General features: G+C 39.5%; 53 protein-coding genes and 2 rRNA genes. 54 read left to right on the forward strand and 1 reads right to left on the reverse strand.

Going from position 1 to position 51,807, the window contains the following annotated elements:
- Positions 1-128 precede the first annotated feature (128 nt).
- From rrf to rsmI, 11 genes are all read left to right on the forward strand, one after another.
- Positions 129-245: ribosomal RNA gene (gene rrf, locus E2K98_RS26090) — 5S ribosomal RNA — on the forward strand.
- Between the two features lie 275 nt (positions 246-520).
- Positions 521-739, forward strand: a complete 219-nt coding sequence (locus E2K98_RS26095; protein WP_197031408.1) for a sigma factor G inhibitor Gin — start codon at positions 521-523, stop codon at positions 737-739.
- Positions 740-835: 96 nt separating this feature from the next.
- The gene (locus E2K98_RS26100) at positions 836-2,263 is read left to right on the forward strand and encodes an aminotransferase class I/II-fold pyridoxal phosphate-dependent enzyme (RefSeq protein ID WP_133339350.1); all 1,428 of its coding nucleotides are present in this window, start codon (positions 836-838) and stop codon (positions 2,261-2,263) included.
- A gap of 23 nt (positions 2,264-2,286) precedes the next feature.
- Positions 2,287-2,916, forward strand: a complete 630-nt coding sequence (gene tmk, locus E2K98_RS26105; protein ID WP_133339352.1) for a dTMP kinase — start codon at positions 2,287-2,289, stop codon at positions 2,914-2,916.
- 124 nt (positions 2,917-3,040) lie between these two features.
- Entirely contained in the window at positions 3,041-3,370 is a 330-nt protein-coding gene (locus tag E2K98_RS26110; RefSeq protein WP_026574054.1) for a cyclic-di-AMP receptor, read from the forward strand.
- A 228-nt stretch (positions 3,371-3,598) separates the two neighbouring features.
- The gene (gene holB / locus E2K98_RS26115; RefSeq protein WP_133339354.1) at positions 3,599-4,606 is read left to right on the forward strand and encodes a DNA polymerase III subunit delta'; all 1,008 of its coding nucleotides are present in this window, start codon (positions 3,599-3,601) and stop codon (positions 4,604-4,606) included.
- The gene (locus E2K98_RS26120) at positions 4,599-5,426 is read left to right on the forward strand and encodes a PSP1 domain-containing protein (RefSeq protein ID WP_133339356.1); all 828 of its coding nucleotides are present in this window, start codon (positions 4,599-4,601) and stop codon (positions 5,424-5,426) included. Before holB ends, E2K98_RS26120 begins: the two co-directional genes overlap by 8 nt.
- A gap of 13 nt (positions 5,427-5,439) precedes the next feature.
- Positions 5,440-5,808: a DNA replication initiation control protein YabA gene (gene yabA, locus E2K98_RS26125; protein ID WP_026574051.1), complete on the forward strand. Its 369-nt coding sequence runs from the start codon at positions 5,440-5,442 to the stop codon at positions 5,806-5,808.
- 53 nt (positions 5,809-5,861) lie between these two features.
- Complete coding sequence (locus E2K98_RS26130; RefSeq protein WP_133339358.1) at positions 5,862-6,605, forward strand: tRNA1(Val) (adenine(37)-N6)-methyltransferase; 744 nt, start codon at positions 5,862-5,864, stop codon at positions 6,603-6,605.
- Entirely contained in the window at positions 6,592-6,879 is a 288-nt protein-coding gene (locus E2K98_RS26135; RefSeq protein WP_133339360.1) for a GIY-YIG nuclease family protein, read from the forward strand. Before E2K98_RS26130 ends, E2K98_RS26135 begins: the two co-directional genes overlap by 14 nt.
- Positions 6,857-7,732, forward strand: coding sequence for a 16S rRNA (cytidine(1402)-2'-O)-methyltransferase (gene rsmI / locus E2K98_RS26140; RefSeq protein WP_133339362.1), 876 nt, complete (start codon positions 6,857-6,859; stop codon positions 7,730-7,732). The genes E2K98_RS26135 and rsmI overlap by 23 nt, the downstream gene beginning before the upstream one ends.
- 42 nt (positions 7,733-7,774) lie before the next feature.
- On the opposite strand, the gene E2K98_RS26145 is transcribed toward rsmI, so the two are convergent.
- The gene (locus tag E2K98_RS26145) at positions 7,775-8,059 is read right to left on the reverse strand and encodes an AbrB/MazE/SpoVT family DNA-binding domain-containing protein (protein WP_133339364.1); all 285 of its coding nucleotides are present in this window, start codon (positions 8,057-8,059) and stop codon (positions 7,775-7,777) included.
- 483 nt (positions 8,060-8,542) lie between these two features.
- Between E2K98_RS26145 and metG the strand changes: the two genes are divergently transcribed.
- The 43 genes from metG to E2K98_RS26360 all read left to right on the forward strand — a co-directional run.
- Entirely contained in the window at positions 8,543-10,501 is a 1,959-nt protein-coding gene (metG, locus tag E2K98_RS26150; RefSeq protein ID WP_133339366.1) for a methionine--tRNA ligase, read from the forward strand.
- A gap of 114 nt (positions 10,502-10,615) precedes the next feature.
- Entirely contained in the window at positions 10,616-11,383 is a 768-nt protein-coding gene (locus E2K98_RS26155) for a TatD family hydrolase (RefSeq protein ID WP_133339368.1), read from the forward strand.
- A 237-nt stretch (positions 11,384-11,620) separates the two neighbouring features.
- A complete protein-coding gene (locus E2K98_RS26160) occupies positions 11,621-12,802 on the forward strand; it encodes a G5 and 3D domain-containing protein (RefSeq protein WP_133339420.1) in 1,182 nt (393 codons plus the stop codon).
- Between the two features lie 217 nt (positions 12,803-13,019).
- Positions 13,020-13,580, forward strand: a complete 561-nt coding sequence (gene rnmV, locus E2K98_RS26165) for a ribonuclease M5 (protein WP_133339370.1) — start codon at positions 13,020-13,022, stop codon at positions 13,578-13,580.
- On the forward strand, positions 13,573-14,451 hold the full coding sequence (gene rsmA, locus E2K98_RS26170) for a 16S rRNA (adenine(1518)-N(6)/adenine(1519)-N(6))-dimethyltransferase RsmA (protein WP_133339372.1): 879 nt from the start codon (positions 13,573-13,575) through the stop codon (positions 14,449-14,451). Before rnmV ends, rsmA begins: the two co-directional genes overlap by 8 nt.
- 147 nt (positions 14,452-14,598) lie before the next feature.
- Complete coding sequence (gene yabG, locus E2K98_RS26175; RefSeq protein WP_133339374.1) at positions 14,599-15,477, forward strand: sporulation peptidase YabG; 879 nt, start codon at positions 14,599-14,601, stop codon at positions 15,475-15,477.
- Between the two features lie 208 nt (positions 15,478-15,685).
- Positions 15,686-15,946: a biofilm formation stimulator Veg gene (gene veg / locus E2K98_RS26180; RefSeq protein ID WP_026574040.1), complete on the forward strand. Its 261-nt coding sequence runs from the start codon at positions 15,686-15,688 to the stop codon at positions 15,944-15,946.
- 143 nt (positions 15,947-16,089) lie between these two features.
- Positions 16,090-16,266, forward strand: a complete 177-nt coding sequence (locus E2K98_RS26185) for a small, acid-soluble spore protein, alpha/beta type (protein WP_026574039.1) — start codon at positions 16,090-16,092, stop codon at positions 16,264-16,266.
- 214 nt (positions 16,267-16,480) lie between these two features.
- Complete coding sequence (gene ispE / locus E2K98_RS26190) at positions 16,481-17,353, forward strand: 4-(cytidine 5'-diphospho)-2-C-methyl-D-erythritol kinase (protein ID WP_133339376.1); 873 nt, start codon at positions 16,481-16,483, stop codon at positions 17,351-17,353.
- A 255-nt stretch (positions 17,354-17,608) separates the two neighbouring features.
- On the forward strand, positions 17,609-18,430 hold the full coding sequence (gene purR, locus E2K98_RS26195; RefSeq protein ID WP_026574037.1) for a pur operon repressor: 822 nt from the start codon (positions 17,609-17,611) through the stop codon (positions 18,428-18,430).
- Positions 18,431-18,447: 17 nt separating this feature from the next.
- Positions 18,448-18,822 (forward strand): RidA family protein, encoded by a 375-nt coding sequence (locus E2K98_RS26200; protein WP_133339378.1) that lies wholly within the window; start codon positions 18,448-18,450, stop codon positions 18,820-18,822.
- Positions 18,823-19,018: 196 nt separating this feature from the next.
- On the forward strand, positions 19,019-19,309 hold the full coding sequence (gene spoVG / locus E2K98_RS26205) for a septation regulator SpoVG (protein WP_026574035.1): 291 nt from the start codon (positions 19,019-19,021) through the stop codon (positions 19,307-19,309).
- 197 nt (positions 19,310-19,506) lie between these two features.
- Positions 19,507-20,880, forward strand: coding sequence for a bifunctional UDP-N-acetylglucosamine diphosphorylase/glucosamine-1-phosphate N-acetyltransferase GlmU (gene glmU / locus E2K98_RS26210; protein ID WP_133339380.1), 1,374 nt, complete (start codon positions 19,507-19,509; stop codon positions 20,878-20,880).
- A gap of 22 nt (positions 20,881-20,902) precedes the next feature.
- A complete protein-coding gene (locus E2K98_RS26215; protein WP_026574033.1) occupies positions 20,903-21,859 on the forward strand; it encodes a ribose-phosphate diphosphokinase in 957 nt (318 codons plus the stop codon).
- Between the two features lie 103 nt (positions 21,860-21,962).
- Positions 21,963-22,598 carry a 50S ribosomal protein L25/general stress protein Ctc gene (locus tag E2K98_RS26220; protein WP_133339382.1) on the forward strand — a complete coding sequence of 212 codons (636 nt, stop codon included), beginning with the start codon at positions 21,963-21,965 and terminating at the stop codon, positions 22,596-22,598.
- A gap of 128 nt (positions 22,599-22,726) precedes the next feature.
- On the forward strand, positions 22,727-23,287 hold the full coding sequence (gene pth, locus E2K98_RS26225) for an aminoacyl-tRNA hydrolase (RefSeq protein ID WP_133339422.1): 561 nt from the start codon (positions 22,727-22,729) through the stop codon (positions 23,285-23,287).
- A 150-nt stretch (positions 23,288-23,437) separates the two neighbouring features.
- Positions 23,438-23,668: an anti-sigma-F factor Fin family protein gene (locus E2K98_RS26230; RefSeq protein ID WP_026574030.1), complete on the forward strand. Its 231-nt coding sequence runs from the start codon at positions 23,438-23,440 to the stop codon at positions 23,666-23,668.
- Positions 23,669-23,804: 136 nt separating this feature from the next.
- Entirely contained in the window at positions 23,805-27,341 is a 3,537-nt protein-coding gene (gene mfd / locus E2K98_RS26235) for a transcription-repair coupling factor (RefSeq protein WP_407921236.1), read from the forward strand.
- Positions 27,342-27,544: 203 nt separating this feature from the next.
- Positions 27,545-28,081 carry a stage V sporulation protein T gene (spoVT, locus tag E2K98_RS26240; RefSeq protein ID WP_026574028.1) on the forward strand — a complete coding sequence of 179 codons (537 nt, stop codon included), beginning with the start codon at positions 27,545-27,547 and terminating at the stop codon, positions 28,079-28,081.
- A 161-nt stretch (positions 28,082-28,242) separates the two neighbouring features.
- Entirely contained in the window at positions 28,243-29,874 is a 1,632-nt protein-coding gene (locus E2K98_RS26245; protein ID WP_308914240.1) for a putative polysaccharide biosynthesis protein, read from the forward strand.
- Positions 29,861-31,324: a bifunctional methyltransferase/pyrophosphohydrolase YabN gene (gene yabN, locus E2K98_RS26250; protein WP_133339386.1), complete on the forward strand. Its 1,464-nt coding sequence runs from the start codon at positions 29,861-29,863 to the stop codon at positions 31,322-31,324. The genes E2K98_RS26245 and yabN overlap by 14 nt, the downstream gene beginning before the upstream one ends.
- Before the next feature lie 15 nt (positions 31,325-31,339).
- Positions 31,340-31,606 (forward strand): RNA-binding S4 domain-containing protein, encoded by a 267-nt coding sequence (locus tag E2K98_RS26255; RefSeq protein ID WP_133339388.1) that lies wholly within the window; start codon positions 31,340-31,342, stop codon positions 31,604-31,606.
- An 80-nt stretch (positions 31,607-31,686) separates the two neighbouring features.
- On the forward strand, positions 31,687-31,989 hold the full coding sequence (yabP, locus tag E2K98_RS26260; protein WP_026574024.1) for a sporulation protein YabP: 303 nt from the start codon (positions 31,687-31,689) through the stop codon (positions 31,987-31,989).
- A complete protein-coding gene (gene yabQ / locus E2K98_RS26265) occupies positions 31,986-32,618 on the forward strand; it encodes a spore cortex biosynthesis protein YabQ (RefSeq protein ID WP_133339390.1) in 633 nt (210 codons plus the stop codon). The genes yabP and yabQ overlap by 4 nt, the downstream gene beginning before the upstream one ends.
- 12 nt (positions 32,619-32,630) lie before the next feature.
- Positions 32,631-33,026, forward strand: coding sequence for an FtsB family cell division protein (locus E2K98_RS26270; protein ID WP_133339392.1), 396 nt, complete (start codon positions 32,631-32,633; stop codon positions 33,024-33,026).
- Between the two features lie 83 nt (positions 33,027-33,109).
- The gene (locus E2K98_RS26275; RefSeq protein ID WP_133339394.1) at positions 33,110-33,547 is read left to right on the forward strand and encodes a S1 domain-containing RNA-binding protein; all 438 of its coding nucleotides are present in this window, start codon (positions 33,110-33,112) and stop codon (positions 33,545-33,547) included.
- A gap of 449 nt (positions 33,548-33,996) precedes the next feature.
- The gene (spoIIE, locus tag E2K98_RS26280; RefSeq protein WP_133339396.1) at positions 33,997-36,471 is read left to right on the forward strand and encodes a stage II sporulation protein E; all 2,475 of its coding nucleotides are present in this window, start codon (positions 33,997-33,999) and stop codon (positions 36,469-36,471) included.
- A gap of 96 nt (positions 36,472-36,567) precedes the next feature.
- Positions 36,568-37,305, forward strand: coding sequence for a VWA domain-containing protein (locus tag E2K98_RS26285; RefSeq protein ID WP_133339398.1), 738 nt, complete (start codon positions 36,568-36,570; stop codon positions 37,303-37,305).
- Positions 37,274-38,275, forward strand: a complete 1,002-nt coding sequence (locus tag E2K98_RS26290) for a protein kinase domain-containing protein (RefSeq protein WP_133339426.1) — start codon at positions 37,274-37,276, stop codon at positions 38,273-38,275. The genes E2K98_RS26285 and E2K98_RS26290 overlap by 32 nt, the downstream gene beginning before the upstream one ends.
- Positions 38,276-38,592: 317 nt before the next feature.
- A complete protein-coding gene (gene tilS, locus E2K98_RS26295; protein ID WP_133339400.1) occupies positions 38,593-39,978 on the forward strand; it encodes a tRNA lysidine(34) synthetase TilS in 1,386 nt (461 codons plus the stop codon).
- Positions 39,979-40,004: 26 nt separating this feature from the next.
- Positions 40,005-40,550: a hypoxanthine phosphoribosyltransferase gene (hpt, locus tag E2K98_RS26300; RefSeq protein ID WP_026574016.1), complete on the forward strand. Its 546-nt coding sequence runs from the start codon at positions 40,005-40,007 to the stop codon at positions 40,548-40,550.
- A 117-nt stretch (positions 40,551-40,667) separates the two neighbouring features.
- A complete protein-coding gene (ftsH, locus tag E2K98_RS26305) occupies positions 40,668-42,617 on the forward strand; it encodes an ATP-dependent zinc metalloprotease FtsH (protein WP_133339402.1) in 1,950 nt (649 codons plus the stop codon).
- A gap of 374 nt (positions 42,618-42,991) precedes the next feature.
- The gene (locus E2K98_RS26310; protein WP_026574014.1) at positions 42,992-43,777 is read left to right on the forward strand and encodes a type III pantothenate kinase; all 786 of its coding nucleotides are present in this window, start codon (positions 42,992-42,994) and stop codon (positions 43,775-43,777) included.
- A gap of 14 nt (positions 43,778-43,791) precedes the next feature.
- Positions 43,792-44,670, forward strand: a complete 879-nt coding sequence (gene hslO / locus E2K98_RS26315; protein ID WP_133339404.1) for an Hsp33 family molecular chaperone HslO — start codon at positions 43,792-43,794, stop codon at positions 44,668-44,670.
- Positions 44,671-44,693: 23 nt separating this feature from the next.
- The gene (locus tag E2K98_RS26320; RefSeq protein ID WP_133339406.1) at positions 44,694-45,593 is read left to right on the forward strand and encodes a peptidyl-prolyl cis-trans isomerase; all 900 of its coding nucleotides are present in this window, start codon (positions 44,694-44,696) and stop codon (positions 45,591-45,593) included.
- Positions 45,594-45,741: 148 nt separating this feature from the next.
- Positions 45,742-46,665, forward strand: a complete 924-nt coding sequence (gene cysK / locus E2K98_RS26325) for a cysteine synthase A (RefSeq protein ID WP_133339408.1) — start codon at positions 45,742-45,744, stop codon at positions 46,663-46,665.
- Between the two features lie 130 nt (positions 46,666-46,795).
- A complete protein-coding gene (gene folP / locus E2K98_RS26330; RefSeq protein ID WP_133339410.1) occupies positions 46,796-47,641 on the forward strand; it encodes a dihydropteroate synthase in 846 nt (281 codons plus the stop codon).
- Positions 47,634-47,993 (forward strand): dihydroneopterin aldolase, encoded by a 360-nt coding sequence (gene folB, locus E2K98_RS26335; RefSeq protein WP_133339412.1) that lies wholly within the window; start codon positions 47,634-47,636, stop codon positions 47,991-47,993. Before folP ends, folB begins: the two co-directional genes overlap by 8 nt.
- A gap of 2 nt (positions 47,994-47,995) precedes the next feature.
- Positions 47,996-48,523 carry a 2-amino-4-hydroxy-6-hydroxymethyldihydropteridine diphosphokinase gene (folK, locus tag E2K98_RS26340; protein WP_133339414.1) on the forward strand — a complete coding sequence of 176 codons (528 nt, stop codon included), beginning with the start codon at positions 47,996-47,998 and terminating at the stop codon, positions 48,521-48,523.
- Positions 48,475-48,687 carry a helix-turn-helix domain-containing protein gene (locus E2K98_RS26345; RefSeq protein WP_026574007.1) on the forward strand — a complete coding sequence of 71 codons (213 nt, stop codon included), beginning with the start codon at positions 48,475-48,477 and terminating at the stop codon, positions 48,685-48,687. Before folK ends, E2K98_RS26345 begins: the two co-directional genes overlap by 49 nt.
- 19 nt (positions 48,688-48,706) lie before the next feature.
- Positions 48,707-49,699, forward strand: a complete 993-nt coding sequence (gene dusB / locus E2K98_RS26350; protein WP_133339416.1) for a tRNA dihydrouridine synthase DusB — start codon at positions 48,707-48,709, stop codon at positions 49,697-49,699.
- Positions 49,700-49,890: 191 nt separating this feature from the next.
- On the forward strand, positions 49,891-51,375 hold the full coding sequence (gene lysS, locus E2K98_RS26355; protein WP_133339418.1) for a lysine--tRNA ligase: 1,485 nt from the start codon (positions 49,891-49,893) through the stop codon (positions 51,373-51,375).
- Between the two features lie 352 nt (positions 51,376-51,727).
- Positions 51,728-51,807 (forward strand): 16S ribosomal RNA (locus tag E2K98_RS26360); the annotation flags it as partial.

Genomic DNA, 51,807 nt, shown 5'->3' on the forward strand with positions numbered 1-51,807 from the left:
AGCTGACTGATACTAATCGATCGAGGACTTAACCAAGTCATATGTATTATATGAAGGTGAACTCGTTTTTACTAAAAACTTCTTCTGTATTATCTAGTTTTGAGGGAATGATACCTCAAACTTAATAGTCTGGCAATAATGGCGAGAAGGTCACACCCGTTCCCATACCGAACACGGAAGTTAAGCTTCTCAGCGCCGATGGTAGTTGGGGGCTGTCCCCCTGTGAGAGTAGGACGTTGCCAGGCATAATGAAGGACAACCTGATAAGGTTTGTCCTTTTTGCATTGGAATTAAGAGAGTACTGGGGCAAAGGGTATGGATATGGAATGTAGATGCCCAAAATCAGAAGGTAAACCCGGCTAAAGTAAAAAACTCCAAAAAAGTACGAAGTATTTGAAAAGAAATCGTGTATAGACATACACCCAATTCCGAAAGAGGGCATAAACTAAGAAACAGGAACCCCTGAAAAAGACTATTCAAAAAATTGTATACAATTGCTTATTTAGGGAAGAATGGGTGTATGGAGGTGGACAAATTGAGTTCAATTTTTGCACAAAAATATCATGAGGAAACATGTGTTATTTGTGATCAGCTAAAACCGAAAGGTATACATCTATACACGTCATTTATCTGCATGGAATGTGAAAAAGACTTAATTAATACAGAAACCAGTGACCCAAAATATAAATACTTTTTAAAACAACTAAAAAAGATCACTACACCGGAGATATTTTCTTAGCCAAGTCCTTTTAGGACTTTATTTTTTTGCAAACAAATGGGAAAGAAATCAATCTTTTGATAAAATAGATAAGACTCTTTTAAGGATGTAACGTAAATGAAAAACCAACAAAAAATCCCACTTTATCAAGCATTAGTAGAACACATCAACAAAAGTCCAATTTCCTTTCATGTACCGGGGCACAAATATGGAACAATCGCAAAGGATTATTTCGAGCAAATCCTTAAGCTCGATGCGACAGAACTCTCAGGATTAGATGATTTGCATTCACCTGAGGGAGCCATTTTGGAGGCTGAACAGCTTCTGCAAGATTTATATCAAACCAGAAGCAGTTTTTTTCTTATTAATGGATCGACAGTTGGAAATTTGGCGATGGTCATGGCGGCTTGCAGCGAAAATGATTGTGTGCTTGTTCAAAGGAATTGTCATAAATCGGTAGTAAATGGGTTACAGTTAGCGAAGGTAAATCCGATTTTTTTAGAACCAGAGATAGATAATGAGTGGAAAGTTGCTTCAGGTGTTCATTTACAAACAGTAAAGGAAGCAATTGATTTATATCCTAATGCTCGTGCATTGATCTTAACCTATCCTAATTACTACGGGATGGCTTACGATTTAGAAAGTATTATAAACTATGCGCATATACATAATATTCCTGTATTAGTAGATGAGGCACATGGACCTCATTTTATTGTAGGCAGTCCTTTTCCGCCTTCAGCTGTACAATTAGGGGCTGATATCGTAGTTCAATCTGCACATAAAACACTTCCTGCTATGACGATGGGATCTTATTTGCATGTAAATGGAAATCGAATTGAAATGGATAGGGTCAAAGATTACTTGCAAATTCTTCAATCGAGCAGCCCATCCTATCCGATTATGGCGTCATTAGATATAGCAAGGCATTATCTATCCTCCTACCAACAGGAGGATGTACTATATCTTTTAAAGGAAAGAAATCGATTTAAGGAATTACTCAAAAAGATTTCGGGTATAAAAGTCTTAACTTATCCGAATCATTTAGGTGACCCGTTGAAAATAACGATCCAGTCTACCAGCCATCTTAGTGGATTTGACCTTCAAAGCAAATTGGAGGAGCAGGGGATTTTTACGGAACTTGCAGACCCATATAACGTACTGATGATTCTCCCTTTGCTTAAGGAAAATCAAATCTATACTTTTGAAGAAACGGCGGGGAGAATTCAAAAAGTTTTAGAGGGTATTACAGATAATGAGATAAATATAGAAACTAAGAAGATTGAAAAAAAAATCTCGGGACTGGCCATCCCTTATAGAAAAATGGAAGATTTGAAGGAAAGAAAAATCCCACTCTTGGATTCAGTTGACCAAGTGTCTGCGGAAACCATCATTCCCTATCCCCCAGGTATTCCGCTGCTGCTAAAAGGGGAACGAATTACGGACGGACAAATACAAAATCTTGTGAAATTAATAGAGAGCGGTGCACGGTTTCAGGGCGGAAGCTTTTTACAAAATGGTCTAATAAGCGTATATAGGACATCTTAAGATTGGTTTTGGAGGTTTATTAAATGAAGAATGGAATGTTTATTACATTTGAAGGCCCAGATGGTGCAGGGAAGACAACCATCATTAGTATGGTTGCGAGGCAATTTGAGGGTGCAATACTGACAAGAGAGCCTGGCGGTATTGATATAGCAGAACAAATTAGAAGTGTAATCCTGAATAAGGAAAATACGGCTATGGATCCGCGGACAGAAGCTTTGCTGTATGCTGCTGCTAGAAGACAACATTTAATTGAAAAGGTAAAGCCTGCATTAGAGGAAGGAAAAGTGGTCTTTTGTGATCGGTTTGTTGATAGCTCTTTAGCATATCAAGGATATGCACGAGGATTGGGAATAGATGAGGTACTGAACATTAACCAGTTTGCCATCGAGAATATGATGCCTAATTTAACGATTTACTTTGATATTGAGCCTGAGGAAGGGTTAAAGCGAATTAATAAAAATAAAGGACGGGAAATTAATCGCTTAGATTTAGAAAATCTTGAATTTCACCAAAAGGTAAGGGAAGGGTATTATCATATTTTGAAGCGTTTTGCAGATAGGATTGTTAAAATAGATGCTTCGGGAACGCTAGATGAGGTATTCCAAAAAACAATTCAGATTATAAAGGATAAATTAGAAGAGACAAAGCCTTGAACTTAAGGCTTTTTTTCTATCTTTCAAAAAGAAAACAATCCCTTTTCTAGTATGTAAAGACACATAATACCTGTTATAATTATAGAAACGGAAGTCGGTATCGATAATTGAAAGGGTGAAACGAATGAAACTAATCATTGCAGTTGTTCAGGACCAAGATAGCAATCGGTTATCAAAGGCTTTGGTAGAGAATAATTTTCGCGCTACTAAACTTGCGAGTACAGGTGGATTTTTAAAATCCGGCAATACTACGTTTATGATTGGTACAGAAGATATTCGTGTTGATCGAGCTCTTCAAATTATTAAGGACAACTGCAGGGCCCGAGATCAGTTAGTAGCCCCGGTTTCTCCCATGGGTGGAAACGCAGACTCCTATGTTCCCTATCCCGTTGAGGTAGAAGTAGGAGGAGCAACAGTCTTCGTTCTGCCAATTGAACAATTTATGCATTTTTAATAGAAGAGGTTTCAAATAATGGCTAAGTTAAAGGACAATGTTGATTTTTAAACAAAGTTGATTGCAGCGGAAGGCACGAAGACTCCTGTGGGAGTACGGGACAGGGGAGACCCCGCAGAAGCGAAGCGACGAGGAGGCTCCCCGAAACGCCCACGAACCGCTTGTGCCTGGAGCGGAAATCAACAACCAGGTTTAACAGAGCCTAAATAATAGAAGTGAGTGATGATTTTGGTTAAAACATGGGATCAGCTGGAAGTGGTACAGCCAACTGTATTAAAAATGATAAAAAACAGTATACAGAAACACCGAGTTGCCCATGCATACCTACTTGAAGGCATTAGGGGGACAAGCAAAAAAGATATTGCACTTTTATATACAAAAGCTCTTTTTTGTGAATCCCCGATGAGTGGGTATAAACCATGTGAAGCCTGTTCAAACTGTAAGCGAATTAATCATGGCAACCACCCTGATGTGCATATAGTTGAACCGGATGGTCAATCCATTAAAGTAGAGCAAATCAGAAACCTCCAGGCGGAGTTTTCAAAAAAGGGAGTTGAATCCCTAAAAAAGGTCTATATTCTGGCACATGCTGATAAAATGAGCGTCAGTGCCTCCAATAGCTTGCTAAAGTTCCTTGAGGAGCCAAGTTCGCAAACGACAGCCTTCCTGCTAACGGAGCAGCCACAGAAAATCTTACCTACCATTCTTTCAAGGTGTCAGGTATTAACATTCCAGCCGTTATCACCACATGCAATGGTGGAACAATTAATAGAAAATGGTGTTGATCCAATAAAGGCACCACTTCTTGCCCAATTAACGAATAGTCTGGAAGACGCATTGTCATTAAATGGCGATGATTGGTTTGCACAAGCCCAAAAAGTCGTGGTAAAATTATATGAGGTGTTGAAAAAAAATCCATTGGAGGCGATGATTATGCTCCAAGGGGATTGGTTTCCTCACTTCAAAGAGAAAGAACAGATTAATCGTGGTTTAGATCTATTACTTCTTATTTTTAAAGATTTACTATATATTCAGCTAGACAAGCAGGAGCAGATTGTTTATCTCGAAGATAGTGAACGGCTAAAACAATTTGCCTTGCAAGCATCTAGGCGGCGCTTAACCGATCAAATGTCAGCTATTCTTGAAGCAAAGAAAAAGCTTGCGGCTAATATGAATCCTCAGCTTATGATGGAACAGCTTGTGCTAAAATTGCAGGAGGGATCTTCGTTTGTATGATGTTGTAGGAGTACGATTTAAAAAAGCGGGGAAAATCTATTATTTTGATCCTGGAGAGCTGCAGGTTCAGAAGGATGACTTTGTGATTGTTGAAACGGTTCGTGGTGTCGAATATGGCAAAGCGGTTATTGCCAGAAAAACAGTAGAGGAACACGATGTCGTTCTTCCGCTTAAAAAGGTAGTAAGAATTGCTGATCAAAAGGATCGAATGATTGTTGAGGAAAACAAACAGGCAGCACAGGAAGCATACGAAACATGTAATGATAAAGTCAATGAACATCAGCTGGATATGAAACTAGTGGATGTTGAATATACATTTGACCGTAACAAAATCATTTTTTATTTTACCGCTGACGGAAGAGTTGATTTCCGGGAGCTCGTAAAGGATTTAGCAGCGATTTTCCGTACGAGAATTGAACTCAGGCAAATTGGTGTTCGCGATGAAGCAAAAATGCTGGGTGGAATTGGGCCTTGCGGAAGAATGCTTTGCTGTTCAACCTTTCTCGGTGACTTTGATCCCGTTTCGATTAAAATGGCGAAGGATCAAAATCTGTCATTAAATCCAACGAAAATATCTGGACTATGCGGCAGGCTCATGTGCTGTTTAAAATATGAAAATGATGAATATGAATCAGCCAAGGAGCAGTTGCCGGATATTGGTGAAATCATTGTTACTCCTCTTGGAGAAGGAAAAGTGGTAGGATTAAATATCTTAGAGCGGGTCCTTCAGGTGGAGCTAAAGGAACACGATCGGGTTCTCGAGTATACTTTGGATGAAATCATTAAAGAAGGTGCCTTTTCGATACAATCCACAGATTAACGAGGTGGAATACGTGGATAAAAAAGAGATATTTGATTCAGTTAGTAATATGGAAACACAAATTGGCCAGCTTTACCAACAGCTGGGGGAATTAAAGCAGCATCTGGCTGAAATAATAGAAGAAAATCATTATTTAAAGCTGGAAAATGAGCATCTAAGGCGCCGTTTAGATGTGACCACGGAAAAGGAAAAGAAGGATGTCACCACGAAAAAAGGGGCAGCTCAAGTACAACCGAGTGATAAACCCTTTGATATTGGTGAAGGATATGATAACCTTGCTCGTCTTTACCATGAAGGGTTTCATATTTGCAATCTTCATTTTGGGAGCTTACGTAAGGAAGGGGATTGCTTGTTCTGCCTTTCTTTTCTAAATAAAAAATAAGAATCGGCCTTCCTTCCAAAAGGAAGGCTATTTTTATAAGTCAGGTGATATATTTGGTTTTTTTAAAAGATGATGAACGGCTTGATTATTTATTAGCAGAGGACTTACGAATTATTCAGAGTCCCTCTGTCTTTGCCTTTTCGCTCGATGCCGTTTTGCTGGCACGGTTTGTCTATGTCCCCATTCAAAAGGGGAACTTAGTAGACCTTTGCAGCGGGAATGGCGTAATTCCTTTATTTTTAAGCGTAAGAACAAAAGGCACGATTACCGGAGTGGAAATCCAGGAACGGTTATACGATATGGCAGTAAGAAGTATTGAATATAATGGACTGCAGGACCGGCTAAAAATGATTCACGGTGACATTAAGAACATGCCAAAGCTTTTGGGCCATGGGAATTTTGATGTGGTTACCTGCAATCCACCTTATTTTGTAACTCCATCAACGGGTGAAATTAATTTAAATGAGCACTTGGCCATTGCCCGCCATGAAATCCATTGCACGTTAGAGGATGCAATCAGCGTTTCAAGTCAGTTAGTAAGGCAGGGAGGGAAGGTGGCATTTGTTCACCGGCCAGGTCGATTATTGGATATCATTTCTTTAATGCGTAAATATCGTCTTGAGCCAAAAAGGATTCAGTTTGTGTATCCGAAGATAGGAAAAGAGGCCAATACTTTATTAGTAGAAGCCATAAAGGATGGAAGCCCAGACTTGAAGATATTACCTCCGATCATTGTCTATAATGAAGACAATGAATATACTCCTGAAATAAGAGGGATTTTATATGGAGAAAAATAATCACTTCTTTTATGTATTAACATGCGGGGATGGAAGCTTCTACGGAGGATATACAATTAATCTTGACCGGCGGCTAAAGCTCCATAATGATGGGAAAGGGGCAAAATATACCCGAGGAAGAGGACCGTTATCATTAACATTTTTCAAAACCTATGACAATAAGACTGATGCCCTAAAAGCAGAGTATCAATTTAAACAGTTAACGAGAAAGAAGAAATTGGAGTTTTTAACTAGGGAAACGGGTGGTAATGATGTGGCAGCAGAAGAGTTTTGAAAACGAGGAGCAAAAGGGGATTCTTTATCTCGTTCCAACCCCTATCGGAAATCTGGAAGACATGAGCGTTCGGGCAATTAGAATTTTAAAAGAAGCGGACTTAATTGCTGCTGAAGATACCCGAAATACAAAAAAACTATGTAATTACTTTGAAATTACGACCCCTGTGGTAAGTTATCACGAGCATAATAAGGAGACGAGTGGGGAGAAGTTGATTTTGAAGGTAAAGGACGGCTTAAAAATTGCTCTTGTTAGCGATGCAGGAATGCCCACTATCTCCGACCCTGGCTATGAGCTCGTTACGGCGGCAATCGCCGAGGAGTTAACGGTTGTTCCATTACCCGGTGCAAATGCAGCACTCACTTCCTTGATTGCTTCCGGACTTGTAACCCAGCCCTTCTATTTTTATGGTTTTTTAAATCGTAATAAGAAGGACAAACGCAAGGAATTAGAAAGCTTGAAACATCAGGAAGCAACAATGATTTTCTATGAATCACCACACCGTTTAAAAGAAACCCTGTCCATTATGCTGGAAATCCTCGGCGATCGAAAAATTTCCTTATGCAGAGAATTAACAAAAAGGTATGAAGAATTTATCAGAGGCAGTATTCAAGAGGCGGTGGAATGGTCAAATCAAGAGGAAGTCCGCGGTGAATTTTGTTTAATAGTAGAAGGCGGGAACCGAGTTGATGAAGAAACAAGCAGCTGGTGGGAGGATTTAACGATTGAGGAACATGTGAATCACTACATCACGCTAAAAAATATACCATCCAAAGAGGCCATTAAACAAACAGCAAAGGATCGCGGAGTGAATAAACGAGAAGTGTACCAGGCGTATCATATTGAGCATTAATTAAAAAAGCTCCAGACTATATTGTCTGGAGCTTTCGTCAATTTATTTTACTAATTCAAAAGAGTCTTGGATTTCTTTTAATAATACTTCTGCACCTTCACGGCTAAGAATTAATTTACCGCCGGCAAGTGCTAAGTTATCATCAGAAACTTCCCCTGTTACTTGGCAAGTCATGTTTGGCTTGTATTTCTTAAGGATAATGCGATCGTCATCCACATAGATTTCGAGAGCATCCTTTTCTGCAATACCTAATGTACGTCTTAATTCGATTGGAATAACTACGCGTCCTAATTCATCAACTTTACGAACAATTCCTGTAGATTTCATGTGTTATAATCTCCTCTCAACTTGTTTATCTCTATTTTTTCTTCGCCATTATTCGACAATATTTTCACAACTCAATAATACCAGCCATTCCCATATTCGTCAATTATTTTATTAAATAAATAAAAGGGAATTTTTTCATGTTGTAAAAAGGTTGATATAACAAGGTTTTGCCTGAATTAATATTCAGTTTTTTGGTTTTCACTTTTATTTTGATGCTGATCACAAATCATAATTTCAGCTCTTATAATTCGACAAATTTCTACAAATTTCTATATAAACCTACTTTTATTCCTCATAACCTTCGCAGAAAGTTCGACTTTTACGTCCGCCATTTGGGATAATGTAATTAGTAAATTTTCTCTAGTTATAGGTTTGTTGCACAATACAAAGTTTTTCGGTATATTTTGATGATATAAGAGGATAAAAATGGGGCAATAATGGTTAAGTAGAGTTTAAGTTTTGCCGATCATAGGAGGGGTAAAGATGGAGGAAAAATTAAAAACGTTTTATATTACAACACCAATTTATTATCCAAGCGGAAATTTACATATTGGACATGCGTATACCACAGTTGCGGGTGATGCAATGGCACGCTATAAGCGGATGCGCGGTTATGATGTCATGTACTTAACGGGAACAGATGAACATGGTCAAAAAATTCAGCGTAAAGCTGAAGAAAAGGGAATCACGCCTCAAGCGTATGTGGATGAAATTGTCGGAGGAATCCAAGAACTATGGAAAAAACTCGATATCTCTTATGATGATTTCATACGGACAACACAGGAGAGGCATAAGCAAATTGTCGAAAAAATATTTGCTCGGCTGCTTGAGCAGGGAGATATCTATTTAGATCAATACGAAGGCTGGTACTGTACACCTTGTGAATCCTTTTTTACTGACCGTCAACTAGTGAATGGAAACTGTCCGGACTGTGGCCGACCGGTGGAAAAGGTTAAAGAAGAGTCATACTTTTTCAGAATGGGTAAATATGTTGACAGACTTCTGCGATACTATGAAGAAAATCCTGATTTTATTCAGCCAGAGTCCCGAAAAAATGAAATGGTTAACAACTTTATTAAACCTGGTTTAGAGGATTTAGCGGTATCTAGAACGACGTTTGATTGGGGAGTAAAAGTACCAGGGGATCCGAAGCATGTCATTTATGTTTGGATTGATGCCTTATCCAATTATATTACGGCACTTGGTTATGGAACTGACAATGACAGTAAATATTTAAATTACTGGCCGGCAGATGTACACCTAGTCGGTAAAGAAATTGTCCGTTTCCATACGATTTATTGGCCCATTATGTTAATGGCACTGGATATTCCACTTCCGAAGAAAGTTTTTGCTCATGGATGGCTTTTAATGAAAGATGGGAAAATGTCTAAGTCAAAAGGAAATGTAGTAGACCCTGTAACCTTAATTGACCGCTACGGGCTAGATGCACTTCGTTATTACTTATTAAGGGAAGTTCCATTTGGTGCTGACGGAGTTTTCACACCTGAGGGATTTGTCGAAAGAATTAATTTTGACCTAGCGAATGATTTAGGAAATCTATTAAACCGCACCGTTGCAATGATTGAAAAATATTTTGCAGGAGTCATTCCTGATTATGCCGGATCTGTTGGTGAATTTGATGAGGCATTACTTCAAGTAAATCAGGAAACAGTAACAAAATATGAAGAGGCTATGGAGAAAATGGAATTTTCAGTTGCCTTAGCATCCATTTGGCAATTGGTAAGCCGGACGAATAAATATATTGATGAAACACAACCGTGGGCACTAGCGAAGGATGAAAATCGTAAAGGTGAACTTGCAAGTGTAATGGTGCACCTCGCTGAGTCATTATGCAGAACTGCGATTCTTCTTCAGCCATTTTTAACCCGGACTCCGAATGGTATTTTTAATCAATTAGGGATTACGGATGTCGGACTTAAGGCATGGGATAGCCTTGAAAAGTTCGGTTTAATTCCAAGTGGAACAAAGGTTCAAAAAGATGCTCCACTTTTCCCTCGGCTTGAGATTGCGGAGGAAGTTGAGTTTATTAAAACAAAAATGCAAGGCGGCACTACACCAGCTGTAGAGGAAAAGAAAGAAGAAAAACCAGAAGAACTTGCTGAGATTGCCATTGATGATTTTATGAAAATTGATTTACGGGTGGCAGAGGTTATTCAGGCGGAACCAGTTAAAAAGGCGGATAAACTTCTAAAGCTGCAGCTTGATTTGGGGTATGAAAAGCGCCAAGTGGTTTCAGGAATCGCTCAATACTATAAGGCGGAGGAATTAGTAGGTCAAAAGGTGATTTGCATTACGAACCTAAAGCCTGTGAAACTTCGCGGTGAACTTTCCCAAGGAATGATCTTGGCAGGTTCAAAAGACGGGCAATTATCACTTGCTACTGTAGACCAAACATTGCCAAATGGATCAAAAGTGAAATAAAGTTTCATACAAAAAGAGCCTTTAACAGGCTCTTTTGCTTTAAAAAAGTTTCACGTGAAACAATTTTCGAGATATTTCGGTGTTTTTAAACCTTTAATGACAGGGAGTTTTAAAATGTTATTCGACACACATGCACATTTAAATGATGAACAATACAACGAGGATTTGCAGGAGGTTATTATAAGGGCACAAGAAGCAGGAGTATCCAATCTTGTTGTTGTCGGTTTTGATCGACCAACAATTGAAAAAGCAATGGTTTTGGCTGATACATTTGATTTTATCTATGCCTGTGTCGGCTGGCACCCGGTTGATGCCATTGATATGACAGAAGAGGACTTACAATGGATCGAGGATTTAACTGCACATCCAAAGGTTGTGGCAATAGGTGAAATGGGGCTGGACTATCATTGGGATAAGTCTCCTAAGGACATCCAGAAAGAGGTATTCCGCAAACAAATCAGACTAGCGAAAAAGGTAAAGCTTCCAATTGTCATTCACAATCGTGAAGCAACGGCAGATATTGTTGAAATCTTAAAAGAGGAGGGAGCAGAGGAAGTCGGGGGCATCATGCATTGTTTTAGCGGCAGCACAGAGGTTGCGAAGGAATGTGTGAAAATGAACTTTTATATTTCACTTGGAGGTCCGGTCACTTTTAAAAACGCAAAAAGGCCAAAAGAAGTGGCTGCTGAAATTCCTTTAGATAAACTGTTAATTGAAACCGATTGCCCATATTTAGCACCCCATCCTTATCGCGGAAAAAGAAATGAACCGGGGTATGTGAAGCTGGTCGCTGAGCAAATTGCCGAAATAAAAGGCATAACCCTAGAAGAAGTAGCTAATACAACCACCAAAAATGCAAAAAAATTATTCGGCATAAACTGACAGAAAATGCTGTCGTAGTACCGAGAAACTTGTCCGAATTTTTTCGAAAAACAAAAAGTTCTACACGTCTCCTTTCAGGAATAGGATTACCATGTCGATAAGTTTTCCTTTGCATTCCATCCAACATTATGCATAATTAGAAATACGTTCACAGGAATGCAAGGGTTGACAGCCGACAGCGTGGTTCTTATTATTTACTCCAACAAGAAGGAGGCGTTTTTCATCGTATTCAAAAACATGAAAAACCTGATTTCCAGGTCTGTGAGCAAGAAGAAATGGCCCATTGTATTCACTAGTTTATTAGTTTTTGCCGGTGCTCTTAGTTTCCTTGTGTTTGAGGGGTCGAAGAAAACAGTGGCAATGACGCTTAATGGCCAAGAAAGAATCGTAAAAACACATGCAGATACCGTCAAAGAAGTATTCGACGAGCTAGGGTTAAAGATTCGCTCTCAAGACTACTTGTTTCCGTCTACAAATAGCAATGTAAAAGACGATCAAAAGATTGTCTGGAAACAAGCAAAACAGGTTACTATTGTGAAAGACAACGAGAAGAAAACGGTATGGACAACAGCCGATACGGTTGCTGAGCTTCTAAGGAATCAGAAATTTTCGATTAAGGAACATGATCAAGTTTTTCCAAATCCACAGAAACAGATTAGAAACAAGATGAAAATTAATATTAAGGCTGCCTTTCATCTTACATATGTAGATGGTGGAAAGAAGAAGAAAGTATGGTCCACTTCGACTACGGTCGCTGACTTTTTAACACAACAGGGGATTAAGCTAAAATCATTAGACCGAGTTGAACCGTCATTAACTGCGACAGTCAAAAAGAATAATGTGATTCACGTTATTCGAGTAGAAAAAGTCACCGATGTAGTGGAAGAACCAGTTCATTTTGCTGTAATAACAAAAAAAGATGAGAGCCTCGCTAAAGGTAAAGAAAAGACTGTCAAGGAAGGCCAGAAAGGACTTGTTTCAAGAGAATATGAAGTTTTCTATGAAAATGGCAAAGAAGTTTCGAGAGAACTAATTAATGAGCAGAAGCTTAAAGAGAAACAGGATAAGATTGTGGCTGTCGGAACGAAAGAGTTGGATTTACAAGTTTCCCGTGGTGAGCGTGATACCGGTAAAGAGTTCTATGTGAGTACAACTGCATATACAGCAGATTGTAACGGCTGTTCGGGAAGGACGGCTACAGGGATTAATCTTCGGGCCAATCCAAATGTAAAAGTAATTGCTGTTGATCCGAATATCATTCCGCTTGGAACAAAGGTTTTTGTGGAAGGCTATGGCTATGCTGTAGCAGCTGATACTGGCTCAGCTATTAATGGTTACAAAATAGATGTTTTCTTTCCATCCAGATCGCAGGCGTTTCGCTGGGGTGTTCGGAAGGTGAAAATTAAAGTCCTAAATTAAGCTTTTTTGTGCAGAGGATTCCTTCCTCTGCATTTTGCTTTTTTCCTAAATTTCTTTATACTAAGGAAAGCGTAAGCGCCTTTTAGGGCACCATCTGAACCATTTATAGATTCTTATTCTAATGTATGATGTTTTTCATTTATATAGACGATGGACATTACAAAAATGTTTCAAGTTTTTTTCAATTTTTTATTTTTTATGTTTTTTGGAGGAAATAATGAAGATTAAAGAAATTATTGTGGTAGAGGGCAAGGATGATACGACCGCCATTAAAAGGGCTGTAGATGCAGATACAATTGAAACAAACGGTTCAGCAGTAAATCAGGCAACAATTGAGAAGGTAAGACGTGCCCAAGAAACGAGAGGGGTTATTATTTTTACCGACCCGGATTTTCCCGGCGAAAAAATTAGAAAGACCATTACAGAAAAGGTATCGGGGTGCAAACATGCCTTTTTACCAAAGGAAGTGGCAATTGCCAAGAATGGGAAAGGGGTTGGAGTGGAACATGCCCATCCGGAGGCAATTGTTGAGGCTTTAAAGGATGCCCAAATGATGCGTGAAACGATTGTCGAAGAAATCTCCCAAGAGGATTTAGTCACAGCAGGTCTAATTGGCGGTGAAGGGTCGAAGGAACGCCGAATCAAGCTGGGGATGCTTTTAAAAATTGGCTATACAAATGGAAAACAGTTACATAAACGCTTAATGATGTTTCAAATCAGTAAGCAGGAATTCGCACAGGCACTTTCAGTCGTGCTTCAGGAGGAACAAAATGAATAAAGATATCGCGACCCCTGTTAGAACAAGGGCTATATTGGAGAAATACGGTTTTTCGTTTAAGAAAAGCCTAGGGCAAAACTTTTTGATTGATACAAACATATTAAAAAAAATCGTTGAATTTGCCAATATTACAGAAGATACGGGTACCATTGAAATCGGACCGGGGATTGGTGCCTTAACCGAGCAGCTTGCCCGCAGCAGTAATAAGGTAGTTGCCTTTGAAATTGATCAGCGCTTGCTGCCTATTTTAAAAGATACTCTTGACCCTTATTCCAACGTAAAGGTGATTCATCAGGATGTTTTAAAAGCAGATGTTAAGGAGGTCATTAAGGATGAGTTTCAAACTATTGATGATTTGATGGTGGTTGCAAATTTACCTTATTACGTAACAACTCCGATTATTATGAAGATCCTCGAGGAGCATCTGCCGATTCGCGGAATTGTTGTCATGCTCCAAAAGGAAGTGGCGGACCGAATTTCAGCTTCTCCAGGTACAAAGGATTACGGGTCACTTTCAATAGCTGTTCAGTACTATACGGAAGCCGAAACGGTAATGATTGTTCCGAAAACTGTGTTTGTTCCTCAGCCTAATGTCGATTCAGCTGTGATCAGGCTGACGAGGCGGACTACTCCTGCGGTTACGGTGAAAGATGAAGGTTTCTTTTTTCAAGTAACAAGGGCAAGCTTTGCCCAGAGAAGAAAGACATTGTTGAATAATTTAACTAGCCAGCTGCCGGATGGCAAGCAGAAAAAGGAACAAATCCTCGAAGCTTTAGGCGGATGCGGGGTTGATCCGACCAGAAGAGGGGAAACACTCTCCCTAGAGGAGTTCGGAAGGCTCAGTGATGCATTATATCCATATTTCAAGTAGAAGACCTCTTAGGGGGTCTTTTTTTGGTTTAGAAGGGTGTTTCAAGCCTTACCCCCATTCCGTCACAAATCTTCCGTATTCTGCATAGCCTATGAAAGGAACTTTATTTGAAAGGCCTTATTTGCTGGTCTTATTGGAGTGACAGCAATGGATTTAAAATTAATGGATGTTGTCGGCAGACAATCACATAATTGCGATATTCTCTTCCGAATTATAGATATTCGGGAAATCAACGGTCAAAAGATCGCCATCCTCTACGGTGAAGACTTTCGCTTAATTGCAGATGCACCCTATTACGATTTAATTCCAATTAACCAAACAGACAGAATGAGGATGACACAGGAATTTCGAACCCTGGAGGAACAATCGTACCGGCTTTTTACACAAGATGTTGATTTATTGAAGCACAGACAGGAATATGAAGCAACAGACGGGTATGTCAAATCATTTAATTACTTCCAAATTCCCGGTAAGGTCCTTCATTTAGATGGAGACCCAAATTACTTGAAGAAATGTATGGACTTATACGACAAAATCGGAATACCTGTCACAGGTATACATTGTAATGAAAAAGAAATGCCCGAAAAAATCGGTCAATTAATTGATTATTACCGTCCCGACATCCTTGTCATCACAGGACATGATGCCTATTCAAAAGCAAAAGGAAAAATGACCGATATCAATGCATACCGTCATTCTAAACATTTTGTCCAAACCGTTCGGGAAGCCCGCCGAAAAGTACCGCATTTGGATCAATTGGTGATTTTCGCCGGTGCCTGCCAATCCCATTTTGAATCGCTCATTCATGCAGGAGCCAATTTTGCAAGTTCACCATCAAGGATCAATATCCATGCACTCGACCCTGTATATATCGTAGCTAAAATTAGCTTTACTCCCTTTATGGAACGGATAAATGTTTGGGATGTATTAAGAAATACATTGACGGGCGAAAAAGGATTAGGAGGAATCGAAACAAGGGGAGTTTTACGGACTGGAATGCCGTATAATCCGGTTCCTGAGGAATAATTGAAAGCCTTTTTTACTCAAAGGGGCTTTTTTTTTATGATTGATACATATTTAAGGGAAGTTAAGGTAACCATAGAAATGTTGAAATTTAGAAGAAAAAGTAGAAGAAAAAATATTGACAATCTTTTTATCGGACTGATATAATTTTATATTTTGTTTGACAAAATGTTATACGCGTGGTATACTTTTACATAGTGAGGTGGACCGAATGCCAAAAACCTTAGCCGATATTAAAAAGGCTCTTGACTCAAATTTAGGGAAAAGATTGTTACTTAAGGCAAACGGAGGACGCAGAAAAACGATTGAGCGCTCCGGTGTTTTAGCGGAAACATACCCTTCAGTATTTGTCATTGAGTTGGATCAAGATGAGAATGCTTTTGAGCGTGTTTCATACAGCTATGCAGATGTATTGACTGAAACCGTTCAAATCACCTTTGAAGATGCATCAGGACACTTAGCTTTAAGCTAACATATAAGCAATGTTTGGGCGGTAAACGGTTGTTTACTGCTTTTTGCTTTCTTCAAAAATCGACATGGATGATTATAGATAACATGAAAAGATTAAATTCATACATACTATAAATACCGTGTGTGAAGAAAGGGGTTGTTTAGATGGGCAGAAGAAGAGGTGTCATGTCCGGTCAATTTAAAGAGGAGCTCGCTAAAGAGCTTGGCTTTTATGATGTGGTTCAAAAAGAAGGCTGGGGCGGGATTAAAGCCCGTGACGCAGGGAATATGGTAAAGCGTGCCATAGAGCTTGCTGAGCAACAGTTGTTGAACAAACGTTAACCAAGAGATCGATATCTTTCTGAAGTCAGTTTAAACCGATAGATTCACCACGGTCAGGCCAGGGAATAAACCCCCTGGCCTTTCATTTCTGCACTATTCTTTGTTAAAATGTTATATTTGATAGGATTATTTATCTATCACGTCTTACATTGGCCGTTTTGTGGTAAAATAGGACAAAATATGGAACTGTCAATTTTTAAAGTAGGTGGACGTTGTGAAGCTTTTAGTAAAAGCACCGGCCAAGATTAATTTATCATTAGATGTTTTGTACAAACGTCCTGATGGATATCATGAAGTTGAAATGATTATGACAACAATTGATTTGGCCGATCGAGTTGAGCTAAGTTTATTAAATCAAGATAAAATACATATTCTTTCCCATAACCGTTACGTTCCGGATGACCAGCGAAATTTAGCCTATCAGGCTGCGCAGCTGTTAAAGGACCGTTTTCAGGTCAAAAAAGGGGTTGTGATCTCCATTGAAAAGACAATCCCAGTTGCTGCAGGCCTTGCCGGCGGCAGCAGTGATGCAGCCGCAACATTAAGAGGTTTAAATAAGATATGGGGGCTTGGACTAACACTAGATGAGTTGGCTGAACTCGGGTCTGAAATTGGGTCAGATGTTTCCTTCTGTGTATATGGAGGAACAGCCATAGCGAAGGGTAGAGGAGAATTTATCACCGATCTCCCGGCTCCTCCCACATGCTGGGTGATTTTAGCGAAACCCTTTATTGGTGTATCGACAGCAGAGGTCTATCGTCGCCTTGACTTAAATGGAATGAAGCACCCAAACACAAATGGAATGGTTGACGCAATAAAAAATAATGATTATCAGCAGGTTTGTCAAAACGTTGGGAACGTTTTAGAAGATGTTACATTAAACCTGCATCCGGAGGTAGCCCTCATCAAGGATCAAATGAAGCGCTTTGGTGCTGATGCTGTACTAATGAGTGGCAGTGGGCCGACGGTTTTTGGCTTAGTTCAGCATGATTCGAGAATGCATAGAATCTATAACGGCTTAAGAGGATTTTGTGACCAGGTTTTTGCAGTGAGGATGTTAGGAGAACGCCACTTCCTTGATGTCTAGCGCAAGCGTCCTGCCCCTCGAGGTTGCTATCCTGCTCCTGCGGCAAAGCTTATTCAAGGTAGTACTGTTCACCTCGTCGCATGCCTGCAAGGAAGAAAATTCAGTGATGCTTGCATGTCGATGAAGTCAAAGAACGACTTCACCGCCAGGACCTAAAGCCTTGTCGGGGCTGAACAAGGCGCTTACGCTTTTCTTGATTAAATGCGTACGTTAGTGATATATTTTAATTAGAATTTTCGTCTTTTGGAGGTTATTATGAAGTTTCGTCGAAGTGAACGGTTGATTGATATGACGAATTATTTACTGGACCATCCTCGCCAGCTCGTGCCGCTGACATTTTTCGCCGATCGTTATGAATCAGCAAAATCATCTATTAGTGAAGATTTAGCGATAGTCAAAGAAACATTTGAGCAAAAAGGATTTGGAACCTTGCAGACGGTACCTGGTGCAGCTGGAGGCGTTAAATTCTTAGTGCAAATAAGTAAAGAAAATGCGAGGCCTTTTGTTCAAGAACTTTGTGAATTAATCGCTACTCCTGATCGGTTATTGCCTGGAGGCTATTTATATTTGACGGATATCTTGGGGGACCCTCAAATTGTACAAAAAGCAGGAAGGATTATTGCTTCTGCTTATTCTGAAGCTAAAATAGATGTCATCATGACTGTGGCAACAAAAGGGATTCCGCTTGCCTATGCAGTGGCAAGTCAATTAAATGCTCCTGTTGTAATTGTCAGAAGGGACAGCAAAGTGACGGAGGGACCGACGGTAAGCATTAATTATGTCTCTGGTTCAACCAAAAGAATTCAAACAATGGTTCTTTCCAAGAGAAGCCTAACAGAAGGCTCCCGGGTCTTGATTGTCGATGATTTCATGAAAGCTGGCGGAACAGTTATCGGCATGATTAGTTTATTAGAGGAATTTAATGCTACAGTAGCCGGGATTGCTGTTTTAGTTGAAGCGGAAAAAATTGAAGAGCGCCTGGTTGATAACTATTTATCTCTTGTTCAATTATCGGATGTTGATTTAAAGGAAAAAAAGATTAATGTTAAAGAAGGTAACTATTTTACACTTGAATAAATAGGAGGGTTTTACATATGGAAATCGTTCAAACAAATCAAGCCCCAGCAGCAATTGGTCCATATTCTCAAGGTATTGTTGTCAATAATTTGTTCTACAGCTCTGGTCAAATTCCACTAACAGCGGAAGGTACTTTGGCTGAAGGAGATATTAAGGTACAAACCCACCAGGTATTTAAAAATTTACAAGCAGTACTAGAAGCTGCTGGTGCATCATTAGAGACAGTTGTAAAAGCCACTGTTTTTATTAAAAATATGGAAGAATTTGCACAGCTTAATGAAGTGTATGGAGAGTACTTCCACACGCATAAACCTGCACGCTCATGTGTCGAAGTAGCCAGATTACCTAAAGATGTATTAGTTGAGATCGAAGTAGTAGCGCTCGTGAAATAGACGAGTGCTTTTTTATTTGTACGGAGGAAAATATTTATTATTTTGTCTTAAAATGTAAGAAAATTACCGTTTTTTACAGAAGTTCACTTTTTTGCCCTAATTTTTCTAAAAAATTTTAAAATTAAAGAAGGAAAACCAAGATTTCTGTTGAATTTATTAATCTAGCTTTTTATCTAGAAGAAAAGGGTGTGAGCACATGGAAGTAACTGACGTAAGATTACGCCGCGTTAATACGGATGGAAGAATGAGAGCGATTGCATCAATCACATTAGACAATGAGTTTGTTGTTCATGACATCCGTGTTATCGATGGAAACAACGGTTTATTTGTAGCTATGCCAAGTAAACGTACTCCAGACGGAGAATTTCGTGACATTGCGCATCCAATCAATTCAGGAACACGCGGAAAAATCCAAGAAGCTGTTTTGGCAGAGTACCACCGCTTAGGTGAATTGGAAATTGAATTTGAAGAAGCCGGAGCTTCCTAAGGATTTTGACAACTAGGGCCTTTCTTCCACGTAAGGCTCTTTTTATTTTTTAGATTCTTCGCTAATTGCCCCCTCTATCAGTCCTCTAAGCAGCACTCCAAATAACAAATTAAGACACTTTCGGAACATTCCTTGAAAAGGCAAGCAATTTGCGTTAATATTTTTAATGGATAAAAAGGTAAATTGGAGGCATGTTCATGTCTAATCGTTATGCTGTGATTTTAGCCGCTGGACAAGGAACGCGGATGAAATCAAAGCTCTATAAAGTGTTGCACCAGGTTTGTGGAAAACCAATGGTTCAGCATGTGGTGGATCAAATAACAAAGCTGGATATAGAAGAAATGGTCACGATTATCGGGCATGGAGCAGAAATGGTAAAAGCCCAAATAGGCGATAAAAGCCTTTATGCTCTTCAAGAACAACAGCTTGGAACAGCACATGCGGTCATTCAAGCTCAAGAAATGCTCGCTGGTAAAAAAGGAACAACCATTGTTGTCTGCGGTGATACTCCATTAATTCGCGCAGAAACGATGGAAGCCTTATTTAACCATCATCAAGAACTAGCTGCAAAGGCAACCATTCTGACTGCGAGGATTGAAGACCCAACAGGCTATGGCCGGATCATTCGAAACGAAAGCGGATTGGTTGAAAAAATCGTTGAACACAAAGATGCCACAGATGCAGAGCGGGCCATTAAGGAAATTAATACTGGAACATATTGTTTCGACAATGAAGCTCTTTTTGAGGCATTAACAAAGGTCTCAAATGATAATGTTCAAGGGGAATACTATTTACCGGATGTTATCGAGATTCTAAAGGAACAAGGTGAAATTGTTACCGCTTTCCAAACGGATAAGTTTGAAGAAACGATTGGCGTGAATGACAGAATCGCTCTTAGCACTGCAGAGCGAATTATGCGAAACCGGATTAATGAAGAACATATGAGGAATGGTGTAACACTCATCGATCCCGATAACACCTATATTGAGACAGATGTACAAATTGGCCAGGATACTGTGATTTATCCGGGGACCATCCTGAAGGGTAGAACGATCATTGGTTCTGATTGCCAAATTGGCCCGCATTCTGAGATTGATACTTGTGAAATCGGGAATGGAACAGTTATCCGTCAATCTACTGCTAATAAAAGTTCAATTGGCGCAAATGTCAATATTGGGCCGTTTGCCCATATTCGGCCTGATTCAGCCATTCAAGATGAAGTGAAGATTGGAAACTTCGTTGAAATTAAGAAAGCTGTATTTGGTAAGGGAAGCAAAGCCTCTCATTTAAGTTATATCGGAGATGCAGAAGTGGGTAATAATGTAAACATCGGCTGTGGTTCCATCACGGTTAACTATGATGGTAAAAATAAATATTTAACCAAAATAGAAGATGATGTCTTTGTTGGCTGTAATTCAAATCTTGTTGCTCCTGTTACAGTTGGGAAGGGTGCATATGTTGCTGCAGGTTCTACCATCACCATGGATGTACCTGGGGAGGCATTGTCCATTGCCCGTGCGAAGCAAGTAAATAAGGAAAACTACGTTCAAAAGCTTAATTTGAAAAAATAAGCAAAAATAATGGAGGACCATCATGTCAAATCAATATTTAGATCCAAATTTAAAGGTATTCAGTTTAAATTCTAATCTTCCCTTGGCAAGAGAAATTGCAAAAGTAATCGGTGTAGAGCTTGGAAAGTGCTCAGTAACAAGATTTAGTGACGGGGAAATTCAAATTAATATTGAAGAAAGTATCCGCGGATGTGATGTGTACGTAATCCAGTCAACGAGCAATCCGATTAATGAGAATCTCATGGAATTATTAATTATGATTGACGCATTAAAAAGAGCATCTGCAAAAACGATTAATATTGTTATGCCTTATTATGGTTATGCTCGTCAAGATCGTAAAGCACGTGCCCGTGAGCCAATTACTGCAAAATTAGTAGCAAATTTGCTTGAAACAGCAGGAGCTACCCGTGTGATTTGTCTTGATTTGCACGCACCGCAAATTCAAGGGTTCTTTGATATTCCAATTGACCACCTTATGGGTGTGCCAATTTTATCAGAATACTTTAAGAACAAAGCACTAGACGGTGATCTTGTCGTTGTATCCCCAGACCATGGCGGGGTAACACGAGCTAGAAAAATGGCGGAGCGCCTAAAAGCTCCAATCGCGATTATTGATAAACGCCGTCCGCGTCCAAATGTTGCCGAGGTTATGAATATTGTGGGTAACATTGATGGAAAGGTAGCTATTCTCATTGATGATATTATTGATACAGCTGGAACCATTACACTTGCTGCAAATGCATTAGTGGAAAACGGTGCTTTAGAGGTTTATGCCTCCTGTACACACCCTGTATTGAGTGGTCCAGCCATTGAAAGAATTCAAAATTCAAAAATTAAAGAATTAGTTGTTACGAACTCAATTGAACTTCCGGAAGAGAAAAAGATTGATAAAATTATTAATCTTTCTGTTGCACCACTAATCGGTGAAGCTATTATCCGTGTACATGAGGAACAGTCCGTAAGTACATTATTTGATTAAACCGTGCAAGGAACCACCCGAATTTAGCTGAATTAAAATGTTTAGACCTTCCTGTTTTGGGGTAATTTTATAAAGTGAACTTAAATAGGAAGGTGACTTTTCAATGAGTACTGTTTTACAAGCAAAAGAACGCAATCAATTCCGTCATTCTGCTTTAAAGAAAATTCGGGACACTGGAAACATTCCAGCTGTTATTTATGGTGCAAAGGTTGAAAGTAAGCCTGTTTATATTAGTTCTGCTGATTTAACGAAAACCATTCGTTCTGTAGGCAGGAATGGTGTCTTTTCTCTTGATATCAGTGGAAATCAGCATGATGTTGTCTTAAAGGATTATCAAGAGGATTGTATTAAAAAGGAAATTACACATGTTGATTTTTTAGCAGTTGATAAGTCTTCAAAAATCAATGTATCGGTCAGACTTGTACTTACCGGTGAGGCCGCAGGTGTGAAAGACGGCGGGGTTCTACAGCAGCCAGTCCATGAATTGTCAATCACATCTACTCCTGACAATATTCCGGCTCAGATTGAAGTAGATGTTACGAACCTGCAGGTTGGTGAAAATGTAACCATTGCAGATATCCTCTATCAAGGGTCATTTTCGATTAATCATGATGCGGAAGAAGTGGTTGCCTCGATTCTTCCTCCTAAACAGGAAGAAGAAATTAATGCAGGTGAACAGCAAGATGGCGGTCATCCAGATCAAGAAGAAGGAAGAGAAACAGAACCAATTGGAGACTAATAGTAATAGACGTAACCTAAACAAAGGTTACGTCTTTTGCAGTTCTTAATTATAGCGAAAATAATGGTGAGGAATTTATGCTTCGAAAAGTTTTTAGAAGGTGGTCTGGACAGGAAGAGGTGGGAAATATGAAAATAATGGTTGGTTTAGGAAACCCGGGGAAGCAATATGAACATACGAGGCACAATGTAGGTTTTGATGTCATTGAAGAGCTCTCACGCCGATTTAATATTCCGTTAGACCAATCCAAATTAAAAGGCTTGTATGGAATTGGATTCTACAAAGGGGAAAAGGTCTTATTGTTAAAACCTCTGACCTATATGAACCTATCCGGAGAATCCATTCGCGCCGTAATGGATTATTATGATATCGGTTTAGAAGACCTCTTGGTGATTTATGATGACCTTGATTTACCTGTTGGGAAAATTCGACTTCGTCAAAAGGGAAGCGCAGGCGGACATAATGGAATTAAGTCCACAGTAGCCCATCTTGGGACTCAAGCATTTAACAGAATTCGAATCGGCATTGACCGCCCACAAAATGGGATGAGCGTGCCTGATTATGTTCTAGGGAAATTTCATAAAGAAGAGCAGTTACAGATTCAAGATGTTGTTCAAAAAAGTGCCGATGCATGTGAAGCCTGTCTGGAGAGGCCTTTTATACAAGTAATGAATGATTTTAATCAGTAAATGTACATGAGATAGGCCATCCTTTCATATTATAAAGCGTATATCCTAAACTGAATGTCTGCAGTTTGAGAAGTGATTTTAGATGTGAATAGTTTCCCCCTGTTTGGGTTAATATACTAATATTAAATCGAAGATTAGGGAGGGACAGGCGTGGCCATCCATTATCATTGCAGGCATTGCGGTACAAAATTAGGCTCTATCGAACAATCATCCATACACAGCGAAACGCTTGGTCTTAATAAGTTAACTGAACGGGAAAGACAAGAAATGGTTGCGTACGATCCATCTGGGGATATTCACATAACCTCGATTTGTGAAGACTGCCAGGAAGCTTTGGAGCGAACTCCAGAATACCATCAATATGATTTTCTTATTCATTAACTAGCTTTGGATGTACTCCAAAGCATTTTTCTGTTTTGATAATTTAAACTTTTATAATATATGAAATTTGTATACTGTCTAGCTCCAGCCCCTGAAAAGGGCGCTTAGCTTTTCGGTTGAGAGAGGAGGATTTAGGTTGAACAGTTTAACATCATTATTCCTTCGACAGGAAGACATTCATTCTGTTATATCCGGAATGGAAGAAGGTCTAAAGGAACAGTTAATTGCAGGGTTATCAGGCTCATCTAGGACCATCTTTGCAGCATCCATTTATGAAAAAATGAAAAGGCCGATTATGTTCGTTACCTATAATTTGCTGCAAGCACAAAAGCTATATGATGACCTTGTCAATCTAGTAAACGAAAAGGATGTTTTTCTTTTCCCTGCAAATGAACTGATCGCTGCAGAAATGAGTATCGCCAGCCCGGAATTGAAGGCTCAAAGAATTGAAGCTTTGAATCATTGGAGTAAAAATAGTCGCGGAATTTTAATAGCCCCTATTTCTGGCTTAAAAAAAATTACTCCGCCAAAGGCTATGTGGAAAAACTATCAGCTTTCCTTAAAGCTGGGGGAAGACTTAGATATAGAGAGAACGCTTACAACTTTTGTTAAGATGGGGTATGTAAGAGTAGAAATGGTGTCTACTCCTGGAGAATTTAGTGTACGGGGCGGAATTATTGATATTTATCCTCTTACAGAATCAGACCCGCTTCGGATTGAACTTTTTGATACCGAAATTGATTCTATCCGTTATTTCTCTCTTGAGGACCAGCGTTCCAAGGAAAAGATTTCAGAAATCTTAATTGGCCCTGCAACAGAAATTCTTCTTGAGGATGTAAATTACAGTCGAATCGTTGAAAGATTAGAAGAAGGCTTAGCGAAAAGCTTAAAAAAATTAAAGGACGAAAAGGCTAAAATCCAACTCGCACAAAATATTGGATATGAATTAGAACTGCTAAAAAACCAGCAAAAGCCTGACCAAGTCTATAAATACTTATCACTTGCCTACGAAAATGCTGGTAGTTTACTAGATTATCTTCCGCATAACGGTTTAGTATTTATTGATGAAATCAGCAGGGTTCATGAAATGAATGAATCTCTAGTTAAGGAGGAAGCAGACTGGTATACCTCTTTATTAGGTGAGGGAGAAATTATCCATGACCTGGTTATTTCACATGACCTACACGGGCTTTTACAAAAAAAGAATTTCCCGGTCCTTTATATGTCTCTATTTCTCCGTCATGTCTCAAATACCAGTCCGCAAAATATTATTAATGTTTCTTGTAAGCCTATGCAAAACTTCCACGGACAAATGCATTTGCTTAAAGCAGAAGTAGACCGTTGGAAAAAAAGCAACTATTCTATTCTTGTACTCGGACCCGATGAAGAACGGGTAAAAAAACTGGAGCGGGTTTTAGAGGATTATGAAATTGAATCCTCACTTTTAGGTGAAGGGCAGGAGCCATTACCTGGTAAAGTTCAAATTATGAGAGGAAATCTCCAAACCGGATTTGAATTATCCATTCAAAAAATTGCCGTGATTACCGAGGAAGAATTATTTAATAAACGAGTGAAAAAATCTTCTAGCCGGCAAAAACTATCGAATGCAGAAAGAATTAAAAGCTATTCCGAACTCCGGGTTGGTGACTACGTTGTTCATGTAAACCATGGGATTGGGAAATACCTTGGTATCGAAACACTTGTAATTAATGGAATCCATAAGGATTATTTACATATTCGTTATCAAGGGACGGATAAACTGTATGTTCCCGTTGAACAAATTGATTTAATCCAGAAATATGTTGGGTCTGAAGGAAAAGAGCCAAAAGTCTATAAGCTTGGCGGCAGTGATTGGAAAAAAGTGAAAAAGAAAGTTCAATCCTCTGTCCAAGATATTGCGGATGATTTAATTAAGCTGTATGCCGAACGTGAAGCAGCTGTTGGTTATGCTTTCTCACCTGATGGAGACATGCAAAGAGAATTCGAAACAAACTTTGCCTACCAAGAAACAGAAGATCAGTTACGGTCTATTCGTGAGATTAAAAAGGATATGGAAAGATTGCGTCCAATGGACCGGCTCCTCTGCGGGGATGTTGGTTATGGAAAAACGGAGGTTGCTATTCGCGCGGCCTTTAAAGCCATTACCGATGGCAAGCAGGTTGCTTTCCTTGTGCCAACAACCATTCTAGCTCAACAGCATTTTGAAACATTAAGGGAAAGATTTCAGGACTTCCCCATTAATATTGGTTTGTTAAGCCGTTTTCGTTCAAAAAAGCAACAGACGGAAACGATAAAAGGGCTGAAGGCGGGGACTGTTGATATTGTCGTTGGAACACACCGCCTGCTGTCAAAAGATGTTATTTATCGTGACTTAGGGCTGTTAATTATCGATGAAGAACAAAGGTTCGGGGTTACACATAAGGAAAAGATAAAGCGGTTAAAAACAAATGTGGATGTTTTAACGTTAACAGCCACACCAATTCCAAGAACTCTGCATATGTCCATGCTGGGAGTTCGAGATTTGTCGGTGATCGAAACACCACCTGAAAATCGTTTCCCTGTGCAAACCTATGTTATGGAGTATAATGGATCGCTTGTCAGAGAGGCCATTGAACGGGAACTCGCCCGTGACGGACAAGTATACTTTTTATATAACCGGGTAGAGGATATTGAACGGAAGGCAGAAGAAATTTCTATGCTTGTACCGGATGCCCGTGTAACTTTTGCCCATGGGCAGATGTCGGAAAATGAATTAGAGTCTGTAATGTTGAGCTTTTTATCTGGAGAATTTGACGTTCTCGTCAGTACAACGATTATTGAAACTGGTGTAGATATTCCCAATGTCAATACGTTAATCGTCTTTGATGCTGATCGAATGGGACTCTCACAGCTCTATCAGCTGCGCGGCCGGGTTGGAAGATCCAATCGAGTTGCCTATGCCTATTTTACGTATCGAAAGGATAAAGTTTTAACGGAAGTTGCTGAGAAACGTTTACAGGCGATTAAGGAATTTACGGAGCTCGGTTCCGGATTTAAAATTGCGATGCGGGATCTATCCATCAGGGGTGCCGGCAATTTATTAGGGGCACAGCAGCATGGTTTTATTGATTCGGTTGGATTTGATTTGTACTCACAAATGCTGAAGGAAGCCATTGAGGAAAAGAGAGGCGACCTTAAGGAAGCTGAAAGGAAAACGGTTGAAATTGATCTGGAAATTGATGCGTATATTCCGGATTCCTACATTAAGGATGGGCATCAAAAAATAGAAATGTATAAGCGCTTCAGGGGTATTCAGGCATTAGAAGATGTACAGGAGCTTCAAGAGGAAATGATTGACCGTTTTGGCGAATATCCAAATGAAGTAGCATACCTCTTCCAAATTGCAGAAATGAAGGTTTATGCCCTTCTAAATGGTGTTGAACAAATAAAGCAAGTGAAGCAGGAAGTAACATTGTTAGTGAATGAAAAAGTAAGCAGCACGATTGATGGCCATAAGCTGTTTAAAATCAGCAGTCAGTTTGGAAGAATGGTTACCCCAGGAATGGAGGGCAATAAATTAAAAATGACCCTCAATGTCAAAGGGTGCGAAATAGCAAAATGGCTTCATATTGCTTTTGAAATGATAAAGGGGCTTGAAGAATCGAAAAAGGGCGAAGAAAATCCAGTTACTTAATCTTTTTTTCAATCCATTAGGTTTCAATCCAGTGGTTAATCCTGTACCTAAAAGGAAATTTTCTCACATATGTGAAAAAATATAACGATTGTGTATAGAACTTTCCAGATGAAAGATACTAAGTTCAAAGTTGGTGGTGATTATTACATAAGCATCATTACCAAGTTAGTTTAAATCATCAGATGAAAGTGAGGCAACATTGGATGAAAGCAACTGGAATAGTTCGTCGAATCGATGATTTGGGTCGTGTTGTCATACCGAAGGAAATTCGCAGAACATTAAGAATTCGTGAGGGGGACCCGTTAGAGATCTTTGTGGATCGAGACGGAGAAGTGATTTTAAAGAAGTATTCTCCAATTAGCGAATTAAGCGATTTTGCAAAAGAATATGCGGAAGCCCTTTTTGACAGCCTTGGAAATCCAGTACTAATTTGTGATAGAGATGCCTATATCGCTGTTGCTGGAGGTTCCAAAAAGGATTATTTAAATAAAAATATCAGTGATTTGGTTGAAAAGACGATGGAGGACCGTAATTCCGTTCTTGTCACTCAACAAGGTGATGTAGCCTTGTCAGATGGAAGTCCGGAAGCGATTTCATCATATACAATTGGGCCGATTATTGCAAATGGAGATCCGATTGGAGCAGTTATTATTTTCTCTAAAGAAGGAACAGTTGGAGAAGTTGAACAAAAAGCTGTTGAAACAGCAGCTGGATTCTTAGCAAGACAAATGGAGTCATAATTTTAGTTTTTTTAACGAAAGGACAGCGCTTGCTGTCTTTTTTCATGCACCAAATGAGGGCGCATCCTATGCTATAATACATGGGAGTTTATTTTTGTCTAGCTCCAGCGCTGATTATGGCGTATGTGCATTTCTGTTTGGAGGAAAAAATATTGAAGCCCGTGAATCAATCAAAGGCCCTTTTTCGAGGGGCTTTCATTTTAACGATTGCGGCCCTGGTTACCAAAATTCTGAGTGCCTTTTACCGCATCCCGTTTCAAAATATTGTCGGTGATGTTGGTTTTTACATATACCAGCAGGTGTACCCGTTTTATGGCATTGCCATGGTTCTTGCAACCACAGGATTTCCAGTCGTTATTTCAAAATTATATACGGAGCAAAAAGAAGCAGGTGACAATGGGAAGCCGCGGCTTTTGCTCCTTGGATCATTTCTATATTTGCAGATTTTTGGTTTCCTTTGTTTTTTAATCCTTTATACAGGGGCCCAGCCGATTGCCCTGTTAATGAATGACCCAAAGCTATCGATTCTTTTAAGGGTCGTTTCGATTGTATTTTTGACTTTTCCGATTGTAGCAGTATTAAGAGGCTATTATCAAGGGAATGGAGATATGGTTCCAACCGCCTTATCACAGGTAGGGGAACAAATTGCACGAGTGGTTACGATCATTTTCCTTGCCTATCTTTTTACACGGAAAGGCTACTCCCTCTACCTCGTCGGCGGGGGTGCGATGTTTGGATCGATTACAGGGAGTATTGTTTCCGCCCTTATTTTGTTTACATTTCTAAAGTTTCGCAAAGAATGGAAACAAGTAGGGCCAAAACAGAGAGCTGCTGGAAGTCTAAAAAGGGAAACAAAATGGATTTTCAAGGAGTTACTGTTTCAAGGACTGACCATCTGTATCAGTGGAATGTTGATGATCTTTATACAATTAGGTGACTCCTTAAACCTATACTCTCTACTTGTTTCAAACGGTACGGAAGAAAGTTTGGCGAAAAGCTTAAAAGGCATCTTTGACCGAGGACAGCCGCTAATCCAATTGGGGACTGTTGCGGCCTCATCCTTGTCATTATCACTTGTGCCGCTAATTACTAGCGGGAGATTAAAAGAGCAGCCTGGCCTTTTACATCAAAAAATTCAGCTGGCAATGAGGATTAGTCTTGTCATTGGAATAGGAGCTTCTGCAGGTCTATGGGCTATTATTAAACCAACGAATACGATGCTTTTTGAAAATGGATCCGGCTCATCGGTATTAGGAGTCCTAAGTTTTGTTATTTTATTTACTTCGCTCATTTCGACCATGATTGCGATTATGCAGGGAATGGGAGTCTTGCTTTTTCCCGCCTTAATAGTTGTTCTTTCATTTCCGATAAAATATGGACTAAATTTGATTTTTTGTCCCTTGTTTGGCATCATGGGGGCAGCGATTTCAACAATTATTACACTGTTCATAATTAATTTCCTGCTATATTTAAAGTTTAAAAACTTGATGAATGCTCCTGTTTTTACCATCCGTTTTGTTCGAACGATTCTGACTGCGGCCATCGTGATGGCAGGCTTTTTAAAAGGATATTTATATTTAACTAATTTTCTATTTCTTTCCCATATGGAGGTACGAGTTGGGTCCGCCTTTCAAGCTTTAAGCGGAGTTTTATTGGGAGGAATTTTATTTTTGGTGATTGTGATCCGCGGGAAGGTCTTTTTAGTAGAAGATTTAGCGTTTTTCCCGTTTGGAAGTAAATTAATTCGGTTATTGCCTAGAAAAGGTGAGGGGTTAAGATATGAAAAAAATTGAGATACTGGGTTTGGGTGCCGGGGATTTGGAGCAGCTCCCGTTAGGTGTGTATAAAAAATTAATTCAATCTGAACATGTTTATTTACGGACAAAAGAGCACCCGGTTGTGGCTGAATTGGAAAAAGAGGGTTTTCAATATATTTCATTTGATTCTATCTATGAAAAACATGATCAATTTGAGGAAGTATATCAGGAGATTACTGCATCCTTGTTAAGTAAGGCTAAAACAGATCCGGTCGTATATGCTGTTCCTGGACATCCGCTTGTCGCGGAGCGTGCTGTTCAACTTTTATTAGAGCAAGGTCCAGAAGAGGGGATTGAAATTGTAATTGGCGGGGGCCAGAGTTTTATTGATGCCTTATTTCAATCATTAAGAATTGATCCAATCGATGGATTTCAATTGCTCGATGGAACGGCACTCAGCAGCGGTCAGCTCCAAATGGGACAGCATATGATCATAAGTCAGGTTTATGATCAATTTGTTGCTTCAAATGTAAAATTATCTTTAATGGAATGTTTGCCGGATGAATATGAGGTATATCTTGTTACAGCTGCAGGGAGCAGTCAGGAAAAGATTGAGAAACTGCCATTATATGAGCTTGACCGCAATGTTGGCATCAATAACCTTACATCCGTTTATGTACCGCCTGTACAAGACGAAAAGATCTTATTTAAGACCTTTTCAAAGCTTCGGGATATAATTGCGGAGTTACGCGGGCCGAATGGCTGTCCATGGGATAAGGAACAAACACATGAATCACTTAAGAAATATTTAATTGAAGAATCCTACGAAGTGATTGAAGCGATTGATGAAGAGGATTTTGATCATTTAATTGAAGAATTGGGTGACGTTCTCCTGCAGGTCCTGTTGCATGCCCAAATAGGCGAGGATGAAGGTTACTTTTCCATCGACGATGTGATTGAAGGGATTTCAGCAAAAATGGTTCGACGACATCCCCATGTTTTTGGAAATGTGAAGGCAGAAAACTCAAAGGAAGTACTACAAAATTGGCAGGAAATTAAAAAGCAGGAAAAGGGGGAACAGCCGGATTCCATCCTTTCAGGAGTTTCAAAATCCATACCCAATTTGATTCGGGCCTATGAGCTGCAAAAGAAAGCAGCAAAGGTTGGGTTTGACTGGCAGGATATTGCCCCAGCTTTCGAGAAAGTGAAAGAAGAGCTTCAGGAATTTGAAGATGAGTTGAATGGTAAGGATAAAGAGCTAAAGTTAGCCAAACGAGAGTTTGGTGACTTATTGTTTGCTTTTGTTAATGTAGCTAGGTTTTTAGACATTCATCCAGAAGAGGCTTTATTTGAAACAAATGAGAAATTCATCCGCCGTTTTCGGTTTATTGAAGAAAAAGTAAAGGAAAGCGGGAAATCATTTGAGGAATTTACTCTTGAAGAGCTTGACCTATTTTGGGATGAAGCGAAAGCCAAGGGATTATAGAATGGGGGAGTAATAATGCGTTTAGATAAATTTTTGAAAGTTTCAAGATTGATTAAAAGACGGACATTAGCAAAAGAAGTATCAGATCAGGGGAGAATTGAGATTAATGGAAAAGAGGCAAAAGCCAGCTCAACCGTTAAGGCGGGGGATGAGTTAACCATTCGCTTGGGTCAAAGAATAGTAACGGCAAGAATTGATCGAATCCAGGAAACATCCCGTAAAGAAGAAGCAGCTGAGATGTATACAATCCTAAAAGAAGAAAAAATAGGCTCGCAAGAATAGAGTAGGTGCTTGTTCTATTTCTTTTATCTCTCACATAACATGTACAAAAAGGTTTGTACAACTGACTGTGAGGGATGAAGATGAGCCAATATTATGATGTCAATACAACAAAGAGCAGCGTTCCAGAACATGATGTGATTATGCGGGGAAGAAAGCTTTTAGACATTACAGGCGTAAAACAGGTGGAAAGTTTTGATAACGAAGAATTTTTATTAGAAACTGTCATGGGGTTTTTGGCCATCAAAGGACAAAATCTGCAAATGAAAAATCTCGATGTGGAAAAGGGGATTGTTTCAATTAAGGGCAAAATCTTTGATTTAGTCTATTTAGATGAACAGCATGGGGAGAAAGCTAAAGGATTCTTTAGCAAGTTATTCCGATGACACTTTCCACTCAATTTCTAACGATGCTCTCCATGATTGGAATGGGTGCATTATTTGGAGTAATGTTTGATACCTATCAGCGGTTTTTAGATCGGCCAAGGAGGAATCGCTTCATCGTATTTGTAAATGACGTCCTATTTTGGATTATTCAAGCATTACTCATATTTTACACTTTATTCCAGGTGAATAATGGAGAAATTCGCTTTTATATCTTTATTGCCCTTCTTTGTGGCTTTGCTGGATATCAAGGGCTTTTTAAAGGGCCATATCTCCGCCTACTGGAATTACTGATCAAAGCCGTTATTTCCATTTACCGCTTCCTTAAACATTCATTTTTGATGGTAATCTATAAGCCTATTGTGGGTCTTATAAAACTAGTCATTTTTATGGTTATTTTCCTTGGCAGGGGCCTTTATACCCTTGTCAAATTTATTTTAAAGGTTGTATGGTTGGTTATAAAAGTCATTGTCATACCCGTTCAAAAAATATTGCTATTAATTTGGAGACTTTTGCCGAAAGGTCTTAAAAAATCCGTCGATAAGTTATATAATAGAACAGCAGGAAAATTCAAGAAATTAAAGAATTATATTGTTAAGTGGATAGATAAGTGGAAAAAGCGTAAACAGTAAGGAGGTTATGAAATGAGCGCGGTACGCAAAAAAAATGTAGCAAAGATTCAATCAACGTATGTAGAGCAGCAAGAGTTTGCTGAAATTGCAACAGCTAGAAAAAGAAAGTTAGTCGTACGCCGCCTTTCGTTGTTTTTAGTTTTTGCGATTTTCGTTTCTTATTTCATGATTTCCAGCATTCTAACGCAGGCTTCCATGATAGATGCAAAAAAGGCACAAAAAAAACAGCTTGGTCATAAGCTTGCTGAATTAAAAAAACAGCAGGATATCCTTAAGGAGGATATTGTGAAATTAAATGATGATGATTACATTGCTAAATTAGCGAGAAAAGAATATTTTTTCTCAAAGAAAAATGAAATTATCTTTAATATTCCGGAAAACAAAAAGGAAAAATCAACCGGTAACTAGTCTTATTGACACTGTTTTTTTACTTTCTGTATAATATAAGGTAAGATTGATTTTTTATTTTTTTAAGGAGGAACATTTTTTTTATGTCAATTGAAGTAGGCAGCAAGTTACAAGGAAAGGTAACAGGGATTACAAATTTCGGAGCGTTTGTGGAGCTGCCGGATGGATCAACAGGGCTCGTACACATTAGTGAGGTTGCAGACAACTATGTAAAAGATATCAATGATCATCTTAAGGTTGGAGACCAAGTTGAGGTCAAAGTCATTAATGTTGAAAAGGATGGAAAAATTGGACTATCCATCAAAAAAGCAAAAGATAGACCAGAGGCACCTCAAAGATCTCATTCAAATTCGCATTCACAACGTCCTCGTCAGGGTAGAACGAACGATCGCAATAACTCTAGACCAGAAAACTTTGAAACAAAAATGGCTAAATTTTTAAAAGATAGCGAGGATCGTTTATCTTCCCTAAAACGACACACAGAGTCAAAACGTGGAGGAAGAGGAGCTAGACGAGGATAACTTGCTGCTTGTTTATTGAAGAATAAAGAGCAGGTTCATTTAAAATATAGATCAACAATGACAAGTCATTATGACTTGTCTTTTTGTTTAGGTTTTGTTACGCTTGCCCGTTGATTTCCGCTCCATGTGCTTCGCTTTCCGCGGGCGGTTTCGGGGAGCCTCCTCATCGCTTCGCTCCTGTGGGGTCTCCCCTGACCCGTACTCCCGCAGGAGCGAAGCGCCTTCCACTCCAATCAACTTAGTTAGTAAATTAACACTGACCATTAATACAGTCGAATTCCCTGTTTATGCAAAATTCCGACAATTATTATAATATTTCAGATTATTTGGATAAATTTAGTGGATACCGTCGAACGAAACTTATATATTCGTTCAATCTTTTGACAAACTTTTAACCCTATCAACTTTATAATAGTTGGCAACGATGAATTAATAGGGGAGTGTGAGATATGGAAAAGCCAAACGCTAGTTTAATAGAGCCGATCGGAGAAGTCAACCTACATTCATCCAAATGGGAGTGGGAGAAGGGAGTGAGAAAACTCCAAAACTATTTGGAGTCCTTTTTTATTAAAAAGGGATACCTCCTGTTATTAGTAGGATTTTTGCTTGGACGAGCTTTAATCTTGTCCAAACTTACTCCATTCAGTCTCCCTTTTTTCGCAGCCGTATATTTAATCAAAAGGGATCGCGCACCGCTTGCGTTAGTTGGATTAATTGCAGGAGCTGCGACATTATCGATTGAAAATGCCGGTTTTACTTTTGTAGCGGTCCTGCTATTTCTAGTCGTTTTCCGGATAGGAGAAAAATGGGTAAAGAGCGGAATAAAATCCTTGCCGTTTTTTGTCGGAATTATCTTAGGCCTAGGAAAATTAATTGAATCCTTCCTGATGACAGGGCAATTGACATTTTATGATGGAATGATGGCCGCTGTGCAGGCCAGCCTATCATTTATTTTAACGTTGATCTTTTTGCAAAGCATTCCGTTATTAACTGTAACCAAACGCAGGCAGTTATTAAAAACGGAGGAAATTATCGGTTTAATTATTATGCTGGCTTCGATTATGACCGGAACCATTGGCTGGCAGGTATATGATCTTTCTGTTGAACATATTATGTCGAGATATCTTGTTTTAGTCTTTTCTTTTATTGCCGGTGCAACGGTGGGTTCAACCGTTGGGGTGGTAACTGGGTTAATTTTTAGCCTGGCAAGTGTGTCTAGCTTTACCCATATGAGTTTACTAGCATTCTCGGGTGTATTAGGCGGTTTATTAAAAGAGGGGAAAAAAATCGGTGTATCGATAGGATTATTAATTGCTACTCTCTTAATCGGTATGTACGGAGAAGGAGGCGGGTCTTTATCGCAAACTTTATTGGAGTCAGCAGCAGCCATTCTTTTATTCCTCTTAACACCACAGGTTTTCACCTCAAGACTAGCTAAGTATATTCCGGGAACTTCGGAATACACAGCTGAACAACAAAAATACATGAGAAAGATGCGGGATGTTACGGCACAGCGCGTCTCCCAATTTTCTAATGTTTTTTCCGCCTTATCCAATAGTTTTTCACAAATGGATGTAGAGTCAAGCGAAGAAGAGAATATGAGAGAGATGGATTACTTTATGAGTAATGTAACGGAAAAAACGTGCCAAACCTGCTTTAAAAAAGAACAATGCTGGGCAAAGAATTTTAATACAACCTATTCATATATGGAAGAAATTATTCATGAAATGGATCAAAACGAGGGGTCTATTCCAACAAAACTTACGAGAGAGTGGGACAAGTATTGTACCAGGTCGAAAAGAGTTTATGATGTCATACAGACCGAGCTTACTTTCTTCCAGGCTAATCAAAAATTAAAGAAACAAGTAAGAGAAAGCAGAAGATTAGTGGCTGACCAGCTTCAAGGTGTTTCCGAGGTAATGGAGAATTTTTCGAAGGAAATTCAGCGTGAGCGGGAAAACCATTATAGGCAGGAAGAGCAAATCATGGAGGCACTTCAGGATTTTGGCATACAAATTGAACAGGTTGAAATTTACAGCCTTGAACAAGGAAATGTTGATATTGAAATGACCATTCCTTTTTACAATAGCCATGGGGAGTGCGAAAAATTGATTGCCCCGATGCTGTCGGATATTCTTGGTGAAACCATTGTTGTCCAAAAGGAAGATTCCACAGAGTACTTAAATGGGCTTTGTCATGCGAATTTCCGTTCTTCAAAAAAGTTTATTGTACAAACGGGGGTAGCCCATGCGGCTAAGGATGGCGGCTTTATTTCAGGCGATAGTTACTCAGAAATTGAACTTGGCTTAGGTAAGTACGCTATTGCCATTAGTGATGGAATGGGAAATGGCGAAAGGGCACATTATGAAAGTAATGAGACGATTCAACTTTTGCAAAAAATCCTGCAAACAGGTATTGAGGAACAAGTAGCAATTAAATCAATTAACTCAATTCTATCCCTAAGGACAACAGATGAAATTTTTTCAACATTAGACCTTGCCATGATAGATCTGCAGAATGCATCAGCAAAATTTTTGAAGATTGGTTCAACACCAAGTTTTATTAAACGGGGGAATAAAATTATCAAAATTCAAGCCAGCAATTTGCCAATTGGGATGCTTGAGGAATTCGAAGTCGATGTTGTCAGTGAACAGCTAAAGGCAGGCGATTTGTTAATTATGATGAGCGATGGAGTTTTTGAAGGACCAAGGCATGTCGAAAATTATGAGCTTTGGATGAAACGGAAAATTCAGGAATTACAAACGGACGATCCACAGGAAGTAGCGGATTTAATCATGGAAGAAGTTATTCGCACAAGCTCTGGATTTATTGATGATGATATGACCGTAACAGTGGCCAAAATAAAACATAATACTCCTAAATGGGCCAGCATCCCTGTGCAAAAAATGAAAAAACGAGCCTAAACGGCTTAATTTGCACAACTAAGTCCCTAAATATGTATAATTCATCTCCTTCCCGTCGAAAATGGTAACAATTCATGATGTGGAGGGAGAATGGTTATGTATTCAGGGAAAATCCGCCAAATATTATTGATAACTGATGGGTGCTCCAATCATGGTGAAGATCCAATTGCCATGGCAGCACTTGCAAAAGAAGAAGGAATTACGGTGAATGTAATCGGTGTTATGGACCATGACGTGATTGATGAAAAGGGTATGACAGAAATTGAAGGTATTGCCTTATCTGGCGGTGGAGTCAGCCAAATCGTCTATGCAGAACGGCTGGCCCATACCGTGCAAATGGTAACGAGGAAAGCGATGACCCAAACTCTCCAAGGAGTTATCAACAAAGAGCTAAAACAGATTTTGGGTAACTCACATACGATTGAAGATCTGCCTCCAGAAAAGCGCGGCGAGGTAATGGAGGTTGTCGATGAATTAGGTGAGACTGTCGAATTAGAGGTGTTGATTCTTGTCGATACAAGCGCAAGCATGAAACACAAGCTTCCGACCGTTAAAGAAGCGATTCTAGACCTATCCATCAGCTTAAATGCAAGAACGGGAGATAATTATTATTCCGTTTACGTATTTCCTGGGAAAAAGAATAATGTCGAAATGTTGCTGGATTGGACGCCAAAACTACAATCTTTGACAAGCATCTTTTCACAGCTGTCTACTGGTGGCATTACGCCAACAGGGCCGGCACTCAGGACAGCTTTATCTGCCTTTAATCAAAAACAATCATTAAGGAGCCTGCTTTCTCGTGATGATGAATCATACTTTGAAGAGTCAATGTAAGGTTAGCCCTGGCACAGTCATTTCAGGTAAATGGCATTCAAATCAATATACCATTTTGAAGGAACTGGGATATGGAGCAAACGGAGTGGTTTATCTCGCGAATCATAAAAACACTCAGGTAGCTTTGAAAATGAGTGATAATGGATTGTCGATTACCTCTGAGGTAAATGTTTTAAAATCCTTTGCAAAGGTCCAAGGGTCTGCCCTCGGGCCTTCTTTGCTTGATGTTGATGATTGGAAGTCAAATCGCGGACAGGTGTCCTTTTATGTAATGGAGTTTATAAAGGGACCTGATTTACTAACGTTTATTGAACAGAAAGGGAAATCATGGATTGTAGTATTAATGTTACAGCTCTTAAGCGATCTTGAGAAGCTGCACCAAAATGGATGGGTGTTCGGGGATTTAAAGCCTGAAAACTTAATTGTTACCGGCCCCCCTCCAAAAATTAGATGTATTGATGTGGGTGGTACAACCATTGCTGGAAGGGCTATTAAAGAGTTTACGGAATTTTATGATCGTGGATACTGGGGCCTTGGTTCAAGAGTAGCCGAGCCTTCTTACGACCTTTTTTCATTGGCAATGATTATGATTAATACCGCCTATCCGAAGCGCTTTACAAAAACGACAGGGGGACTATCACAATTAACAGAGGCAATCCGGCAGAAGCCTGAGCTTCATTCCTTGGAAAAAGTAATGGTAAATGCACTAAAAGGACAATATACAAATGCGAGACAAATGAGACAGGATCTGTTGGCTTTATTAACGGATGAGCCGCTCCCTAAGAACCGAAAAGTGTCAAAAGCAGCTGCCAACAATAGTTCGAGCCCAGTACCTGATCTTAATAAAAACAATCCAAAAACAAGGCAGCAATATCGAAAGAAAAAGAAAAAAACAGGCTGGATTGAAACAGGAGTTATAGCAGCAGTATTTATTATTTTCTATGTGGTCATTATTTTTAAATTTTTTTGAAACTATTGAGAGTTTCATTCGTAATTAAAATGTAACAAATTAAGAAAATACAGCAGTTAATGAAGACATTGTTTTTGATAGTTCAAATACAAAAGTGGTAAGCTAATAAGAAAAGCGAAAGCGCCTTCGGAACAAGCAGAGTTTGTTCCTGCGATGGTTATTCGAAGAAGCTTTCTTTAGTGTTCAGGGGCGACAAGTGCTGGAGGGCCTGACGGTGAAGTTTGTTCTTGACTTCATCGGTAGAACCGAAGCAACCTCGAGTCCCTAGGCGCTGTAGCTAGACGGTTATCAAAGTTAAAAAAAGAGGAAGAAGCAATATGTTGGAACCGAAGGTAATGGAGTTTCTTAGCCGCCACTTCTTTTCATTAAAAAGTAAAAAAATCATTGTTGGTGTTTCAGGGGGACCTGATTCTCTTGCGCTACTACATTTCCTTTGGGGGCAAAAGGATAAAAGAAACCTTTCGATTGTTGCGGCCCATGTCGACCATATGTTTCGCGGGCAAGAATCCCTCGATGATGCTTTATTTGTCAAGGATTATTGTAAGCAGCACGATATTCCCTTTGAAATGTCCCGAATCAATATTCCACTGATAATGGAAAGAACAGGGAATAGCTCACAGGTCGCGGCTAGAGAGGAACGATATAAATTTTTTGAAACCATCATGGAAAAATACGACTATCCTTATTTGGCACTTGCGCACCATGGTGATGATCAAATTGAAACGATGCTCATGCGAATGACAAGGGGGAGTACTGGAAAAGCGCGGGCTGGTATCCCCTTTACCCGTCCTTTTCATAGAGGTATGATTTTTCGCCCCTTTCTAACCTTGACAAAGGAGGAGATTGAACAGTACTGCAGGGAAAATCAACTCACACCGCGTATAGACCCAAGTAATAAAAAAAGTATTTATAGCAGAAATAGATTTCGAAAAGAAGTTCTACCGTTTTTAAAGATGGAAAATCCAAATGTTCATGAACATTTTCAACGTTTTAGTGAAGATTTACAAAGTGACGAGGCATTTCTTCAGGAATTAACTGTCCAAAACATGAATAAAGTAATGACAATAAGGGAAAAGTCCAAAATTAGCATGGACATAAAACCGTTTCTTGATATGCCTTTACCTTTACAAAGGAGAGGTATTCAACTAATATTAAACTATCTTTACAAAGAAAAACCTGCATCTCTTTCTGCTGTACATATTGAACAGATTTTCTCAATCATTTACCATTCAGGACCATCAGGAAAACTGAATTTCCCAAACGGACTGATGGTTATTAGGTCCTATCAGACCATGTCCTTCCAATTTGAGGATTCAAGTGTACAGAATTATTACTATGTAGTACACGATGATTCAAAGATTGATTTACCAGATGGGGGGAGTATCAGGGTTAAGCTTGTTCATAAAGAACCTTCAGAATATGACTCTAACTCGGCAATCTTTAATGCAGCAAGGATTAAGTGGCCGATTGTGATTCGGACAAGGAAAAATGGAGACCGAATGTCTTTAAAAGGAATGTCAGGAACGAGGAAATTAAAGGATATATTCATTGATTATAAAGTTCCCCTTCAAGAACGGGACACTTGGCCGGTTATTACAGATGGAGACCATTCCATTATCTGGCTTCCTGGTTTAAAAAAATCAGCAATGGAAGGCACCGATTCCTCTGCAAAACAATATTTACTACTCACATATAAAACGTAATGATTTTTCTAGGGGGCACAAGAAGAATGAAACAAGATATTGAAAAGGTGTTAATTTCAGAAGAAGAAATTCAGGAAAAAGTCAGGGGATTAGGGGCAGAGCTTACCGAAGAATACAAAGATCGTTTCCCGCTTGCCATCGGTGTTTTGAAAGGTGCTATGCCTTTTATGGCGGACTTATTAAAACATATGGATTGCTACCTTGAAATGGATTTCCTGGATGTATCCAGCTACGGTAACTCAATGACTTCCTCAGGAGAAGTGAAAATCCTTAAGGACTTAGATACTTCAGTTGAAGGAAGAGATATCTTAATTATTGAAGATATTATCGATAGTGGACTTACATTAAGCTATTTAGTCGATCTTTTCCGTTATCGGAAGGCGAAGTCCATTAAAATTGTCACTTTGCTTGATAAACCAACAGGAAGGAAAAGTGATATTCAGGCAGATTATGTCGGATTTATTGTCCCGGATGCCTTTGTTGTGGGCTACGGATTGGACTATGCCGAGAAATACCGGAACCTTCCATATATTGGGGTTTTGAAACCTGAAGTATACAGTAACAACCTTTAAGCAAAACTTAAGGAAGACATTCTTCAATGTCCTGAAGAAAGTGTAATTCCTTGAATTGGAATGATTTTCTATGATACTATTTAATATAGTTTGTTTACCCGTGGGAGGAGGTAAGGGATGAATCGGATTTTCCGTAATACCATCTTTTATTTATTAATATTTTTAGTCATCATTGGTGTTGTCAGCTTCTTTAATGGAAGCAACGAGCCGACTGATCATATTTCATATGATAAGTTCGTTTCCCAATTAGAGAAGGGTGAAGTTAAGTCATTCTCCATGCAGCCTGAACGAGGTGTTTTTGAAGTTCGGGGACAGTTTAACGATGGAAAAGATAAAAACTTCTTAACCTATATACCAAACAGTGAAAAAATTCTTGATCGAATTGACCGTGCAAAAACAACAAATGTGGATGTGTTGCCAGCTAAAGAAACTAGCGGATGGGTTACCTTCTTCACTTCCATTATTCCGTTTGTGATTATTTTTATCTTATTTTTCTTTTTATTGAACCAGGCACAGGGCGGCGGCAGCCGAGTTATGAATTTTGGTAAGAGCAAAGCCAAGCTCTATAACGATGATAAGAAAAAGGTTCGTTTTAGAGATGTAGCCGGTGCAGATGAAGAAAAACAAGAATTAGTCGAAGTAGTTGAGTTTTTAAAAGACCCTCGTAGATTTGCCGAACTTGGTGCCCGTATTCCAAAAGGGGTATTGCTTGTCGGACCTCCAGGGACAGGTAAAACGCTTCTTGCAAGGGCAACAGCTGGTGAAGCCGGCGTACCATTCTTTTCAATAAGTGGTTCTGACTTTGTTGAAATGTTTGTTGGGGTCGGTGCATCTCGTGTTCGTGATTTGTTTGAAAATGCGAAGAAAAATGCTCCGTGTATCATTTTCATTGACGAGATTGATGCGGTAGGCCGTCAGCGTGGTGCTGGATTAGGCGGTGGCCATGACGAGCGTGAGCAAACCTTGAACCAATTGCTTGTTGAAATGGACGGCTTTGGTGCAAATGAAGGAATTATAATTATTGCTGCAACAAACCGTGCAGATATTTTGGACCCTGCGTTACTTCGTCCAGGCCGTTTTGACCGTCAAATTACTGTTGATCGTCCGGATGTTATTGGACGTGAGGCAGTACTTAAAGTCCATGCACGCAATAAACCATTAGATGATTCTGTAAACTTGAAAAACATTGCTATGCGTACACCGGGCTTTTCAGGTGCAGATTTAGAGAATTTATTAAATGAGGCCGCCTTAGTTGCAGCCCGTGCAAATAAGAAAAAAATCGATATGGAAGATATCGATGAAGCAACGGATCGGGTAATTGCTGGTCCTGCTAAAAAGAGCCGTGTTATTTCTGAAAAAGAACGCAATATTGTAGCATTCCATGAGAGTGGTCATACAGTGATTGGTTTAGTTTTAGATGAAGCAGACATGGTCCATAAGGTTACAATTGTTCCACGTGGGCAAGCTGGCGGCTATGCTGTAATGCTTCCACGAGAAGACCGCTACTTTATGACAAAGCCTGAGTTGCTTGATAAAATTACCGGTTTGTTGGGTGGCCGAGTTGCTGAAGAGATTGTATTTGGTGAGGTAAGTACAGGCGCGCACAATGACTTCCAACGTGCTACAGGGATTGCGCGAAGAATGGTTACTGAGTTTGGAATGAGTGATAAGCTCGGTCCATTGCAATTTGGTCAAGCGCAAGGACAGGTATTCTTGGGGCGTGACCTGCACAATGAGCAAAATTATTCTGACGCAATTGCTTACGAAATCGACCTTGAAATTCAACGAATTATTAAAGAGTGTTATGAGAGAGCGAGAACGATTCTAACGGAAAATCGTGATAAGTTAAATCTTATTGCCAATACTCTTCTTGAGGTCGAAACCCTTGTTGCTGAACAAATCAAATATTTGGTTGAAAACGGAAAGATGCCTGATAGTTCCGTGGCTCTTGAAAGTGTTCATATTGGTCCGAAAAAAGTGGAGGATGTAAAAGTAAACATCAACACCAAAAAGGACGAACAAGTTGACCTAACAAAAACAGATGATCCTGATAACGAGCAAAAGTAAATAAGAAAAAGAGTGCTTCCTATGAAGCACTCTTTTTTGTTGGCTATGTAAAAGAACAATGTTGATTTTTAAACAAAGTTGATTGGAGCGGAAGGCACGAAGACCCCTGTGGGAGTACGGGGTAGAGGAGACCCCACAGGAGCAAAGCGACGAGGAGGCTCCCTAGACCGTCCACGAACCGCTTGTGCCTGGAGTGGAAATCAACAACCAAGTTTAACAGAGCCTTTTTGTTATAACTTTAGGTAAGTCAACCAAGCCTCTTGAAACGTCCATAAGGACTCGCAAACGACGAGTTTTCTTTACATGACCTAACATAATTATGTTATTATGTTTTCAGTGTGAGAAATGATAAATCTGTAAAGTGAGTGATAGATTTGATTTTTGTCTTTGATGTGGGGAATACAAATATTGTATTGGGTGTTTATGAGGAGGATGAACTAAAATATCACTGGCGGATTGAAACGAATCGCAATCGTACAGAAGATGAATTCGGAATGATCATCAAATCCTTGTTTGACCACTCAAAATTAAGTTTTTCAAAAATTGACGGAATCATTATCTCTTCTGTTGTTCCACCAATTATGTTTGCATTAGAGCGGATGTGTCAAAAATATTTCCATATAAAGCCGCTTGTAGTGGGGCCGGGAATCAAAACTGGGCTTAATATTAAATATGAAAACCCAAGGGAAGTAGGAGCTGACAGGATTGTAAATGCAGTTGCGGCGATTCACGAATATGGAAGTCCACTTATTATTGTTGATTTTGGAACGGCAACTACTTATTGCTATGTAAATGAAGAGCGTCAATATATGGGAGGGGCGATTGCTCCTGGAGTAGGTATTTCAACAGAGGCCCTTTACTCAAGAGCTGCGAAGCTTCCGAGAATTGAAATAGCACGTCCGGAAGGGGTTATTGGGAAAAATACAGTTGCAGCCATGCAGGCTGGTATTGTTTATGGGTATGTTGGTCAAGTTGAGGGTATTGTAAGAAGGATGATCGAGCAAAGTGAAAAAAAGCCAACGGTTATTGCTACTGGGGGGTTATCTAATTTAATTGCTCAGGAATCAAAGATTATTGACATTGTTGACCCATTTTTAACTTTAAAGGGACTGCAGTTAATCTATAAACGAAATATAGATTCGTTTCACCATAACAACTAGAGGGGAGTCTGAAAATGAACGATTATCTTGTAAAAGCACTTGCCTTTGACGGGCACGTACGTGCATATGCTGTTCGTACAACGGACATTGTGAGTGAAGCACAGCGCCGGCACGATACATGGAGAACTGCCTCTGCAGCATTAGGGAGATCCCTTACAGCTGGAGTCATGATGGGGGCGATGCTAAAGGGCGAAGAAAAATTAACCATTAAAATTGAAGGGGACGGCCCGTTAGGACCAATTCTTGTTGACAGTAATGCCAAAGGAGAGGTCCGCGGATATGTAACGCATCCCCATGTTGACTTTGAAGCGAATGCCCATGGAAAGCTTGATGTCCGCCGTGCGGTCGGCACTGCAGGGTCATTAACGGTTATTAAGGATATTGGTCTCCGCGACTTTTTCTCTGGACAGGTTCCGCTTGTTTCAGGAGAATTAGGGGAGGATTTCACCTACTACTTTGCTACTTCCGAGCAAATTCCATCTTCAGTCGGTGTAGGCGTTTTGGTGAATCCGGACGACTCGATTTTAGCTGCTGGAGGGTTTATTCTTCAATTAATGCCAGGAATTGAAGATGCAGCGATAACAAAAATGGAAGAACGATTAAAAACGATACCGCCTGTTTCTAAATTAATTGAAAAGGGGCTTACCCCTGAAGAAATCTTAGGAGAACTCTTTGGTGATGAGCCCGTTAATATCCTGGAAAATATGCCAGTAAAATTCCAATGTACATGCTCAAAAGAGCGATTCTCTAATGCCATACTCGGATTAGGTACTGCTGAAATTACTGCAATGATTGAAGAAGATGGACAAGCTGAAGCACATTGTCATTTCTGCAATGAAAAGTATCTTTTTACAAAAGAAGAATTGGAAGAACTAAACAGGCGGGCAAAATAAGCAGGGGCATTGGGGGAAAAAAGTTGAGGAGAAAGCAACTCTGGTTTTTAATCGCTGCCCTAATTATGGTTAATTGCTTAACAATAGCCTTTTTTCTCGCAAAAGGGAATACGGCAAATGGAGCCGGCTTAAAAAAAGATGTCGTGGCAACGGTAGGGAAAAAGGGGATTTTAAGGCAGGATTGGCTGAATGAATTAGAAGCACGGTATGGTAAAGATGTGCTAAAAGATATGATTGATCAAAAGGTCATTAAAGAAATGGCAAAAAAGTATAAAATAACGGTTTCTAATCAGGATGTCGAAAGGGAATTTAGAATGATTCAAACCACTTATCGTTCATCCAACGAAAAAAAGCAGGAAGACGAGAAAAGGTGGAAAGAACAAATTCGGAATAGTTTATTGCTCGAAGAAATCTTGACAAAGGACGTTGCCGTTTCTGATCAGGAAAGGAAAAACTATTTTAACCAGAATAAAGACCTGTTTGATATCCCGTCTGCCTTTCATTTGTCTCAGATTATCGTAAAAACAGAAGCGGAAGCAGAAAAATCATTAAAGGAGCTTTCGCAGGGGTCAAGCTTTTCAACGATGGCAATGGAGCGCTCTATCGATGAATTCTCTGCTAATGATGGTGGAGATATTGGGTACATAACAGAGGATGATGACCGTTATCCTTTGGAATATGTTCTAACCGCGAAAACATTAAAAGCCGGGGAATGGAGTAAGCCTGTTAAGGTGGAACAAGGTTATGCAATCATTAAGTTAGAAGGTAAAATAAAAGGGGAATCGTATTCTTATCAAGAAGTAAAAGAGGAAATCCGCCGGCAAATTGCCCTCGAACAAATGAAGGTGCCAGCATCAGCTAGAACTTTTTGGGATGAGGCGAAGGTAAGCTGGTTCTACGGAAAAGAAAAATCAAACGACTAACCACAGAAAATAATTTTCTGTGGTTTTTGCATTCATAAAATTTTAACAATTTCGTGAATGAAATCAATTGACAAAAGGAGCCTGAAACTGTTAAATTGTTTATAAATCCAATAAAAATACTCGGAATAGAGAGCTGGGGGTAAGTATAATGGTTCGTGTTGCAAATTCAGTTGCCGGATTAATCGGTCAAACACCAATTGTAAAATTAAACAGATTAGTAGATGAGAACAGTGCAGAAGTTTATCTGAAATTAGAGTATTTTAACCCTGGAAGCAGCGTTAAAGATCGTATTGGTTTAGCGATGATTGAGGCTGCAGAAGAACAAGGTCTTATTGCACCAGGAAGAGATACTATTATCGAACCAACAAGTGGAAACACTGGTATTGGTCTTGCGATGGTTGCTGCTGCAAAAGGATATAAAGCTATTTTTGTAATGCCTGAGACAATGAGTTTAGAAAGAAGAAATCTTCTTCGTGCATACGGTGCAGAGCTTGTATTAACACCTGGGCCGGAAGGAATGAAAGGTGCTATCGCAAGAGCTGAAGCGCTCGCTGCAGAACACGGATATTTTGTGCCGCAGCAATTCCAAAATCAAGCAAATCCAGAGGTTCACAAACGTACTACAGGACCTGAAATCGTAGCGCAAATGGAGCAGTTAGATGGCTTCGTTTCTGGAATTGGTACTGGCGGAACCATCACTGGTGCTGGAAGCGTTCTTCGTGAACATTATCCAAATATTAAAATTTATGCGGTTGAACCAAAAGATTCAGCTATTTTATCAGGTGGAAAACCAGGGCCTCACAAGCTTCAAGGTCTTGGTGCCGGATTTGTACCTGACACATTAAACACAGATATTTATGATGAAGTGATTCAAATTACAACAGAAGAGGCATTCGAATATGCTCGCCGTGCGGCCAGAGAAGAAGGCATCCTTGGTGGTATTTCTTCAGGTGCGGCAATCGCTGCGGCGGTCAAAGCTGCAAAAGAGCTTGGAAAAGGGAAAAAGGTTTTAGCAATTATTCCTGATAATGGGGAGCGCTACCTAAGTACACCACTTTACCAGCTTGACTAACTGTTAAATCCAATAAGGTGATGGCTACATTAGCCACACCTTATTTTTTTGCACTGATATTAAAAATTCGTGTATGATAATGACAGCATATTAAACCAAAGAAATGAGAATCATCATGGAGGATAACAGAATGAATAAAGCTGGGATACAAAAAATTGAATGTGGAAAGCATACACTAGACTTTGGTCAAAAAACCATGATCATGGGTGTTTTAAATATTACACCCGATTCATTCTCTGATGGCGGAAAATTTAATGATCTGAATAAGGCATTAGAGCATGCTTATGAAATGGTCCAAAATGGAGCAGATATCATTGATATTGGCGGTGAATCAACACGCCCTGGTTATGAAGTCATTTCTGAAGATGAAGAAATTGAAAGAGTCGTTCCTATTATTGATGCGATATCCAAGCAGATTCCTGTTCCGATCTCCATCGATACGTATAAAGCAAGAGTAGCTGAGCAGGCCCTTAAAGCAGGAGCTCATATCATTAATGATATTTGGGGAGCAAAGGCTGATGAAAAAATGGCTGGGGTAGCTGCACAGTTTGATGTACCTATCATTCTGCAACATAATCGCAATGAACGGAATTATAATAATTTTATTCGGGATGTTATGAACGATCTATTTGAAAGCATTTCAATTGTAAAAAAAGCAGGGGTTCGTGATGAGATGATTATTTTGGATCCCGGTATAGGTTTTGCGAAGAATTACCAAGAAAATCTAGAGATGATGAGGGAACTAGAAACATTAACATCCATCGGATATCCAGTCTTATTGGGAACCTCACGAAAAAGAATGATTGGAGAAGCCTTGGATTTGCCAGTTAATGAAAGACTGGAAGGCACTGGAGCAACCGTTTGTTTTGGAATTCAGAAAGGGTGTCATATTGTCAGGGTTCATGATGTAAAAGAAATGAGCAGGATGGCAAAAATGATGGATGTGCTCATGGGAAAGGGGAATGTCCTTGGATAAAATATATTTAAATCAAATGGAGTTTTATGGTTATCATGGCGTTTTTCCCGAAGAAAATCGGCTCGGTCAGCGTTTCATCGTTGATTTAATCATTTCCTTGGATTTAAAAAAGGCTGGGGAAACGGATGAACTAGAGTATTCGGTCCATTATGGTGAGCTTTTTCAATTATGCCAAAAAATCGTTGAGGGAGAGCCCTATAAGCTTTTGGAAACTGTTGCGGAAAACATTGCAGCGAGTGTGTTAAAGGAGTTCGTCCTTGTTAATGATGTAACGGTAAAAATGATAAAACCTGACCCACCAATTCCAGGCCATTACAAGTCTGTTGCAGTAGAAATTACAAGGAGAAGATAATGGTGGAAAATACAGCATTTATTGCCCTTGGCTCAAACATGGGAAACCGATATGATTATTTAGGACAAGCTATTAAGCTTTTGTCAGATGTTCCAAAAATAGAGTTAGTAAATTGTTCCTCTGTTTATGAAACAGATCCGGTTGGCTATGAGGATCAGGATTTATTTTTGAATATGGTAATCGAGATAAAGACTGAGTTCAACGCCTATGAACTATTAGATATCTGTTTAAAAACAGAGCAGCAACTTGGAAGAAAGCGGGAGATAAAATGGGGGCCAAGAACAATAGACCTTGACATTCTCATGTATAATCAAGAAAATATTGAAACAGAGAACCTCATCGTCCCTCATCCCCGAATGCATGAAAGGGCATTTGTTATCGTACCGTTATTGGAGATTCAGCCAGACATGATCATTCCAGGGATGGAAAAACCACTTCAAACATCATTAGATGAATTACCTGATAAAGAAGGAGTCCGGATATGGAAGCGGAAAAATGGGGAAGACGCATTCGAGCCTATCGGAAGCTAAAGGGATTTACACAGGAGAGCTTTTCGAAGGAATTAGGTGTTTCAGTATCAATTTTGGGAGAGATTGAGAGAGGCAATCGGCTTCCGCCAAGCGATTTGCTGACCAGAATTGCTCAATCCTTAAATATAACGATTGATGAATTAGCGCCGCCAAAAGAGACATAGGAAATGGAGGTACTTTTACATGTTGAAAATTGGCGATATTGAAATGAAAAACCAGGTAGTTTTAGCACCAATGGCCGGTGTTTGTAACTCTGCATTCCGTCTGACCGTTAAAGAGTTTGGCGCAGGATTAGTATGTGCTGAAATGGTTAGTGATAAAGGAATTAATTTTAGAAACGAAAAAACGATGAATATGCTTTACATCGACGAGCGGGAGAAACCGTTAAGCCTGCAAATTTTTGGAGGGGAAAAGGAATCGCTCGTAGAAGCAGCTCAATTTGTTGATAAAAATACCAATGCAGACATTATTGATATTAATATGGGATGTCCAGTTCCGAAAATTACAAAGTGTGATGCAGGGGCAAAATGGCTTTTAGATCCTAATAAAATTTATGAAATGGTTGCTGCTGTGGTTGATGCAGTTGAAAAGCCGGTAACGGTTAAAATGCGGATGGGCTGGGATGAAGAGCATATTTATGCTGTTCAAAACGCCCAGGCAGTTGAACGTGCCGGTGGAAAGGCTGTTTCGCTTCATGGCCGTACGCGTGTCCAAATGTATGAAGGAAAAGCAAACTGGGATATTATTCGTGAGGTAAAACAATCGATAACTATTCCGCTTATAGGAAATGGTGATGTCCAGACGCCACAGGATGCGAAAAAAATGCTTGAGGAAACCGGCTGTGACGGAGTGATGATTGGACGAGCAGCACTAGGTAACCCTTGGATGATTTACCGTACGGTCCAATTTCTTGAAACAGGCAAGCTTTTGGGTGAACCATCTGTTCGGGAAAAAATTGATGTTTGTATTCTTCACTTAGATCGCTTAATTGCCCTCAAGAATGAGAATATCGCTGTCCGTGAAATGCGCAAGCATGCAGCTTGGTATTTAAAAGGAATCCGAGGAAACGGTAAGGCGCGAAATGGCGTCAATGAGTGTAATACCCGTGAAGAATTGGTCACTCTTTTAAATGGTTTAGTAGCAGAAGCGGAAGAAAAAGAAGTGACAGTCGGATAAAAGCTTGAGTTTCCAATTTGGCTTATCTATAATTGCTTTGTAGCTGCCAGTAATATGCTGGCAGTTTTTATCTATGTTTTAAACATTTTTAATGTCTGAATTCCTAAGTTTGTGTAAAATAATATAGTATGTATAAAAATGCGGATTTAGAATGCTATTTACATAAAAAGAGATAATTGGAGTTGATTTGCATGAGTCAAGAAGAATTAAATGACCAACTAGTGGTCAGACGGGATAAAATGAATTCCATGCGTGAAAAAGGTCTAGACCCATTTGGAAAACGCTTTGACCGCACGCATAATGCGATGGAATTGATTGAACAGTACGGAGAGCTTGAAAAGGAAGTTATTGAAGCTAAAAATGTAACTGTTACTCTTGCGGGAAGAATTATGACAAAGCGCGGTAAAGGAAAAGCTGGATTTGCCCACATTCAAGATTTAACAGGCCAAATTCAAGTATATGTTAGGCAAGATGCAGTGGGAGAAGAAAAGTATGAGATTTTTGATTCGGCTGATTTAGGTGACATTATTGGGGTATCCGGTACCCTATTTAAAACAAAAGTTGGCGAATTGTCTATTAAAGTACAAGGTTTTGAGTTTTTAACGAAAGCATTACGACCGCTTCCAGATAAATTCCATGGTCTTAAGGACGTAGAACAGCGCTACCGTCAGCGTTACTTAGATTTAATTATGAGCGAAGAAAGTAAAAAGACCTTCATCATGCGCAGTCGTATTATCCAGGAGATGCGCCGTTATTTAGATAACCATGGCTATTTAGAAGTTGAAACTCCGATGATGCATGCTATTGCCGGGGGGGCGTCTGCTCGTCCGTTCATCACACATCACAATGCTCTTGATATGCCGTTATATATGCGCATCGCGATTGAGCTTCATTTGAAGAGACTAATCGTCGGCGGACTTGAAAAAGTCTATGAAATTGGCCGTGTTTTCCGTAATGAAGGAGTATCAACGCGCCATAATCCGGAGTTTACAATGATTGAACTGTATGAAGCGTATGCTGACTACAGAGATATTATGAGTCTTACAGAGAATCTAGTTGCTCATATTGCTCAAGAAGTCTTAGGGACAACAACTGTTCAATATGGTGATTATGAGGTAGACCTAAAACCAGAATGGAAAAGACTTCATATGGTAGATTCAATTAAGGAATACACAGGTGTGGATTTCTGGAAAGAGATGAGTGTCGATGAAGCACGTGCACTGGCGAAAGAGCATGGTGTGGAAATTACCGAACATATGTTATACGGCCATATCGTTAATGAATTCTTTGAACAAAAAGTAGAGGAGAAACTGATTCAGCCAACCTTTATTTATGGACATCCAGTTGAGATATCGCCGCTGGCAAAGAAAAACGATGAGGATCCACGATTTACGGATCGCTTTGAATTATTTATTGTTGCTCGTGAACATGCGAATGCCTTTACGGAACTAAATGATCCAATTGATCAGCGGGAGCGTTTTGAAGCTCAATTAAAGGAAAAAGAACAAGGCAATGATGAAGCACACGAAATGGATGAAGACTTCGTAGAAGCACTTGAATATGGTATGCCACCAACAGGCGGCTTAGGGATCGGAATCGACCGTTTGGTCATGCTTTTAACCAATTCGCCTTCCATTCGCGATGTATTATTATTCCCATTAATGCGCCAACGCTAATATTTCTTAAAACTAGTGCCGGGTCCTGCCTGGCACTTTTTATTTAGAAGTTTAAAATCGAAGAATGTGAATATTTTTATTTTAAATTTGATGAATAAAAATTTAAAAAGACTATTGCGTGCTGAGTCCAATGGTGGTATATTTATATTCGTTGTTGCGAGACAACAACATGCAAGAAAAAATAATTAAAAAAGTTGTTGACTTTAAGTTGGTAACTTGGTAAGATGATTAAGTCGCCTTTGAGCGACAAAGAAATTTGTTCTTTGAAAACTAAACAAACAAAAACGTCAACAAACAATAATATTCATTTCTTTTGAAATGAAGCCAACGTAACATTCGAGCTAAATCAACTTTCTTGGAGAGTTTGATCCTGGCTCAGGACGAACGCTGGCGGCGTGCCTAATACATGCAAGTCGAGCGAATCAACAGGAG

Source organism: Bacillus salipaludis (genome assembly GCF_004358205.1).

Bases quoted from the DNA above. Each gene is read 5' to 3' on its own strand.
- E2K98_RS26095 (WP_197031408.1), top strand. From the start codon at position 521: ATGGAGGTGGACAAATTGAGTTCAATTTTTGCACAAAAATATCATGAG.
- E2K98_RS26100 (WP_133339350.1), top strand. From the start codon at position 836: ATGAAAAACCAACAAAAAATCCCACTTTATCAAGCATTAGTAGAACAC.
- tmk (WP_133339352.1), top strand. From the start codon at position 2,287: ATGAAGAATGGAATGTTTATTACATTTGAAGGCCCAGATGGTGCAGGG.
- E2K98_RS26110 (WP_026574054.1), top strand. From the start codon at position 3,041: ATGAAACTAATCATTGCAGTTGTTCAGGACCAAGATAGCAATCGGTTA.
- E2K98_RS26135 (WP_133339360.1), top strand. From the start codon at position 6,592: ATGGAGAAAAATAATCACTTCTTTTATGTATTAACATGCGGGGATGGA.
- rsmI (WP_133339362.1), top strand. From the start codon at position 6,857: ATGTGGCAGCAGAAGAGTTTTGAAAACGAGGAGCAAAAGGGGATTCTT.
- E2K98_RS26145 (WP_133339364.1), bottom strand. From the start codon at position 8,059: ATGAAATCTACAGGAATTGTTCGTAAAGTTGATGAATTAGGACGCGTA.
- metG (WP_133339366.1), top strand. From the start codon at position 8,543: ATGGAGGAAAAATTAAAAACGTTTTATATTACAACACCAATTTATTAT.
- E2K98_RS26155 (WP_133339368.1), top strand. From the start codon at position 10,616: ATGTTATTCGACACACATGCACATTTAAATGATGAACAATACAACGAG.
- E2K98_RS26160 (WP_133339420.1), top strand. From the start codon at position 11,621: ATGAAAAACCTGATTTCCAGGTCTGTGAGCAAGAAGAAATGGCCCATT.
- rnmV (WP_133339370.1), top strand. From the start codon at position 13,020: ATGAAGATTAAAGAAATTATTGTGGTAGAGGGCAAGGATGATACGACC.
- rsmA (WP_133339372.1), top strand. From the start codon at position 13,573: ATGAATAAAGATATCGCGACCCCTGTTAGAACAAGGGCTATATTGGAG.
- yabG (WP_133339374.1), top strand. From the start codon at position 14,599: ATGGATTTAAAATTAATGGATGTTGTCGGCAGACAATCACATAATTGC.
- veg (WP_026574040.1), top strand. From the start codon at position 15,686: ATGCCAAAAACCTTAGCCGATATTAAAAAGGCTCTTGACTCAAATTTA.
- E2K98_RS26185 (WP_026574039.1), top strand. From the start codon at position 16,090: ATGGGCAGAAGAAGAGGTGTCATGTCCGGTCAATTTAAAGAGGAGCTC.
- purR (WP_026574037.1), top strand. From the start codon at position 17,609: ATGAAGTTTCGTCGAAGTGAACGGTTGATTGATATGACGAATTATTTA.
- E2K98_RS26200 (WP_133339378.1), top strand. From the start codon at position 18,448: ATGGAAATCGTTCAAACAAATCAAGCCCCAGCAGCAATTGGTCCATAT.
- spoVG (WP_026574035.1), top strand. From the start codon at position 19,019: ATGGAAGTAACTGACGTAAGATTACGCCGCGTTAATACGGATGGAAGA.
- glmU (WP_133339380.1), top strand. From the start codon at position 19,507: ATGTCTAATCGTTATGCTGTGATTTTAGCCGCTGGACAAGGAACGCGG.
- E2K98_RS26215 (WP_026574033.1), top strand. From the start codon at position 20,903: ATGTCAAATCAATATTTAGATCCAAATTTAAAGGTATTCAGTTTAAAT.
- E2K98_RS26220 (WP_133339382.1), top strand. From the start codon at position 21,963: ATGAGTACTGTTTTACAAGCAAAAGAACGCAATCAATTCCGTCATTCT.
- pth (WP_133339422.1), top strand. From the start codon at position 22,727: ATGAAAATAATGGTTGGTTTAGGAAACCCGGGGAAGCAATATGAACAT.
- spoVT (WP_026574028.1), top strand. From the start codon at position 27,545: ATGAAAGCAACTGGAATAGTTCGTCGAATCGATGATTTGGGTCGTGTT.
- yabN (WP_133339386.1), top strand. From the start codon at position 29,861: ATGAAAAAAATTGAGATACTGGGTTTGGGTGCCGGGGATTTGGAGCAG.
- E2K98_RS26255 (WP_133339388.1), top strand. From the start codon at position 31,340: ATGCGTTTAGATAAATTTTTGAAAGTTTCAAGATTGATTAAAAGACGG.
- yabP (WP_026574024.1), top strand. From the start codon at position 31,687: ATGAGCCAATATTATGATGTCAATACAACAAAGAGCAGCGTTCCAGAA.
- yabQ (WP_133339390.1), top strand. From the start codon at position 31,986: ATGACACTTTCCACTCAATTTCTAACGATGCTCTCCATGATTGGAATG.
- E2K98_RS26270 (WP_133339392.1), top strand. From the start codon at position 32,631: ATGAGCGCGGTACGCAAAAAAAATGTAGCAAAGATTCAATCAACGTAT.
- E2K98_RS26275 (WP_133339394.1), top strand. From the start codon at position 33,110: ATGTCAATTGAAGTAGGCAGCAAGTTACAAGGAAAGGTAACAGGGATT.
- spoIIE (WP_133339396.1), top strand. From the start codon at position 33,997: ATGGAAAAGCCAAACGCTAGTTTAATAGAGCCGATCGGAGAAGTCAAC.
- E2K98_RS26285 (WP_133339398.1), top strand. From the start codon at position 36,568: ATGTATTCAGGGAAAATCCGCCAAATATTATTGATAACTGATGGGTGC.
- E2K98_RS26290 (WP_133339426.1), top strand. From the start codon at position 37,274: ATGATGAATCATACTTTGAAGAGTCAATGTAAGGTTAGCCCTGGCACA.
- tilS (WP_133339400.1), top strand. From the start codon at position 38,593: ATGTTGGAACCGAAGGTAATGGAGTTTCTTAGCCGCCACTTCTTTTCA.
- hpt (WP_026574016.1), top strand. From the start codon at position 40,005: ATGAAACAAGATATTGAAAAGGTGTTAATTTCAGAAGAAGAAATTCAG.
- ftsH (WP_133339402.1), top strand. From the start codon at position 40,668: ATGAATCGGATTTTCCGTAATACCATCTTTTATTTATTAATATTTTTA.
- hslO (WP_133339404.1), top strand. From the start codon at position 43,792: ATGAACGATTATCTTGTAAAAGCACTTGCCTTTGACGGGCACGTACGT.
- cysK (WP_133339408.1), top strand. From the start codon at position 45,742: ATGGTTCGTGTTGCAAATTCAGTTGCCGGATTAATCGGTCAAACACCA.
- folP (WP_133339410.1), top strand. From the start codon at position 46,796: ATGAATAAAGCTGGGATACAAAAAATTGAATGTGGAAAGCATACACTA.
- E2K98_RS26345 (WP_026574007.1), top strand. From the start codon at position 48,475: ATGGAAGCGGAAAAATGGGGAAGACGCATTCGAGCCTATCGGAAGCTA.
- dusB (WP_133339416.1), top strand. From the start codon at position 48,707: ATGTTGAAAATTGGCGATATTGAAATGAAAAACCAGGTAGTTTTAGCA.
- lysS (WP_133339418.1), top strand. From the start codon at position 49,891: ATGAGTCAAGAAGAATTAAATGACCAACTAGTGGTCAGACGGGATAAA.